Source organism: Sinomonas sp. G460-2, assembly GCF_047759905.1.
Lineage (GTDB): Bacteria > Actinomycetota > Actinomycetes > Actinomycetales > Micrococcaceae > Sinomonas.
In genome coordinates this window covers 1-47,980 of the sequence record NZ_JBKZWT010000006.1, presented here as the reverse complement: position 1 = coordinate 47,980, position 47,980 = coordinate 1, and the positions used below count along the sequence as shown (strand labels likewise).

The window sequence follows — 47,980 nt, the reverse complement described above, 5'->3', positions numbered from 1 at the left end:
CTCAACCACCGGCCCAGGGCAACGGCAAGAGGAACTGCGACGAGGGCCATGAAGCAGAACACCGACAGGGTCAGGAGTGACGACCCGACGACGACCGCGGCTAGGACCGAATCGACCACATCACTGATTGACATCCGCTCTACTTCTGCCCCGTTCGTCCGTCCAGGAAGGCTTGCCCTACGGGTAAGGAGCCAGATCCCCCGGGACTGTGACGCGACCTCGCGGACTCGACCGCCCCTTGGGAGGCCTTATCCCCTCAAGGACCGAAGGAGGGCGAGAGTCTCCTCGCGATTCCGATGGTGGTGGACCATCCAGCCCGCGCGGGAGGCCGCAGCACAGTTGTCTGCGGAGTCGTCGATGAGGAGGGGCGGTGCCGTGCCCGGCGACAAGGAGCCGTCCGCGTAGGCAAAAATCCGCGGATCGGGCTTGGCGATTCCGATCTCGTGGGACCGGACGATGCACTCGAAGATCCCGGCCCGGTCCCCGAGCAGGCGCTGCCGGTGCACTTCCCATTCCGCAACGCTGTTCGTGAGCATCCCGAGCCGCGTGCCGTACGCCTTCAGCTGCCCGAGTTCGGTCAGGAGGTCCAAGTCCACGGGCCGGTCCCGGTACCAATAGTCGCCCCAGTGTCCGAGGGCGACGCGCGGCCGGTACCCGTGCGGCAGGCGCGCCTCGATCCGCGAACCCCATTCCCGCTGGCTCATGAGGCCGAGCTCGAGGGGCTGCAGGCCAGTGAGCCCCACTTCCTCAGCGACGGCCTTGGCCGCGCTCCAGAGGAGATCCCAGGGCACCCCGGCCGCGATGGCGATGGCGCGAGCCGCCTCGTCAACCGGGGGAGTGAGCACGCCGCCGAAGTCGCACCAGATCACGCCCGGGCGGGTCGGGGAGGATTCAGTCATCGATCCGGTCACCGCGCGGGTCGAAGCGGTGGATGGCGGATTGACGGACCGCGACCGAGATGTCGTCGCCCGGTCGCACCCACTCTTCGTCCTGCTGCTGGAGGACCGTGAACGTGCCCCGGTCGTCTCGGCACACCACCTCCTGACCGGAACCGGTGTATTCGCACCGCTCCACGACTGCAGTCAGCAGGAGCGCACTCGGCGCGAGGTCTCGCTCGGCTCGCTCGCGCGGGCGGATGCGCCCGTCTGCCGGGCGCCACCCGATCGTGCCCGAACCGACGCGCCGGATGTTCATGGCCGGGGAACCGAGGAATCGCGCCACGAACTCGTTCGCTGGGCGGCGGTACACCTCCTGCGGTGGTGCGGCCTGGAGGACGCGTCCAGCGTCCATGACCACGAGGTCCGTGGCCATGGTCAGGGCCTCGTACTGGTCGTGGGTGACGAGGACGAGGGTCGATCGGAGCTCCGCGTGGAGCCGCAGGATCTCCTCCCGTGCCGTGGCCCGCAGCGAGACGTCGAGCGCGGACATCGGCTCATCGAGCAGCAGGACGCGAGGCCGGCGGACGATCGCCCTGGCCAGGGCCACGCGCTGCCGCTGGCCGCCGCTCAACTGCGCGGGGCGCCGCTGGAGGAGACCTTCGAGGCCTAACAGCTCGGCCACACGCGTGACCTCGAGATCGATGAACGCGCGGCTTGGCCCGTTGCGACGATCGTGGCGGCGTTGGAGCCGCAGGCCAAAGGAGATGTTGCCGGCCACGCTCATGTGGGGGAACAGGGCGTAGTCCTGGAACACCATCGCGAGGTCCCGCGCCCCGATCGGGCGGGAGGTGACGTCGGCGCCGTCGGACATCACGTGTCCCTCGGTGGGGCGGTCCAGCCCCGCGAGAACCCGCAGCAGGGTCGACTTTCCGCATCCGGAGGGCCCGACGACGACCGTGCGCGACTCGGGTTTGATTCGCAGGTTGACTCGATCGAGCGCGGCGGTCTCGCCGAACTGGCGGCGGATCCCTCGCAACTCCAGCTCGGCGCCCTTGAGGCCGGCTTCGGATGGCTTCGTGCCGATGGCGGCAATGGGGTTCATGGTCGGAGTCCTGCCCTGATGAATGCGTCGATGATGCGGCGCGACGCGATGAGGTACACGGCGACGATAGGGAGGCTCGTGAGGGTCGACGCGGCCATGAGCGAGCCGAAGTCGGTCCCTCCCTCGCCTTGGAATTGCGCGAGGCCGATCTGCACGGTCGCGTCGTGGGAGCGCGGCGCGATGAGCAGGGGCCAGAGATATTCGTTCCACGTGGTGATGAAGACCAGAATTCCGACTGCGAGGACCGCGGGCCGAATGGTGGGCAGGACCACGTGCCAGAGCGTCTCGATCGGGCGCGCGCCCTGCAGTGCGGCGGCTTCGATCTGCGACGCCGGCACTGCCGCGACGTGTTCGACGAGCAGGAGCACCGCGAGAGCGGACGCCCCGAGCTGAGGGACGATGAGACCGAGCTGGGAGTTCTGCCAGCCGAGTCTCGTGGTCAGCAGGAACTGGGGGATGATGACTGCCTGCGGGGGAACCGCGAGCGCAATCGTGCAGGCTGTGAGGATGGCGGGCCGCATTCGCGGGTTCAGGACCACGAGGGCATACGCCGCCAGCACCGCGATGACGAGTTGCCCCACGGCGACGCCCACCGACATGACGAACGTGTTGCCGATCAGCAGCCCGACCGGCCAGAACCGCAGCACCGCCGCGTAGTTGTCGAGGGTCGCCGGCCAAGGGAGCGGGGTCGGGGTGAACACGTCCTGCGGCCCCTTGAACGACGTGACGAGCGCCCAGGCCACGGGAAAGGCCATGGCGGCGGACGTGCTCGCCAGAACCAGATGCCAGAGGGTGAGGGCGCCGGCGCGCCGAAAGCGTTCAGCGAGTGGCACGTCGTGACCTCCGCACTGCTGTCCAGGCCGCGGCGAGCACGCCGAAGGCGAGCAGCACGAGGACCCCCGCGGCCGAGGCGGAGCCGGTGTCGAAGAACTGGAATCCGAGCGCGTAGATGCGGTAGTACACCGAATCGGTCACGCCATCTGGCCCGCCCTGAGTCAGGACCGAGACCGAGGTGAAGGTCCACTGGCCCGCGAGGACCACGCTCAGCAAGGCGAGGACCACGGTGGTGCGCGCCACGTGCGGAGCCACGATGAACCGCGAGATCTCCCAGCGCGTCGCGCCTTCCAGCTGCGCCGCCGCGACGAGGCCGCGATCGATGCCCGAGAGCGACGCCGTGTAGAGGATGAGGTTGAACGCGACGACCTTCGCCGACGTGATGCCCACCAGCACGAGCAGGGCCGTTGCCGGGTTGCCGAGCCAGTTCACGGGCGCGACGCCAAGGACCTCGAGGATTCGATTCGCGAGGCCTTGAAGGGGATTCAGAAGGAACCTCCACGCGGTCGCGACGGCCACGGGCGCAACGACGACCGGGAGGAAGAGCAAGGCCCGGTAGACGGCGCTCGCCCGGCCGGGCCGCTGCCAGAGCATCACCGCGAGAACGAGCGGGACGATGGTTGCGAAGGGGAGCAGGGCGAGCGCCGAGAGCGTGGTCTGCCCCACGGCCCGGGCGAACTCGGGGTGCCGGAAGAGGCCCACGTAGTTGTCCAGCCCGACGAAGCCCGACGGCGGAGTGGTCAGGTTCCACTTGAGCAAGGACAGCACGGCCGTGAAGACGGCGGGGCCGTAGACCCACGCCGCGAGGGCCAGGATCAACGGGGTGAGGTACGGCCTCCAGCCGGCTTTCAGGGTCATTTCGCGGTCACTTTCCGGTCAGCTCCCGGATACGGCTCGCCACTGCCGAGAGCTTCTCTTGCGGATCGGCACCGCGCAGCACAATCGGTGCGACGGCGTCGTCCTGCAGGACCACCACGGCTTGGTTCGCGTTCTGGCCGGGGAAGCTGCGATAGGGCGACACTGCGGCCAGCTGCCCTAGCGGGGGAAGCAGGAGGCGGTTCGACGCGAAGTAGTCCTTGAGGTACCGAGGATCGTCCTCGAGCCCTGCTCGGAGCGGCAGGTAGCCGATGTCCTTGGTGATCATCGAGTAGCCTTCGGCGCTCGTGAGGAACTTGACGAACTCCCACGCGGCCTTCTGCTTGGCCTCGTCACGGCTCAGGACGATCAGCCCGGCGCCCGAGAACGTCGGTGCGGCCTTGCCCGCCCCGAAGCTGGGAAACGCTGCGCTCCTGAGCTCGAACTTCCCTGTGGCGGCCTTCTGAAGGCTCCCGGCCACGGCCGTGCTGACGACGAACATGCCGAGATCCCCCGCGGAGAAGCTCGCCGTGGCGTCGTCGAGGCCGACGGCGGGCTGGAGCCCGTCCCGCGTGAGGGACTGCACCAAGGACAGCCCCCGCACGGCCTCGGGGGAATCGACCGTCACGGAGCCGTCCGCACCGACCGTCGAGCCGCCGGCGCTGTCGATGACGGATTGGGTGAGATAGTCGGACTTGCCCGAGTCCACGACGCCGAAATAGACGCCCTTGTGGCCGCTCGTGGTGATCGCCGCGGCGTCCGTCCGGACCTCATCGATTGACGTGGGCGGTCGATTGGGATCGAGTCCGGCCTTGCGGAACAGATCCGCGTTGTAGAAGAGAGTGGGAATCGAGACGGTGAACGGCAGGGCCCCGACCTGGCCGTCCTTCTTGCCGGTGTCTACGAGGGCTCGGTTGATCCCCGCGACGTGGTCCTTCCACTCGCTCCCGGCGATCTGCTCAAGCGACTGGACGGGAAGCGTCTGGAAAGCCTCGGCCAGCTTGCTGTAGCCGAGCTGCACCACATCGGGCGCATTGCCTGCCGCGACGTCGGTCTTGGCTTTGGTGAGCACGTCCGCCGTCGGGACCGACTGCGGGACGACTTTGACCTCCGGATGCGCCGAGGCGAAGGCGTCGAGGAGCTTCTGCGTGCCGGTCCCCGCCGCGCCTTGGACGCCGTACGTGTACGAGCTGAACGTGATCGTCACGGGAGACGCCGACGAGAGAGCCGACGGGGTGGAGCAGGAGGCGACTGCGAGGACGAGAGAGGACGCGCCGAGCACGCCCAGGAGCTGGGCAGAGAGCTTCATGCGAGGACCTTTCGGGGAGCGGCGACCGGGTGGCTGATGCCGGGCCGGGCGATGCCGACGGGACCGTCGAACACGGACGCCGCGCGATCGCGATGCCATCTGTGCTGGACAGGGTCGGGCGAGGAAAAGTGGGTGAGGACCAACTCGGTGACGCCGGCGTCGTCGGCCGCGCGCGCGGCGTCGGACGAGCTGAGGTGACCATGCCCCGACGTGTCGGTGTCGCGCAGCGTGCTCTCGGCGAGGAGCGTGCCGGCTCCGCTCGCGAGGTCGACGAGCTCGTCGGTCACGCCCGTGTCGCCGGTGTAGACGAGGCTCGAATGCGCGTCAGCGAGGCGCACGCCGCAGTTGGGGGCAACGTGCCTGAGCTGTTCGATGCGGAGGCTCAGGTCGCCGACGGCGAGCGTCTCTCCTGGTTCGTACTCGTGGGTCTCGAAGCCGAGCTCGAACGCCTGGTCCAGAAGGGGATGGGTCGCGACCGGGTACAGGGAGGCGAGGGTGTGGAGCTTGGCGGTGGCCCCGCGGGGGAGGAGCAGGGGCACGCGCGGCACGGATTCGTCGAGGCAGAGCGGGGCGTTCTCGTCCTCGCGGACGAGCCGGTCGGCGAGAAGCCGCTTGCCGATGACGAGGAGGTCGAGGATGTGGTCGGTGTGCTCGTGGGAGACGAACACGGCCGAGAGGCGGCGGGTTTGAAGGGCGGAGAGGCGGGTGGCGATGCCCGGCCCCGCGTCGAGGAGGACGCTCGTTTGGCTGGACTCAACGAGGTAGCCGGAGCTCGCGAGTCCGCCCGCGGGCATTCCGGCGAGACATCCGAGAGGAGTGAGGTGCATGCTGCCATGCTCCGTTCGAGGGCGAGGGCGGATCAACGACCATTCCGCAATGCGCCGATTAGCCTCCCTTATCGATCAAAGGCCGCACTATCGGCCGGGCTCTGGTGCCGTCGCAAGGTCGCGCAGCTCGTTGAGCACACTGTTCACCAAGCTGTCATGTCGCTGAACGGCCCAGACGGCGTGGAGCTCGAGCAGCGGTTCCGGTTCAAGGCGCAAGACGTGCATGCCATTGGCCCGGCTCTGCTCCCCGCGGGGGAGCGAACTGAAGCCGATGGTGTCGCTCGTTTCGAGCTCGAGCAGGTAGCCCGAGAGATCGGTGGCACTGGGCGATCGGCGCAGCCGGATTCCGGCCACCGCGGCGCGAGCCATGAGGGAGTCCTCGATGGCACTCGTCGCCCCCGCGTGCGCCGTGATGTAGCGGTGGCGCGGCAGATCGGAAAGTCCGAGGACACCGCTCCCAGCGAGCGGATGGCTTGAGCGGACGACGGCGACGACGGGAACCTCGAGCAGCTTGGCGGAGCACAGCGAGGCGTTCGCGATCGGGCCATACGCGAGACCCACGTCGAGCTCCCCGCGCAGCAGTTCGGCCATCTGCTCGGACGAGGGGAGCTCCCTCGGGATGAGGGTCAGCGACGGGTGGCTGGCTCGGAGCCTCTCGATGAGGGGAAGCAGGAGCAGCCGGCTCGCGGGATAGTTGGCCGCGATGCTCAGCCTCCCGCGCTCGCCCGCGGCCGCCTGCTGTGCGACTTGGATGGCGTGGTCCCGGGCCGCGAAGATCTTCCTGACCTCGGCGAGCAGGGCGGTGCCGGCGGGGGTGAGCCGGACCGTTCGCGAGGTCCGGTGGAAGAGCAGGAGTCCGAGCTCGTCCTCAAGCCGGCGGAGCTGTTGACTCACCGCCGACTGGGTAACGTAGAGCCGCTCGGCGGCCCGTCCAAAGTGGAGGTCTTCGGCGACTGCGCGGAAGACCTCGAGCTCCCTGAAGTCCACGGCGCCAAGTCAACTGGGTCACGGTTAACGGGACGAGAACGTCGACGCCAGCGCGCCGCCCCGGGGCGGTGCCTGTCACGCGACGCTGAGCGTGACCTCGATGTTGCCGCGCGTGGCGTTCGAATACGGGCAGATCTGGTGGGCCTTGGCCACGAGCTCCTCCGCGGCGGCGCGGTCGAGTTCGGGGAGCGTGATCTCGAGATTCGCCGCAAGACCGTAGCCGCCGGTCGGAAGGGCGGTGAGCATGACGTCGGCCACGACCTCGGAGCCCGAGGCGTCGGCGCGCGACTGGGTCGCGGCGAGCTTGAGGGCGGAGTGGAAGCAGGCCGCGTAGCCAGCCGCGAAGAGCTGCTCGGGGTTCGTTGCTCCGCCCGGCCCGCCGAGCTCCTGCGGCACGCGGACCGGGGCGTCGAGGAAGCCGTCGGGGGACTGGATGTGGCCGTTGCGACCGTCGCCGAGCGCGACGGCGGTCGCCGTGTAGAGGGTTTTCATGTGCACAACTCTATTGTGCACAACTAAACTGCGCAAGCTAGAATGGCGTGATGGGCCCGACATATCCGCAGCTCGACCTTGACCGGCAGCTGTGCTTCCCCCTGTACGCCGCGGCGCGGAGCGTGGGCCGCGTCTACGCGGACCTGCTCGACGACGCCGGGCTGACCTATCCGCAGTACCTGACCATGCTCGCGCTGTGGTCCGCCGACGGCGCCCTCTCGGTCGGCGCGCTCGGTGACCGCCTCCAGCTCGACTCGGGGACCCTCACGCCGCTGCTCAAAAGGCTCGAGGCGGCGGGCCATCTGGAGCGCCGGCGCGACCCTGCGGACGAGCGGCGCGTGCTCGTGAGCGTCACCGCGGCCGGCGCGCGCCTTCGCGACCGCGTCTCCGAGGTCCCCGTCCAGTTCGGTGCCTGCGTTGGCCTCGACGCCGCGGAGGCCGTCGCGCTGCGCGATCTCCTCGCCAAGGTCATGACGAACCTCGACGCGCGCGAGGGGACGGGCGGGCCAGCGGTCCGCTGACCCGCCCGCGCCCAGCAAAATGCCGCTGGATCAGCCTTGGGGTGCGCCGCTCGACGCGCTGCCGGACGGAGTACCCGACCCGGCGCCGTCGTGCGCCCCGTGGCCGCCCTGGCCGAAGTTCGAATCCGCGGTCACCGTCGAGTAGTCGGCGCTCACGTCGTACTTCGTGGTGGTGCTGCCGGACGTGACGACGACGTCGAACGAACCGTCCGAGTCCTTCCAGGAGTCCTTGACCGTCGCGTTGGCGTCCTTGGCCTTGATGGCCGCCGTCACCTTGGCGAGCTCGTCGCTCGAAAGCGGCGTGCGCTGGCCACCGCCCCTGCCCGCGTGGTCGTCCACGGTGACCGTGGCGTAGTTCGCGCTGACCTCGTACCGAACCGTCTTGCCGCTCGACGTCGCGGTCGCGTCGAACGAGCCGTCCGTGTCCTTCTCGACCTTCGTGACCGAGGCGTTGGCGTCCTTGGCCTTGACGGCCGCCGTGACCTTGGCCGTCTCGTCCGCCGTCGCAGCCGTGTGCTGACCCCCGGCGTGCGAGGTGCCGGAATTGCTGCTTGAGCCGCTCGTCGCGGACGGGCTCGGCGTCGTTGCTGCGTTGGCCGCTACGGCGGCCCCTCCGCCGATGAGGGCTGCCGCGGCGACTGTCGAGGCCGCTGCGTACCCGATGCGCTGGGTGACCTTCATGGTGTTCTCCTGTCGATGTGCGGCCCGGCGGAATAGCCGAACCGTCCATTTCAGGGTCGGGGCCGTTCCTGTCAAGGGCCTGTCGTGCACGTATAACGGGGGTGGGAGTTCACTGTGGTTGAGCTATGACCATGCTGGGCCATGACCCAATTGATCAGAATTCGAGAAGCGCCGGCTGCCATGGCGCAACTAGCGTGATGACCATGGCAAACATCGAAACAATCACCCTCGAGGCGGCGGATGCCTCCGCCGCTCAGGAGTTCTACTCGACGGCCTTCGGGCTGGGCCCCCAACTGCAGGTGCGCGAGTCGCAGACGCCCACCGATGGCTTCCGCGGATTCACTCTTTCGCTCACCGTCGCCCAACCGGGCAACGTTGACCTCTACCTCGACGCGGCCCTCGCCGCGGGCGCGACCTCGCTCAAGCCCGCCACCAAGTCCTTCTGGGGCTACGGCGGCGTGGTCCAGGCGCCCGACGGCGCGATCTGGAAGGTCGCGACGTCCTCGAAGAAGGACACCGGCCCGGCGGTGGCGGAGTTCGAGAGCTTCGTCCTGCTCCTCGGGGCCTCCGACGTCGGCGCGAGCAAGCGGTTCTACGTGGATCACGGCCTGACGGTCGCCAAGAGCTTCGGCAAGATGTACGTCGAGTTCGGCGACACTGGACCGGTCAAGCTCGCGCTCTACGGGCGGCGCGCCCTGGCCAAGGACGCAGGGGTCGTCCCCGAGGGGACTGGCTCGCACCGGCTCGCCGTCGCGAGCTCTGCGGGCGCCTTCAGCGATCCGGACGGCTTCGCGTGGGAGGCTGCCTCGCTCGCCGTCAACCCCTGACGACGGCGGGGCGGCTCGCCAGGGCCCGGAGCCGGGGTCACGCCTCAGCTGAGTCGTTCACGATCACGAGGTCGGCGCGGCTCTTGGTCGCGTCGACGATGCGCGCGTTTGCCTCGTCGGACCTGAGCACCCAGTCACGGGCCTCGTCGGGGGACTTGCCGAACTCGATGTGCCGCCCGATGAGCCGCTCAACGCGGCACGTGGGGTCCGTCTCCACGAACCAGACTTCGCTGAGCCACGACCGCGCCGCACGCCACGGCCGCTCGTCGACGAGGAGGTAGTTCCCCTCCGTGATCACGAGCCGTGCCTCGGGCGGCACGGCGAGGGCGGCGGCGATCGGCTGCTCGAGTTCGCGTTCGAAGCCGGGCGCATAGACGACGCCCGTGGAGGCCGAGATCCGTCCGAGCAAGGCGGCGTAGCCGTCGGCGTCGAACGTCTCCGGCGCTCCCTTACGGTTCGCGAGGCCCAGTCGCGCGAGCTGGACGTCCGCGAGATGGAAGCCGTCCATCGGCACATGGGCCGCCCACTGCTCGCCATGCTCGCTCCTCAAACGCTTCAGGAGCGCCTCGGCGAGGGTCGACTTGCCGGCGCCGGGAGCCCCGCAGATCCCGAGGATTGCCCGGCCGCGGCCGTCCGGAGGGACAAGGGCTGCGGCTCGGCGGGCTAGGTCGTCGATATGCACCTAGCCAGTATCCAGCCGCCGGGGCGGCTGGCCGGACGGACCGGCGCCGCGGCCAAGCTGCGCCCGCTCACCGGCGGTCGAACGTCAGCCCACCCGGAACCTGGAAAGTGGGCATGAGCTCGATCATCCCCACGTTGACGTGGCGCGGCGTCTCGATCGCGTAATCCACCGCGTTGACGATGTCCTCCGTAGTGAGCGACTCGTAGCCCTCGTAGTACGTCTTCCAGGCCTCCTCCATGGCCTCGGGAGTGCCACCCATGTTGCGGCCGAAGATCTCCGTCTCGACCCGGCCGGGGCAGATCTCGGTGACGCGAATTCGCTTGCCCACCGTGTCGTTGCGGAGTTGGCGAGAGATCTGGTGAACGGCGGCCTTCGTTGCGTGGTAGGCGGTGTGGCCGTAGAAGTTGTAGAGGCCGGCGATTGAGCTGATGTTGATCACGTGCCCGAGGTCGCGATTCACCATTCCCGGCAGGATGAGCCGGGTCAGCTGAAGCAACCCGCGGAGGTTGACGTCGATGATCTCGTCGAGATCCTCCTCGGAGGAGCTCAGGATGTTGCCGGGGCGCGAGACGCCGGCACAGTTCACGAGGACGTCGACCTCGAGGCCGCCCAGCTCGGCTGCCACCGCCGCGGTGTCGGTGAGATCGACGGTGTGCGGGATGGCGCCCGACCGCTCCGCGAGCTCCTTGAGGCGCTCCTCGTTGCGTGCAGCGACGTGGACCATGAGCCCGCGCTTGGCGAGCAGCTCGGCGATCGCCGCGCCCATGCCCGTCGAGGCACCGGTGACGAGGGCGGTCTTGTAGTCAGTGAAGGGCATTGGTTCTCCAGATCTGATGGGGGACGCCGCGCGGCGTCCGCGGGAGGTTCGGCGCCGCCGTCGTCCGACGACGGCGCCAGCGGGCCAAGTCAGGCGTCGCGCAGCGGCTCGTGCGCGCGGTCCTTGACCGTGAGCACGGCGGCCAGGGTGCCGAGGGCGGTGAATGCGGCATAGAACGCCGGCATGAACACGTTCCCTGTGGAGCCGATGAGCCAAGTCATGAGCAGGGGAGCGGTACCACCGAAGAGGGCGGAGGAGATGTTGTAGCCGAGCCCGTACGCCGAGTAGCGCACGCGAGTCGGGAACAGCTCGACGAGGAGGATGTGGATCACCGCGGTGTGTCCGGCAAACACGATCGCCATGAGGCTCGCGCCGAGGATCGCGAGGCCGACGTTGCCGGTCGCCAGGAGCGCGTAGGAGGGGACGCATACGATCGCCATGGCGACGGCCGCCCACGCAATGACCTTCTTGCGGCCCACCCGGTCGGAGAGCGCTCCCATGACCGGGATGGCCGCGCAGATGACCACGAGGCTCACGGCCGTGACGAGCAGGGAGTCTGCGGTCGAGTAGTGCAGCTGCTTGCCCGCGAGGAACGTCGGCATGTAGGAGAACAGGACGTAGTAGCCCGAGCCGTTCATGAGCGGGATGAACAGGGCCAGCAGCATAGCGCGGCGGTGCTCGGCGGACGCGAAGGCCTCCTTGTACGGGTTCTTCGAGAGGCCGCCTTCCTCCTTGAGCCGCTGGAAGTTCGGGGTGTCGCTGATCGCGCGGCGGATGTACCAGCCGATGAAGCCCATCGGGATGGCCACGAGGAACGGGATTCGCCAGGCGAATGACCCGAACCCACCGCCGCTGATCGCCGCGGCGTTGAGCCACGGGGCCATGCTGAAGCCGATGAGCGTGCCCGTCAGGAGTGCGGCGAAAGAGGCGATCTGGGCGTAGGACGTGATCTGTCCCCGCTTGTGCGCCGGGGCGTGCTCGGCGAGGAAGGTCATGGCGCCCGCCGCCTCGCCGCCCACGGAGAAGCCCTGCACGAGGCGCATCGTCACGAGGAGAATCGGCGCGGCGACGCCGATCGCCGAGAACGGCGGGAGAATACCGACGGCCGCGGTCGCGACGCTGATGAGCAGGATGACGAAGACGAGGAGCTTCTGCCGGCCGAGCCGGTCCCCGAGGAAACCGCAGACGATCGCGCCGAGTGGCCGAACGAAGAAGGAGATCGCGTAGCCGGCAAACACGAACATGAGGGCGGCGTTGGGATCTCCCTTCGCGAAGAAGACGAGCGAGAGCGTCGTCGCCATGAAGGCGAAGATGCCGTTGTCGTAGAGCTCGACGAAGATGCCCACGCATCCCGCGATGACGACCTTGAGGGTCTGGCGGCTCGTCAGCTGTGTGTGCTGCGCTGCGGCAGCTTCGGGTCGTGTTGCCATGACTTTCCTTACTAGTGAGAGCGTAGCGCTCGGGGGTCGATGCGGGATCAGCCGCAGGCGGCAGCTGGCAATTCCTGCCAGTGGGCCGCACTGCCGATGCCCAGGAGGTTGAAGACGGTCGTGACGGATTCTCGGAGCGTTTCGAGCTGTTGCATCGAACGCCTGTAGGCGGCGGTCGCCTCGGCGACGGTCGTCCGGACGAAGTACACCGCGTCGCCCGGGCGGGCCTGGGCCAGGACATCGAGACCGAGGTTCGTGGCCACGGCGAGCACCGGGTATCCGGCCGTCACGCCGCGCCCGCGGTGGAGCACCAGGAGTTCCTGACGTGAGGGGACTTCGATGGCGCCGACCGGGACTCCTCGGGACAGCACCTCGCCTGAGCTGGTCCGCTCCGGCAGTTCGCCCCCGAGCCGCAGTCCAATGTGGTTGCTCCTCGGGCTCACGGTGTATTCCGAGCTGAAGAGCAGCTTCGCTGAGTCGCCGAACTCCGCGAAGTCCGGGCCGTCCGTCACATCCACGCGGAGTCGGCCCCCGGTGTGGGGTCGCTCGGCGGCTAGGCGGAAGAGCGGCATGTCGAAATACGGCTGTCGGATCGGCGAGACGCTGCGGCGGGTTCCGACCGCTGTCCCGTCCCGCAGCTTGAGCCCGAACCCGACGACCGTATCCGGGGCGCAGCTTCCAAGCAGGGTCGGCGCATCGACCGATCCATGAACCGAGACGTAGGCCCTGAGGCCCCGGTTGATTCCGCGCACGGACACGGCCTCCCCCGCGCGGACCGAGACGGGCTCCCACTGCGGGCACGCGCGCCCGCCCACCGTCAAGGACAGAGGAGCCCCCGTGACGGCGATCAGGATGTCCGAGGTCGCCGTCATCCGGAAATCGAGGGCCGTGAGTTCGAAGAGGGGCGCATCGTCGCTGTTCGCGACGAGGATGTTGGCAGCCCTGGCCGAATACTGGTCGAGGGCCCCGTTGACCGGCAGGCCATACCTGGGACCGCGGAACCGCCCGAGATCGGTGACGACCGCGTTCCCGGCCTGCTGGATGATGATCTGCCCGCTCATGGCCGTGCCCCCGTGAAACGCGCCTTCATGGCGTCTCCCTCGTGCGCTGCGAAGTCCTCTTCCGCGATGGGCCGGAAGCGAACAATATCGCCCGGCCGGTACGGGACCAGGGGGTCCCTGCCGAGATCGAGCAGGGTCAGCGGAGTCTGGCCGATGACCTGCCACCCACCAGGGGCGACGGCGGGCGCGATCACGGCTTGCCGCCCCGCCACTGCCACGGCACCGGCCGGAACACTGAGCCTCGGATCCTTGAGACGGGGAACTGCGGTCGGGAAGTCTGGTCCGTCCATCATGGGTGAGCCGGCCGGCGCGCCGAGGCACCGGATCACGTAGGTCTTGGATGAGTGGAGACGGATGACGTCCTCGACGGAAATGCCTTCGAATTCGGCGAGGAATTCGAGATCGGGTCCGTAGGCGCCCCCGTACACGACTGGGACGTCGAACTCACGGGGAGCGGCGCCGTCGTCCGCGGACAGCGCGAGCTGTCGCAGCCCGAGGCCGATGAAAGCGCGGATCTGGCGGGCAGACAAGGCGAGTGCATCGAACTCCACGAGAACTGAGTCGTACGTGGGGACCGCCCCGTGGAGGCCCTCGGCTCCGCACTCCTCGAGCCATTCGGCGAGGCGGTGAACCGTCGACCAGTCCCGCTCGGCGTCGCCGGAGGTGGCGACCGCACGCACGGCCGCGATTCCGGAGTCGAAGACCTCCACGGGCGAGGGGAGGAAGGTCTGCATGTCAGGCCACCGGATGCTTCGCTGCGAGCACGTCCGCGAGCGGCGCGATCCGAACTCCCGCAGCCGTGAGTTCGCTGCGGATGAGGCGGGCGAGGTCGACGGCGCCGGCGTTGTCACCATGCAGGAGGACGGTGTCCGCCTCGATGTCGAGATCCGTCCCGGCAACCGTGCCGATCTTCCCCTCGCAGACGATGCGGACAGTGCGCTCGACGATCTCCGACGGGTCGTGAAGCACGGCGCCGGGCAGGCCCCGCGGGACGAGGGTTCCGTCTTCCCGGTAGGCACGGTCGACGATTCCGACGAGCGCGACGCGGAGTCCGCGCTCCCTCGCGGCCTTGGCCAGTTCGCCCTCCTGGGCCACGACGATGAGCTCCTTGTCGACCCCGGCGGCGGCGTCCGCGACCGCGGCCGCGTAGTCGGGCCTGGTCGCCACGAGATTGCCGAGCTTGCCGTGAGGAGCGATGTGGGAGATCCGTGTCTCGTGAAAGGCGGCGAACGAGGAGAGCGCACCGAGCTGGTAGACCACGTCGTTGCGGACTTCGTCCGCCGTGAGGTCCATAGCGCGGCGGCCGAAGCCGCGGAGATCTGGAAAGCTCGGATGGGCGCCGATGCCGACGCCGCGTCGGACACACTCGGCCACGGTGTTGTTCATGATGTCCGGATCGCCCGCATGGAAGCCGCACGCGATATTGGCGCTCGAGACGATGTCCAAGAGCTCGGAATCGTTGCCCATGCGGTAGGCGCCGAATCCTTCTCCCAGATCTGCCACGAGATCGATCATCGGGTTCACGTGCTTCTCAATTCCTTGGATAGCAGGGTGGGATATAATTTCCGGTGGGTCGACGAATTCAGAATTCTTTCCTCTCGGGTGGTTTCTGACATCGCCTCGATACTTCAAGTTAGCGATTGAGGCTTGGGTCACACAAAGACGTGATCTGTGTCCCGCCATAGGGTTCGGTTATGACGGGCGGAGAAAGGTGGGGTTCGTGGACACGCGGAAGCTCGAGTACTTCGTGAGGATCGTCGATGCCGGGAGCATCACGAAGGCCGCTGCGGCGCTCCACGTCGCCCAGCCGGCGCTGAGCCAGCAGGTCTCGGCGCTCGAGAAGGAGCTCAAGCAGCGGCTCCTCATTCGCAGCAAGCAGGGCGTGGAGCCGACGGCGGCGGGGAACGCGCTGTACCGGCACGCGCAGACGATCCTTCGGCTGGTCGAAGAGGCGCGGCAGGACGTCGCGACGTCGGGCGGAGCCCCATCCGGGCGAGTCTCTATCGCCATTGCCCCGTACAGCATGGCGTCGAGCCTCGCGCCGCAGATTGTCCGCGAGGTCAGGCGCAGGTACCCGGACATCATGCTGCACCTCACGGAGATTGTGGGCGGCGTGCTCAGCGAGGCCATCAAGAACGGGAAGCTCGACATGGCGCTGATCTACGAACCTGGCGAGATCCGTGGTGTCCGGTTCACCACCATGATCGTGGAGGATCTGTACGTGGTGGTAAGCCCCGAATCGGATCTGTCCGTCGACGCCGATGGGTCGGTTCCGCTGAGGGAAGCGGCGAAGCTCGACTTCTTCCTGCCGGAGAGCAATCACACGATTCGGCAACTCGTCGACAAGGCGCTCAGCGAGCAAGGGCTGCCGCTCCGCCTCGCCGGAGAAGTGGAGTCGGTGCCATCGCTATGGCGGCTGCTGCGCGCGAATCTGGGCGCAACCATCCTGCCGAGGTCGGCAGCAGATGCCCTCTTCCCGGATCAGGATTTCAAGGTGCTCCGGATCGTGGACCCCGCTCTGCAGTGCAAGATCGCCCTGTGCACGGCCGACCACGAGCCCATGTCCGAGGCGGCCTCCGCGGTGCTGATCCTCCTGCGCGACATGATCAAGAACCAGCTGCTCCGACGCTATGGGAATGACGCGGCATAGCCTTCGGTCCGCTCGATCCATAGGGTCGGCTTATGTTGGCACTCGACTTTGATCTTATTCATGGCCGATTGCGCTGCCTACCATTGAATCAATAGATCAATTCGTAGGCCAGCGAACCAGCTGTCCCAGCGCAAGGAAGCCGGAAATGAAGAAGATCAGCCACACCAGTTGGAACCTCAGGAAGTCGCATCACCCCGTGGTCGTTGAGACCGGTTCGCACTGCCCTTTTAATGGTCTGTGGCGCCCCGTTGACTCCTCCGCGGAACCGCTTTTCGTTTTCGAGGGAAGCATTATGCCTACGCACGGCGGTGGAACCGCTGAGTGGATGCTGGTTGCTACCGGAAACGGAATTGCGGACCGCTCCCGGTGGTGAATCGCGTTCCGCGGCGGGATTCCCGCGGTCGCTGCTGATGGTAGAGGGAGGGCGCCTTGCCGGCACCCTCCCTCTCTCTGTGGGATGGTTCTGACTAATCCTCGACGAGGAGGCCCTTGGCCTTGAGGACGTCCGTCAGCTTGCACAGCTCGATCGTGGTTCCGCCCGCGTGGTAGGCCCTGATGAGTTCGTTTTCGGCGTCCACGCGAGCCTGGGACAGAGCGATGACCTCCTCCGCCTCGTCGCGGCGAACGACGACGACGCCGTCCGCATCCCCGCGCAGGATGTCGCCCGGGTAGACGATCTCGTCGCCGAAGACGAGCGGGTGGTTGATCGGGCCGAGCGTCTCCTTCACGGTGCCCTTGATGGAGATGCTTCCCGAGAACACGGGGAGCCCGAGCTCGATGAGGTCCTGCGTGTCGCGGACGCCCGAATCGGTCACCATGGCGGCGATGCCCTTGGCCTTCATCGCGTTGCCCAGAACGTCCCCGAACGTGCCGGCCTCGGGAAACTCTCCGGCGCCCACGAGCACCACATCGCCGCTCTGGGCATAGTGGATGGCGACTTGAAGCATGAGATTGTCCCGCGGAGCACAGCGAACGGTCACGGCGGGGCCGCAGAAGGACATCGAGCGGTCGATCGGCTTGATGCGCGAGCTCAGCGCGCCCTTTCGGCCCTGGGCCTCGTGGATGGTCGCCGAGGAGAACGCCGCGAGGCGTTCGACGACGTCCGCGGCCGGGCGTTCGAATTTCGTCTTGACGTGGATCATCTGCTGCATTCTGCTTTCCGTTTTCAGTTGAGGGCGCGGACGGCTTTGTCGATGGCTTCCACGCCGGCGGTGATGGTTTCGAGGGACGTTGCGAACGAGATGCGGAAATAGGGGCCCAAGCCGTAGGCAGAACCCGGGATAACGGCCACCGACGCCGCATCGAGCAGGTAGAGGACGAAATCCTGGTCCGTCGCGATCGTCGCGCCACCGGGTGTCGTCTTGCCGATGGCGCCTTCGCACTTCACATAGGCGTAGAAGGCGCCCTCGGGGGAGAGGCACGAGAGGCCGGCGACGGCGTTCAGGCCGGCCACCGCGGCGTCTCGCCGGCCGCGGTACGCCTCGACGCATTCGGCCACGAAGGTCTGGTCGCCCGTGAGGGCCGCGGCCGCGGCGGCCTGGCTGATCGAGGACGGGCATGAGGAGATCTGGGACTGGAGCTTGTTGATCGAGGCCACGAGCTTCGCCGGCCCGACGGCGTAGCCCAGGCGCCAGCCCGTCATCGCGTAGGCCTTGGAGACGCCGTTGACCACGAGGACGCGGTCGCGGAGCTGAGGGGCCGCGGCGACGAGGCTCGTGATCCGGCCCTCACCGAAGTAGATCGCGTCGTAGATCTCGTCGGTCAGCACGTGGACCTGCGGGTGCTCGGCGAGGACCGTGGCGAGAGCCTCGAGCTCGGCGCGGGAGTACACGACGCCCGTCGGGTTCGACGGGGTATTGAGGATGAGCCACTTGGTGGCCGGCGTGATGGCCTCGGCCAGCGCGCGGGGCGTGAGCTTGAAGCCCACCTCATCGCCGCACGGAACGATCACGGGCGTTCCGTCATTGGCGAGGACCATGTCCGGGTACGACACCCAGTATGGCGCCGGGACGATCACCTCGTCTCCCGAGTCGAGGGAGGCCATGAAGGCCGTGTAGATCACTTGCTTCGCTCCGCCCGCGATCGTGACCTCTCCAGGGCCGTAGGCGATGCCCGTGCGCTTCTCGACGTGCCGCAGGATCGCGGACTGGAGTTCAGGGGTGCCGGTGACCGAGGTGTACTTGGTCTGGCCCGCGTTGATCGCCGCGATCGCCGCGAGCTTGACGTGCTCCGGCGTGTCGAAGTCTGGCTCGCCGACGGTGAGGTCGATGATCGACCGTCCCTCGGCCTTGAGCTCGCGTACTCGCGCCGCTGCCATGACGCTCGCGGACTCCCGGATGCGGGTGACCCGCGAGGCTGGCTGATAGTCGGTCATGTCCCCTCCAAGGGAGTGTGGCTGCCGCGAGGGCGGGCGGACGTTATGAACTTCATTCGAGCCTAGAGAGGGGCATGGTCGCGTGTATAAGACGTAATTTCGGTGGGCGGATAAGAATGACTTATGACGATGAATCGGGAATGCTGGCCTATGATTTCCCTATTCCACTGAATTGTTCGATTGAATTCCGCCGTTCGATGGCAGAGCGATGCAACAAGGGAGTTGACGGCATGCAGGAACTCGGCGAGCTGGCCGACAGGAGCCCGGCTCCCTCGGTGAGCCGCGCCATAGAACTCCTTGAGTACTTGGCCGACAACTCGACCGCACCCGTGGGCCTCACGGAGCTTGCGAGGGGAATCGGGGCGGCTCGGTCGTCGACCCGCAACATCTGCGGCGCCCTCGAGCTCGGTGGACTCATTCAGCACCGCGACGGCGGCTATCAGCTCGGCCGCCGCCTCGTCGAGTTCGGGGGCGCCTACCTTTCGTCCTTTGACCAGTTGGGGGAGTTCTATCGCGCCTGCGCCGAATCGTCGGACCTGGCTCGCGAACTCGTCCAGGTCGCGATCCTCGACGGCACCGACGTGCTCTACGTCGCTCGGCACGAAGGCCGCGCGCCCCTGCATCTCTCCGCGCGCATTGGCGACCGGTTCCCGGCGGCGTCCACCGCCGTCGGCAATGCCCTCTTGTCGCCCCTGAGCGACGGTGAGGTCCGGTTGCGTTATGCCGGTGCGGGCGCCTTTGAGGCGAGTCCGGCGCGCGGCACCCGGAACGTCGAGGAGCTCATCGTCCAGCTCGGCGCGGTCCGAGACCGCGGCTTCGCCGTGGACTACGGCGGAATGCATCCCGCCGTGACGGGAGTGGCCGCCGTGGTGCCGGAGACCGTCTCGGCTCCGAGGTTCGCGGTCGGCGTTTCCCTCATCGCCAGGCGGCCCGACGAATTCGACCTTGCGCGGTACGGCAAGGCAGTCCGGATCGTCGCGGCGCAGATCGCCGTCCCGGCGCGCCGCGCATAGTAGCCCCACACCCGGGAGCTGGAAGGAAGAAGAAGCATGAGCCTTGAGACAGGCACCGCCCCGGTCCGAGCGGTCGTCGCGCACGCCCGCGATGACGTCAGAGTGGACAGGGTCCCAGAACCCGTTCCGGGCCCGGGCGAGGCGCTCGTGGGCATCGAGCTCGGGGGAATCTGCGGATCGGACCTGCACTATTGGCTGCACGGCGCGGCCGGTGAGTCCATCCTCCGGGATCCCCTCGTGCTGGGCCACGAGGTGATCGGCCGCGTGATCCGCCCCGCCGGAGACGGCACCGGACCCGCCGCCGGGGTGCGGGTTGCCGTGCACCCGGCGACTCCGGGCCCGGGCGGCGGCCCGAAGTTCCCCGCCGACCGGCCCAATCTCTCGCCCGGCGGGACGTATCTCGGGAGTGCCGCCACCCGCCCGCACCGAAGCGGCGCGTTCGCCGACAGGGTCGCCCTCCCGGCCCGCATGCTGCGGCCCATCCCCGATGCCCTCGACCCCCGCGCCGCCGCCCTCATCGAGCCGCTGAGCGTCGCGTGGCACGCCGTGAAGCAGGCTGGCGAGGTCGCCGGGAGGCGGGTCCTCGTGGTTGGCGCCGGACCGATCGGCGCGCTCGTCGTCTCCGTGTTGGCGCATCACGGCGCCGGCGAGATCGTCGTGACCGACCTCTTCGAGGCACCCCTGCAGCGCGCCCTCGAGCTCGGCGCACACCGAACGCTGCTCGCTTCCGAGGCGGTCGCCGAGCTCGAGGGCCTCGACGCCGATATCGTCATCGAATCCTCGGGAAGCGTCCCGGGGCTGCGCACAGCGATCCGCGCCGCCACGCGGGGCGGGCGCGTCGTGATGCTCGGACTCCTGCCTCCAGGGGACCAACCCGCCCCCATCTCGACGGCGATAGCCCGGGAGCTCGAACTCGTGGGTTCGTTCCGCTTCAACGACGAGATCGACGACGTGATCGCTGCGCTGAGCGCCGGGGAGCTGGATCCGTCGGCCGTCGTCACCCACGTGTTCGACGCCGATCAGGCCCTCGAGGCGTTCGGCGTGGCCCGGGACGCGTCGACGTCGGGGAAGGTCCTCCTGAGGTTCGGGAAGCCGGAATGACCGTGACTGACTCATGTGGGCTGCCGCCGTTCAACCGCCGAGGTCTTGTGACCTGGCTATGTACTGGATTCCAAACACGCCCGGAGAAATAGGGCCGCAGCCCAGATCCCACGCTCGCGTGGCGTGCCTAACATGATCCAGACCCCCCGGCAGCGTCGCTGGGGCAAGGGCACGGCACGAGCAAGGAACAGCAGCGTGGGATCAGTCAGCGTCGACGACATCTTGGAGGATCTGCCCGCAGGTCTCGGACGGCTCATGAGCCGCCCGCAGCCAACGGACACCCCGGTCGCACAAGCCCTCATCCTCGATTCGGACGACGCCGAGCGGGATGTCTCGGGTGCACTGGTGTGCCTCATGGGCGTCCGCGGGCGCGAGGCGCTTCCCATGGTGCGGCGCCTCGCCTCGAGCCGCCCAACCGCCGTCGCCCTCAAGGGCACAGCCGGTGAGGCGCAGGAGATCGAGGAGCTCCTGCGCCCCGCGGGCGTCGGCCTGTTTCTCATCGAGCCGACGGCGGGCTGGGACACCGTCCTCGCGGTGATCAACGGTCGGATCCGGAACGCCGACTACCACAGCGATGTGCTGACCCTCATCGAGGAGGACCTGTTCGCGATCGCCCAGACGACGGCGCTGCTCACCTCAAGCCACGTGGTGATCGAGGACGCGGCCAACAAGGTCCTTGCGTACTCGACCGTGTCCAACGACATCGACGAGTTGCGGAGGGCATCGATCCTCACGCGTCGCGGCCCCCGCAAATACGAGGCGCTTCTCAAAGACCTCGGGGCGTACCGCGAACTGCACCGCAGCCGGGGAGCGGTGCGGGTTCCGGAGCGGCCGGAGGACGGCCTCAAAGAGCGGGCGGCGATCGCGATCTTCGCGGGCGACCGCGTGATGGGCTACATCTGGCTGCAGGAGACGGGCTCAGGCTTCGCGGCGAATGTCGATGAACTACTCGTGGGCGCGGCCCGCCGCGCGTCCGCCGAGCTCATCCGGCACAGGAACCAGCAATCCGTCCACCTGCGCGAAGATCGGATTGCGCGTCTCCTCTCGAACCCCGACGAGGCGGCGGCGAGCGCACAGTTTGCGCAGATCGACGCGGAACGTCCCGCGTGTCTTCTGCTCGTCGGGCTGAGCCCTGAAGACGCCCGCGCAGCCGATGCGGACCTCAAGCACGGTGAGCTCGCCAACCTTGCCGCGATCCATGCGGCGGCCTTCAAGGCCTCGGCAGTCGTTGGCCAGTACGAGGGCGCGACGGCCGTCGTCGTCCCCGAGCTCCGCTCGGGTGACGCCGGGACAGCGCTGCGCATGTTGGCCGAGGCGATCGTCAAGGATGCGCGGCGCCTGGGCGTGGGCGTGCACATCGCGATCGGGCAGGTCGCTTCGAGCCTGTTCGCCCTACGCACGACCGCGAGTGAGACAGCGGCAGTGCTGCGTTGCCTGCGCAGGACGGGACAGCAGCCCGTCGCGACGCTCGACGATTTCGAGGCCGAGGTCGTGCTCGATGAGGCCGCGCGAGCGTTCGAGTCGTCCCCGATTCGTCACCGCACGTTGACGCGCCTGTGCCTCGAGGACGAGGAGCTCGCGCAGACCCTCGTGGACTACTTTGCCTCGGGCCTGGACGTTGCCGAGTGTGGGCGCCGGATGGGCCTCCACAGGAACACCGTCTACTACCGGGTCGCGAAGGCGAGCCGCCTCACGGACCTTGACTTCGGATATCCCGCGCACGTCGCGATTGCCGCGCTTCACCTCGAGCTGTGGAAAGCCAGGCGGCTCACGACGGCCGGCGGCGCAGCATGAGCCTTGCCGTGGTGCCGGAGCACTCCGCCGTCCCCCAGGAGATCGCCGCACTCCTCGACGATCTCGTCGCAAAGCACCGGCCGTCGTCGCCCGTCGGCCGCGTCCCGCCCGCGGTCCCGCATCTCGCGGACGCCGACCCGCTTGGCTTCGGCATCGCGGTCGCGAGCGTTGACGGTGCGGTCACGAGCGCCGGGGACGCGGACGCGCCGTTCTCCATCCAGAGCATCTCGAAGCTCTTCTCGCTCGCGCTGGCCCTCGGCAACGATTCCGGGGGAATGCTCTGGAACCGCGTCTTGCGGGAGCCCAGTGGCACGGCGTTCAACTCGCTCGTCCAGCTTGAGGCCGAGCAGGGAATCCCGCGGAACCCTTTTATCAATGCCGGGGCGCTCGTGGTGACGGATTTCCTCGTCGAGTGCCTCGACGACGCGAGCGGGGCGGTGCTTGCCTTCCTTCGCGCGCTCTCGGGGAGCGAGCGGGTGACGGTCGACGGCGATGCTGCCGCGACCGAGCTTGCGTCGAGCGCCCGCAACTGCGCGCTCGCGAACTTCCTCGCCGACTTCGGGAACCTCCACAACCCCGTTGACGCCGTGCTCGAGCACTACATCCGGCACTGCTCCATCACGATGAGCTGTCGTGAACTGGCCCGTGCGGGGCTCTTCCTTGCCAACGGCGGGGCCGGGGGCCGCGGATCACGAGGCGCCGGCGGGGTGCTCTCTGCGGCCGATACGAAGCGCATCAACTCGATCATGCTCACGTGCGGCATGTACGACGCCGCGGGCGAGTTCGCCTATCGCGTGGGCCTGCCCGGGAAGAGCGGGGTCGGCGGAGGAATCCTGGCTGTTGTCCCAGGCCGCTGCGCGGTGAGCGTCTGGAGCCCCGGCCTCGATGCCAAGGGCAACTCGATCGCCGGGACCGCAGCCTTGGCCGAATTGACGTCGCGCACCGGCTGGTCCATCTTCTGACCGTCCCGACGCCGTCGGTTCCCCGTGGATGACGGACCGCTACTCGTCGACGGACGGGGAATCCACGGGCGTCCGGGCGTCCCGGCGGCGGTGCTCGCGGACCGCGGAGCTATCGGCGCCGAAGCTGCCGAGCAGGGCGAGCGAGTCCGCGGACGCGGACCCCGGCTTGGCCGAGAACACGCGCAGCGTCTGGTCGGGGTCGTGCCGCGGGGCGAGGTCCTCGAAGCTCAGCTCGAGGTCGCCGACCACGGGGTGGTGCATGCGCAGGACCCCGGCGTACTCGGTGACGAGCCGGCGGCTCGCCCACCATTGGCGGAAGAGTTCGCTGTGGACGGCGAGCTCGCCCACGAGCTCGTTGACCTGGGGATCGCTCGGGTTCCGCCCGATGTCGACCCGCAGGGCTCCCGTGGCCTCGGCCGCGACCGACTCCCAGTCCGTGAACAGCTCGCGGGCCTGGGGGTCGAGGAGGATCCAGCGCGTGAGGTTCCGCTCGTGGGCGGGCATGCTCGGGAAATCGGCGAGCAGGAGGTACGCGAGGCGGTTCCCGGCCAGCACGTCCGTGCGGCGGCCCAGGACGAGCGCCGGGACGTTCCCCACGGCGTCGAGGAGCTGGCGCAGCGCGGGCCGGGCGTTCTGCGGCGGGGCCGGCGCCCGCTGCGACGAGGCGCAGTGCTCGAGCAGGTCGATCATGTGGGCGCGCTCGCCCTCGTCGAGGCGCAGCGCTCGGGCCACGGAGTCGAGCACGGATCGCGAAGGGTGGATGTTCCTCCCCTGCTCAAGCCGCGTGTAGTAATCCGTGCTCACGCCGGCGAGCAGCGCGATCTCCTCGCGTCGCAGCCCCGGGACCCGTCTGCCCGTGGTCCCGGCGGTCACGCCGGCCTGCTCAGGCGTGAGGCGCGACCGCATCGCCTTGAGGAATCGCCCGAACTCTGCGCTCTGACCCATGTTTTCCATTCTGGCGGAGGCTCCGCCGATGTTCGACCCTCGGGAGTGGGACTGTGAGTCCTACGAAGCGGCCGCGGTCTCTGCCGAGGCCTGCTCCGGTGTGGCCGCTGCCTTGCGCTGGTCCGCGGGCATCGTCAGCACTGCGACGACCGTCAGGACGGTCCCGATGAGGACGGCGAGGAACACCGCGGCAGACGCTGGCACGATGGCCTGCGGGGCCGATGCGGGGCCCGGCACGCTCGCGTAGATCGCGTTGGCGACGGCGCCGAAAATGGCGACCCCGAGGGCGCTCCCGATCGAGCGGGCGAACAGGTTGGTGCCGGTCACCACTCCGCGTTCGTTCCACTCGACGCTCGTCTGAGCGGCAATGAGCGTTGGCGTGGCCACGAGACCGAGCCCGAGGCCGACGACGAAGCAGCTCACCGCGACGAGCACGACGCTCGGCGTGTACGCCGTGAAGGCGAGGGCGCTCGCCCCGACGACCGAGATGAGAATGCCGATCACCGCGGTGCTCCGGAAGCCGATCCGCAGGTACAGGCGGCCGGACTGCGATGCGCTGATGGGCCAGCCGAGGGTCAGCGCGGCGAGCGCGAGCCCGGCGAGCACGGGAGAGACCGACTGTGCGCCCTCGAGGAAGGTCGGCACGTAGGACGTGAGGCCGAGGATGATTGCCCCGACGCCGAACGAGACGAGCGTCGTCGTGAGGAGGAGCCGGCGTGAGACGACCCACAGCGGCAGGACGGGCTCGGCCGCGCGGCGCTCGACCACGAGGAACGCGGCGAAGAGGGCCGCGCCAAGGACGAAGGCCCCGATGCTCAAGGGCGAGTCCCACGCCCACGCCTGCCCGCCTTCGAGGGCGCCGAGGATCAGGAGGGTCATCGATCCGGTGAGCAGGCTCGCGCCGAAGTAGTCGATGCGGTGCTGCGCGCGCTGGACCTTCTCGTGGAACGTGCGCATGAGCATCCACGCGGCGAGGACGCACAGCGGGATGTTGATGAGGAAGATGCCGCGCCAGATCCCGAGCGAAGAGAACACCCCGCCGAGGGTCGGGCCGACCACGGAGGAGATGGCCCAGACGCTGGCCAGGTACCCCTGGACCTTGGCACGCTCCGCGAGCGAGTAGATGTCGCCCGCGATCGTGATGGCCATGGGCTGGACGGCGCCCGCGCCGAGGCCCTGGATCACCCGGAACGCGATGAGGGCAGGCATCGAGAGCGCGACGCCGCAAAGGATCGAGCCGAGCAGGAACAGGGCGATGCCGGAGAGGATGAGTGGCTTCCGGCCGACCATGTCGGAGAGTTTCGCGTAGACCGGGACGGACACCGCCTGCGCGAGCATGTACGCCGAGAAGAGCCACGGGAACGACGAGAACCCGCCGACGTCGTGCACGATCGAGGGCACGGCCGTCGCGACGATGGTCGAATCGATGGCGACGAGGCCCGTGGTCACCATGAGGGCTATGAGAATGGGTCCGCGTTCGGAGCGGAACCCTACGTCGGCGTGCGTCATCATGGGTGGGATCTCTTCCGTGTACGTCTCGAGGCGTGTTGGATAGCTGTTAGCGTGAACTCCCCAGCCCGGCGGATTAGTCCCGGATTCTCCGGCGAACCTTCCGTCAGGGTGGGCCTAGGACTCCTAGGATCAACAGGGCAGCCCTCGGGTGCTGACGCGGCCCCCCACCGTCCGTAGCGTTGAAGGACGTGGAACACAGTTCATTCATCGGCCTCGCGTTCATCCTCAGCGTCCAGAGTGTGGAGAGCCGAAGCGCGCTACCAAATGCGCCAGTCGTGGACGACGGCAGGGCGCACCGCGCCGACCGCTTCCGGAGGACGCGAGCCCGCCTAGCGACCGCATTGCATCGTGTGGCCTGGACCGTCGAGCCCAAGACCTTCGGCCTGGCGCTCGAGGGTAGGACTCCGAGTCCTAGGAATCGCACACTGTGCCATGACTGCTGACGTGGCACGCTCGCGCGCCTAGCGTGGGAAGAACATCCAATACCCCGACCGCGAAAGGAGACCGCATGCCTACCGCACGCGCCTACGCCGCCCCGTCCGCCGCCGATCCCCTCGTCCCCGTCATGATCGAGCGTCGTGAGCCTGGGCCCCATGAGGTGCTCATCGGCATCAAGTTCGCCGGCATCTGCCATTCCGACATCCACACCGCCCGCGGCGAGTGGGGCGCCATCAGCTACCCGATCGTCACGGGCCACGAGATCGCGGGCGTCGTTGAGGCGATCGGCGCCGAGGTGACGAAGTACGCCGTCGGCGACAGGGTCGGCGTCGGCTGCTATGTCGACTCGTGCCGGAAGTGCGTCAACTGCCTGGCCGGCGAGGAGCAGTACTGCCTCGAGGGCGAGATCGGCACGTACAACGCGATCGGGCGGGACGGGCTGCCGACGGCGGGCGGCTACAGCACCCATATCACCGTCGAGGAGGATTACGTGCTCCGGATCCCGGACGCGCTCGAGCTCGACGTCGCCGCGCCGCTCCTGTGCGCCGGGATCACCCTGTACTCGCCGCTCAAGACGTGGGAGGCCGGGCCCGGCAAGCAGGTCGCGATCGTCGGGATGGGCGGCCTGGGACACATGGGCGTCAAGATCGCCCACGCGCTCGGGGCCGAGGTCTCCGTGATCAGCCAGTCCCTCAAGAAGCAGGACGACGCGTTCCGGCTCGGCGCGGACCACTACTACGCGAGCTCGGACGAAAGCACGTTCGAGGATCTAGCGGGTCGGTTCGACCTCATCGTCAGCACGGTGTCCGCCGACCTCGACCTCGACGCGTACCTCTCGCTCCTCGCGCTCGACGGAACGTTCGTCGCTGCCGGCCTGCCCGAGAACGCCATGACCTTCGGGCCCGGTTCACTCGCCGGCTTCCGGCGCCGCATCGGCGGCACGAAGAACGGCGGGATCAGGCAGACCCAGGAGATGCTCGACTTCTGCGCCGAGCACGGGCTCGGGGCCGAGATCGAGGTCATCCCGGCGGAGAAGATCAACGAGGCGTGGGAGCGCGTCGTGGCGAGCGACGTCCGGTACCGCTTCGTCATCGACACCGCAACCCTCTGACGCCGGGGACCGGCCCGTGCCCGGCATCCGGGGAGCGTGTCCGACCGCAAACCTATGATGTGTGGCATGGACCTGGCAGCCGTTGCCACCGAGCTGTACGCCCTCCCGCCGAGCGAGTTCACGTCCGCGCGCAACGAGAAGGCCAAGGCCGCGCGGTCGGCGGGGGAGTCTCTCGTCGCGAAGCAGATAGGGAGACTACCCAAGCCGTCGGCGGCCGCGTGGGCAGCCAACCTGCTCGCGAGACACCGTCCCGAGGATCTCGCGCGCGTCCTCGATCTCGGTGCCGAGCTGCGCATCGCGCAGGAGCTGCTTGACTCCGAGGCCATCCGGCGGCTCGGGCCCGAGCGCCAGAGGCTCGTCACGGCGGTCGTGCGGGAGGGGCGAGCGCTTGCCCGCGACTTCGGGGGCAGCGTGAGCGAAGCGGCCGCAACGGACCTCGAGCAGACGCTGCGCGCGGGCATGGCGGACCCGGAGGCGGCAGCCGCCGTGCGGAGCGGGCAGTTAGTGCGGGCGCTCGCGAGCAACGGGATCGACCCCGTGGATCTCACGGACGCGGTCGCGGTGCCGGGGAGCCTGCCCGAGTCGGCTCCCCGGCAGGTTCCGGGCGTCCGCGGCGAACGCGTCTCCCAGCGCGACGACGACGACGAACGACGGCGGGTCGAGGCCGAGCGCGCACAGGAACGCGAGCAGGCGCGAGCCGAATGGGACGAGGCCGAGCGGAGCCTGCGCCTCGCTGAGGCGGAGCTCGCGGACGCCGAGAGCAGTGCGGCAGACGTCGCCGCCCGGCGCGAGGGCCTAGCGGGCCGGCTCGCCGAGCTCAAGGAACGGCTCGTGGGCCTCGAAGGCGAGGTGGCCGCCGTCGAACGCGAGGCCGGGTACGCGGAGCGGACGCGGAAACTCGCGGCGCGCGTGGCCGAGCAGGAGCGGCGAGCCGCGCGGCTCGCGCGCGAGCGGCTCGATCGCTTGAGCTGAAAGACCATTTGAACCGGGCAACGGAGGTCTGAGACACTGCTCTGGGCTCGAATGAGCCCGGATGAGTCCTCCCGTGGGGAGGCGACCGCGCCGATTCGGCGCCTGAGGAGCTGAGCATGCGCACTGGCCTGGTGCACCGTGCCGCGGACTGCGGGGTGGCCGTCGTGGCCTGCTGTGCGGCCCTCCTCCCGTCTGCCTTCCGCCGCTGAGGCGCTCCTTCGCCCGTGCGTTGATCCGCGGGTCCCGACCCCGCAGCGCCGCCTGACCGCCTCAGGCCGCGTCCGGCAGACGTCCGACCCTCCGTGAGCCCGCGCTTCCGCGGCCCCTCGTGTCTGCCGAATTCGTGAAAGAGCCCTGCCATGCAGAAGATCACCGTCCAGCAAATTCGTTCATCCTTCATCAACGCGAGCCGCTCCGAGGCCGCGCGCCTCAACCCTCCCCAGGACTTCGACACCCTGGACTGGGACCGCCTCGACTTCCTCGGCTGGCGCGACCCCAAGATGCCGCTGCGCGGCTACATCGTCTTCGCGGCCGACGGCGGCAAACCCACCTCGATCATGCTGCGCGCCCCCGAGGGCGGGGCCCGGAAGAACCGGTCCGTGCTGTGCGAGCTGTGCCGATCGGTCGACGCCTCCAACGACGTGTACCTGTGGGTGGCCCGGCGGGCAGGGCAGTCTGGCCGGAACGGCAACACCGTGGGAACGCTCATCTGCGCGGATTTCGAGTGCAGCGCCAACGCCCGCGTCGAGCCGCCAGCGAACGAGATCCACCCGGATCCGGCCGCGGTCGTGCTGAACCAGATCGCCGGGCTGGGCGCCCGCGCGGCCCAGTTCCTGAGCCGCGTGCGAGAGTAGCTGGTATGGATCAGCTCCTGGCCTTGCCCTTCGAGGTCGCCGTGGTCGCGCTGTTCGTGATCGTGCTCGCGCGGACGAATGCGACCTACTGGCTGGGCCGCGCCCTTGCCGCGGGCTACGGGAAGAGCCGCCTCGCCCGGCGCTGGGACCCGTCGAGGCTCGACGGCGCGCGGCGGCTCATCGACCGCTGGGGGCCGTTCGCGATCGTCCTGACCTTCCTGACTGTGGGCCTGCAGACGGCGGTAAACCTCGCCGCGGGCATGAGCCGCATGCCGCTGCGCTACTACATCCCCGCGACCGTCGTGGGTTCGGCGATCTGGGCCGTGGTCTACGCGACCGTGGGGCTCGCCGCCGTCGAGCTCCTCCTTGAGCAGGCCGCGGCGTCTCCGTGGGGGTGGGCGATCGTCGCCGCCGTGGTGGGCATCGTCGTCGTCCGCGTGGTGCGCGCCCGGTCCCGCAGGAAGACGCAAGGCGAGCACGGCGTTACCGCTAGGGTTGATGAGGCGCGCGACGGAGCGGCGCCGGAAGAAAGGAAGGGCGCGTGACGGAGACGCAGGAGTGGACGGACCAGGCGGGCCTCGCTCAGGGTGACTTCTACTATGAGGACCTTGGCGGTGGCCGCTACCGGTCCACGATCCACGTCCAAGGCGCATGGAACGCGCACGAGCAGCATATGGCGCCGGCCTCGGGCCTCCTCGCGCACGCGCTCGAGCGCCACGGCCGTCGCGAGGGCCTGCGGATCGCGCGGATCAGCTACGAGATCCTCGGCCTCATCCACGCCGGCGAGTGCGAGGTGACCACCACGACGCTGCGGCCCGGCCGGACCATCGAGCTCATCCAGGCCGAGCTCTCGGCCCAGGGGCGCGTGGCCATCCGCGCCACGGCGTGGCGGCTCGTGCAGAGCGACACGTCGAGCGTCGCGGCCTTCGAGGACGCACGCATCCCGGCGATCGAGGACTGCGAGCGCTGGGACGGCACCACGGAGTGGCCCGGCGGCTACATCCGCTCGCTGGAGATGTATCAGGCCACGCACCACCGTTCGGGCAACGGCACCGTCTGGATCCGCACGCCGTACCCGCTCATCGACCAGCAGGAGAGCCCGGATTGGGTCCGGCTCATGGGCCTCGTCGACACGGCGAACGGCATTGCGACGCGCGTGCCTCCCGGCCCCGGCAGCTGGGCCTTCCCGAACGTCGACCTGCAGATCCACCTGTACCGGCAGCCGGCTGGCGAATGGCTCGGCATCGACAACGCCGTGACGTTCGGGGCGGACGGGATTGGCCTCACCTCCTCCGTGCTGCACGATCTCGAGGGGCCGTTTGGCCGCGCTGAGCAGATCCTCACGCTCCGCCAGACCTGAGCGGCGGGACCATGGCTGAATGGAATGACGGCTCGACGGCGCCGCTCGCGCTCATCACGGACCGCGACGGGAGCGACCCAGCGGCCCAGCTCGCGCGCGCGGCGGAGCTGCTGGACGAGGTCAAGAGGGGGCTTCGGGGCCCTACGCTGAGGCTGTATCGGCCCCGCCCGACCATGGCGTTCGGACAGCGGGACACGCGGCTTCCCGGCTTTGAGGTCGCCCGGGCCGCGGCCCTTTCACGGGGCTTCGCGCCTGTGGTCCGGAAGGCCGGCGGCCGTGCAGCCGCGTACCACGAGGGCACCCTCATCGTGGACCATATCGAGCCCGCCCGCGAGGCGATGGTGGGGCACCGCCACCGCTTCGAGGTCTTCGGCGAGCTCTACGCTGGGGCGTTGCGCACGCTCGGGCTCGATGCGCGCGTGGGGGAGATCGCCGGCGAGTACTGCCCGGGCGAATACAGCGTCCACGGCGTGCCGGGGGAGCGGTCGACGGCTGTCGCTCCCGTCAAGCTCGTCGGGACGGCCCAGCGTGTGGTCGCCGGGGCGTGGCTGTTCTCCTCGGTCTTCGTGGTGAGCGACGCCGGGCCTGTGCGTGGGGTCCTGACCGACGTGTACCGGGCGCTCGCGCTCCCGTTCGATCCGACGACGGCGGGCGCGGCCGACGATCTTGTGCCGGGACTCACGGTCGACGACGTCGAGGCGGCGCTGCTGGCCATGTATCGGGAGCGCGGCGCGCTGGCCTAGCCGACCCCGGGCGGGCTACGCGGGCCGGTCCCCGGTCAGGACCGAGGAGAGGTCGTAGCGGACGGGTTCCTCGAGCTGGTCATAGGTACACGACTCCGGCGAGCGGTCCTCGCGCCATCGGACCCATTGCGCGGTGTGGCGGAACCGCTCGCCCTCCATGTGGTCGTACTTGACCTCGACGACGCGCTCCGGCCGCAGCGGGGTGAACGAGAGGTCCTTGGTTGCATTCCAGCGGGAGTGCGCTGCCGCTGTAGGGGTGCGCGGTGCCGACTGGTCGCGGTTGTCCGGCAGCACTTCGGCGGGCTGCGCCCACGCCCAAGGGTGCCCGTCGAACGTGGTCACGAGCGGCTGCAGCTCCTCGAACAGCTCCTTGCGGCGGGCCATGGGAAACGCCCCGATCACGCCCACAGAGTTGAGCCGGCCCTGGGCGTCGTACAGGCCCAGAAGCAGGGAGCCGATCGCGTCGGGCTCGTCCTTGTAGAGCCGGTACCCGGCGAGGACGCAGTCGGCGGTCCGCTCGTGCTTGAGCTTGGACATGACCCGCTTGTCCTCGGCGTAGGGCTCTCCGAGGGGCTTGGCGATGACGCCGTCCAGGCCGGCGCCCTCGAACGTGCTGAACCACTCCAGCGCGAGGGCGGGGTCCTTGGTGGCCTGGGTGAGGTAGATCGGGGGCTTTGCGTCCTTGAATGCCTCCTCAAGTGCTGCGCGCCGCTCGCGGAACGGACGCTCCACGTAGTTGATCTGGCCCAGGGCGAGCAGGTCGAAGGCCACGAAGCTCGCTGGCGTTGCTGCGCTCAGCTTTGCGATGCGGGAGGCCGCGGGGTGAATGCGCTGCTGGAGGGCATCGAAGTTGAGCCGGTCGCCAGAGTCCGGGTCCACGAGGACGATTTCGCCGTCGATGACCGAGTGGTCGGGGACGTTTGCGACGATGGCCTCGACGAGCTCCGGGAAATAGCGCGTCATGGGCAGGGCATTGCGCGATCCGATCTCCACCCGATCGCCGGAGCGCCACACGATCGAGCGGAAGCCATCCCACTTCGGCTCGTACAGGTACTCGCCGATCGGGAGCTTCTTGACGGGCTTGGCCAGCATCGGCCCGTACGGGGGAGCGATCGCGGTGCCCCATTCGGCGTCGCGCTCCGCTTTGGGTGCCGAATAGTCCTCGTCGGCTCGGTCCGCCTTGCGCTTGCTCGGCGGCACCCGCGGCGGCTCGCCGGGCATCTTGGGGTAGTCCGGCGGGAAGTTGAGCTCGCCGAGCCCGCGCTCGAGGTCCGCTTCCCAGAGGGCGAGTGCGCCCGAAATGTCGCCCGGCGCGGCGTCGATGTCCGCCCACGGGCAGCCACGGGCGGCCAGGAGCACGGGAACCGTACGGACGGTGAAGTCGCGCGGGTCGGCGTCGGGGAGCTCGTCCCACGTCAGCGGGGTCGAGACGGGCGCGTGCGGCAAGGGCCGGGGCGAATAGGCGGCGGCGATTGTCCGGTCGCGGTTGGCCTGGTTGAAGTCGACGAAGACCCGCTCGCCGCGCTCCTCCTTCCACCACGAGCTGGTCACGAGGTCCGGCATGCGGCGCTCCAGCTCGCGTGCGATCCCGATGACGGCGTGCCGCACATGAAGGAACTCGTGTGTGGGCCGGATGCGCGCGTAGACGTGCACGCCCCGGTTGCCTGAGGTCTTCGCGTAGGCAGTGAGCCCGGCCTCGGCCATGACCTCGCGCAGCGCGAGCGCGGCGGTGACAGCGTCCCGGAAGTCGCGCCCGGGCTGCGGATCGAGGTCGATCCGCAGCTCGTCCGGGTTGTCCAGATTGGCCGTGCGCACTGGCCACGGGTGGAAGGTGATCGTTCCCATCTGCGCCGCCCACGCGAGCTCGGCGGCCTCGTCGAACACGAGCTGTTCGTGGCGTCTGTGGGACGGGTACGTGCAAGTGACCGTCCTGAGGTACGAAGGTGCGCCGCGCGGCGGCCGCTTCGAGAAGAACTCCTCGCCGTCGATCCCTTCGGGGAAGCGCTGCAGGGTCATGGGCCGGTCGCCGTTGAGCCGCAGAAAGGGTGATTCCACCGAGATCAGGTAGCGGGCCAGGTCGCGCTTGGTCAGGGGTTGATGCCCCTCGACGCCGGGCCACAGCACCTTGTCTGGGCTGCTCAGCTTGACCTCCCGCGCGCCGTCGGGGCCGTCCACGTGCAGAATCTCAGAATCCGCCATGCGCCCAACGGTAGCTGCCACAACGCCGTCGGGGCAGGCCCCGCCCGCCAACTCGTAGACGCCGCCCCGGAGAGGTGGTGGGTTGGTCGGTGGGTGTTGGCGCTTTCGCGAGCGTCATCGCGTTCCCAGTGCCCTCAGCTGACTCAGCGCTGCCTGACCCCACCCGGTCGGGTCATCGCCTGCCGGGATCAGCACGAGCGAGTACCACAGCACGAGGGCATCCCACCAGCTCGCCTCGGCGGTGGTCAGGCGACGCCGGGATTGGTAACCGTCGAGGAATGTCGCGCGGACCTGCGACGACACGGGTCCCCAGTCCCGGAAGCGTGTTCCGAGCATCACTGCTGAGCGCGCCAGCTCGACGATCCGATGGTCGAATCGGGCCTCTTCGAAATCGATGACGGAGACGGTGTTGGGCGCGGCGCACAGGATGTTCGCGGCTCGGTAGTCGCCGTGGACCATTTGCGTTGGCAGCGGTGCGGGATGCGTGGTGGCGACGAGACGCCGGAGCGTCTCGCGCGCCGTCGTGGGCACCTGCTGAGGGCCGGAGTCGAGCCATCCGCTGACCCGGTCCGCCAAAGGGGCGGAGGGAGCGGTGAGCCCCGGGACTTCCTCAGCCCCGGGGTAGACCGCGAGAGCGTCGTGCAGCTGGGCCAGGGTCGCCCCGGCCGCTCGGACCTGATCCGGCGCTGTGGTGTCCAGGTGGTTGCCGTCGATCTCGCGCTGGAGACCGAGCGAAGCACCGCCGTCCTCGATTTGAACTCGACCGTCGATGGCGGCAATCGGCGCCGAGACCGGCAAGTGCTTCTCGTCGAGCCATACCGCGAGGCGGGCCAACGCCGCCAGACGCGGGAAGCGTGCCGGCGACACCGACCATTTAGCAAGCATCCGCCCGGACGATGTGCCGAGCCAGGCCAAAGCGTTGTGGTCGCTGATCACGATGCGTTCGCAGGCATCGACTCGAATGCCCCAATGCTCGCCCGCCATTGCGGTGACCCAGTGACCGGCCGCACCGGCGTCGCCGAAGCCGAACCGGGTTTCGAGTGCATCGCTGGGGTCGCTGGCTTCCCACAGCATCTCCACTCTCGGCCGATGCCGTTGGGTCATGAGCTGGCTTCGAGGACGAAGAAGATGAAGGACAGGAACGCCCTGCGATCTCCGAGATGGGGTGGAAAGAGCTCGCGCGGCGCGTCCGGGGAGGCCGGCGGTTCGCTGATGACTTTGACGCGGAAGCCGGCCTCGGCGAAAGTGTCAGTCATGGCGTGCAATGGCCTGTGCCAGAAGGTCAGCTTCGCGGTCTGACCGTTGAAGACAAACTCGTCCGAGTACTCGGTGACGGCAAAGTAATCGGCGCCGGGCACCATGAGCTTGTAGGTGATCGGGTGATTCACCGACAGGATGAGGCGACCACCGGGCCTCAGGACCCGCCGCAGCTCGGCCAAGGGGGCCGACCAGTCCTCCAGATAGTGCAGGACCAGGGACGACACGACGTCGTCGAAGGACCCATCCGCGAAGGGGAGTGGGTGGCTGAGGTCGGCCACCCGCAGGTCTGCGGACCCGCCCAGCCGTTGTCTGGCCAACTCGATCATGGTGGGGCTGGAGTCGAAGCCCGTCACAACCGCGCCCTTGGCGATCAACGCCGCAGCGAGGGGCCCAGAACCGCACCCCGCGTCGAGGATGCGGCGGCCGTCGACGTTGCCGGCAAGGCGAATCATCGCTGGCCGCTCGTAGTACGCGTTGAGAAGACTGGACTCATTCTCCGCCGAGTAGCTCTCGGCAAAACTGTCGTAGTGGTCGGCCTTCACGGGATCTCGCTTTCGGGGCTCCTGGTCGGACGGTCCGCTCGATCCTAACAAGGCGGCGTCTGCTTGCCGCCGCTGAGGCCGACTGTCTGCGTGGCCGAGTTGATCCGCCGCCTTCAGCTCTTGACGCGCTACTTGTTTTTTGCAAGTGTGAGTGTCGTCCTCATACCGGATTCATAAGAGGGAGACCACGATGACCGCGATGTTCGTCAACCTGCCGGTGACCGACCTCGAGCGCGCGAAGGCGTTCTACACGGCGATTGGCTTCACTATCAACCCGCTCTTCACCGACCACAACGCTGCTTGCGTGGTCGTCGAAGACGGCCACAGCTACTTCATGATTCTGGTGCGCGACTTCTTCCAGACGTTCACCGACCGGCCCATCGGCGACCCGACCGCTAGTGTGTCGGTGGCGACCGCGATCTTCCTCGACGGCCGCGAGGCCGTTGACGTGGCCATCGCCGATGGCGTTGCCGCGGGTGGCTCGGAGTCGCACCCGGCCACGGATCTCGGCTTCATGTACCAGCGTCAGCTCACGGACCCCGATGGAAACGTCCTCGAGTTCGGCTACATGGATCCGGTTGCCGCTGAGCAGGGCCCTGAGGTGTTCATGGACCAGCAGGCCTGAGGCCGATGGCCGCACGCGACTATGGGCAGTACTGCGGCGTCACTCGAGCCTTGGAGCTCGTGGGCGAGCGCTGGGCGCTGCTCATCGTTCGCGATCTTCTTGTCGGGCCGCGCCGCTATGGAGAGCTCGCCGCGGGGCTCCCGCGAATCCCAAGCAACATCCTGGCGGCGCGGCTCAAGGAGCTGCAGGCGGCCGGCGTCATCCGCCGGGTGCCCCACTCGCGCGTCGTCGTCTATGAGCTGACCTCGTACGGCCGCGAGCTCGAACCGGTGGTCCTCGCGCTCGGAGCTTGGGGATTCAAGGCGATGGGCGATCCGCGTGAGGAGCAGATCATCACCCCCGACTCGATGACCATGTCGCTCCGGACTGCGTTCCGGCCGCATGTGGCCGCGGAACTGCCGGCGACTGCCTATGCGGCGTACTTCGGGCCAGCCGAGCTGCTCATACGGGTGGACGGCGCCACCCTCGACGTGGCACGCGGGGACGGGCCGGCTGACCTCGCCTTTGCCGCGGGCCCGGACATCCGCCGGATCATCTCCGGAGAACTCGCCCCGGATCGGGCGATCGCGACCGGCGTGGTTGAGGTGTTGCGTGGTCCGGGCGACCTCCTCGTCCGCTTCGCGACCACGTTCCACCTGGCCGCCTGACGTGAGTGGGGTCAACGGGCCGCCGCCGACCAGACCGCTTAGTCCGGCAGTCCGACAATTCGGTCCGCGTACGCCGGAAACGCGTTTCGGAGCTCGGGAACAAGCCGAGCGTCAACGAGCACGTTGAGATCGGTCACATTGGTCAGAACGCCTTGTATTGCCTGTGGTACCTGTGAGGGTCCGTTATAGAGGGCCTTGGCGTAGGGAATGCCCTGCTGAATGTGTTCGGTCCATTTGCCTTGCAGAGCCAGAGACCATTGTGCGGCAAGCATGGGGTCGAGCCCATTAACGTAACCGACGTAGATGAATGGATGATTCGAGTCGTAGTGCGATATTGCGACGAGTTTCTGGGCAATCGCATTGGGCTGACCGTCCATGGAATTAAGAGCTCTGGCCTGTATGGCCTGGGCGGCCGACCCGGGGGCCCGCGACGCTAGTCCCAGGTGATCGAGTATGGGTGTAGGCCATCCGAAGGCACCGACGGCGCCGATAGTCGCGAAGGTGAGAGCTACTGTGGGTATTCGACGGCCGGAGGTCCACTGAGAGAAGCGTGGGATCAGTATCTCGCCGCCAGCCATTGCCGCCGCGGCGATCGCCAGCATCATTGCGGCGAGGCCGAACTTATAGAAGTAATAAGACAGCGCGTGTGCCGTGGCAATCTGCCAGATTCCGAATCCGGCGGCCATCAGGCCTCCGACCACGGCAGACCCGGTTGTGCCCATAATGCCAATCATCAATCGACGGTCGGGCCGATCGGCGAGCCACCAGTTTTTGAAGAGCAACAGGAAGCAGATAGCGCACACGGAGACGAACGTGAGATCCATGCCCCAATCGGGCTGGGTGATGCCGCCAGGTGTGGTGAGGACATCCTCGGGGGAGAGCTGCAGTTGCCGGAGCTGCCACGCGGCGAGCGACGCGCCGGCGACGGCAACGGCCAGGGCCACGGCCCAGATGACCTGAATTGTCAGGGCCTGTTGGCGGAACATTCTTGCCTCGGTCGCCAGAATGATGAGGCACGCGGGTGCACATAGGGCCAGCAGTAGAACCCAATTGTGCGAGATGGAGACGACCGACATGGAGAAGAGAACCGCGATACGGATCGAATTGCTGTGCCGCTGGAGTCGCATGATCGACAGGACCGCAACGCAGACCGCGACGCCCAGCGCGAAATTGGGGAAGCCGCCGAACACCGGAATCGCGCCGGGGCCGACGAGCCAGGCCGCGGCGACGAGCGCAGCCAGCGGCAGGGTGAACTTGGGCTGGTGCCGGAGGCTGGGTATCGACGTCAGCGATGCGACGACGAGCACCGTGGAGATGGTGCCAACGAGTCCGACAAGCCGGAGGAAGAGGAGGGTCTCGGCATCATTGCCCGCGTACGTTGGTCCGGCCACGACCTCTGCGACCGTCGCCATGAGCGCGTGGATGCCCTGCGGGTAGGTCGCGGAGCTCCATCCCGACCCATCGGCGGGCGGCGCGGCCAAAGGAATGACGGTTCCGTAGCGGCGGAGCATCGCGTACATGTTGAAGTGGGGTGCGAAGTCCCAGGCCATCGAGAGAAGCGACAGGGTGCTCGCCGCGGACTTTGGAATGAAAAAATTCCAGAACACAGAGATGGACGCGATCCCCGCCAAAATGGGGTAGCTGTCGACTCCGTTCCAGTCTGGCAGGAACGCCCGCCACGGCCGCTCGTTAGTTCGCCAGTAGATGAGGCATCCAACGAACACCCCGCATACGAGGCCCCACAGTATCCCTGCTCGAAGCCCGGGTAGAGGCATGTGAACCCACCACAGAAGCGGAGCCAGTCCGCTCAAAACAACAATCGCGTTCACAAATCGTCGCGAAAGCAAGCGAGACGAAGGGATTGCTAGACATACGAGACAGAGAAGTCCGAAGGACAACCAGCCCGCCGTTCCCTCAAGGCGAATGTTCGACATAGCCGTGCCGATCCCCAGTCCGGAAAGAACGGCCGCCACAACTCCCGCCACGAACAGTGGCCGCTCGGACGGCCTTCGGCTCGAATCAGGCATCACGAGGCTCCTCGACATCCTCGAACCGACGTCCGGGACCCTCAACTATGCGCAGCAGCTCAAGCGTCACTCCGACGAGAATCAACACAAAGATCAGAGCTGCACCGTTGGTCTTCAAACGACCCCCCACCTAGCCGACGCCATTTTCTTGCCTGACCCGCACGGACCGGCGACGGCCGCCTTCCAAGGGTTAGGGGGTTGTCGATCCGCCCCAAGAGGCATCATAGGGTAACAATCCACGCCTCAAGGACTGTGGCGGTGCTCCTAGCCCGACGCTTGCAGCTGGCCCAGGACGCAGAACTCATTGCCTTCCGGGTCGGACAGGACGACCCAAGATTGCTCACCTTGGCCGATGTCCACGCGCTGCGCGCCATGAGCCAGGAGGCGGGCCACCTCGGCTTCTTGATTGTCCGGTCGGAAATCGAGATGGAGCCGACTCTTGCCCTTCTTCGGCTCATCGAGCCTTACGAACTCCAGGCCCGGCCGGCGATCCGGCTCGGAGCGGATCTCGAACTCGTCGTCCGACGAGTGGACCACGACCCACCCGAGCGCCTCGGCCCACCATTGCCCCAAGGCCACCGGATCGACACAGTGGACGATCACCTGTTCCCATTCCAAGGTCATCAGTCGAGCCTACGCGTTCAATGTCAGCCGGCGGCAAGAGACGCGTCCCCAGAAAGCCAGCTTGCCAGCGGGTCATTGCCCCGACCCTCGGCCGGTGCTAGACCGGTGAGAGTACGGGGCCCGCCCCCGGGCCTCGGGGGAGGTGTTCTCTGGCATGGCCAGGAAACCGATTGAACAGGACGTGACCGACGCTGAGCTGCATGTCGGACCACCGCGCCGCAGCGCTGCCGGCCTGCCGAGCCTGACCGAGACGATCCCGCTCGCCCTGAGACGGATGGGGCCTGGCCGTGCGGCCGCGACGCTCGCGAACCTCAACCAGAAGGACGGCTTCGACTGCATGAGCTGTGCGTGGCCGGACCCGCCGGACCGCAAGGTCGCCGAGTTCTGCGAGAACGGCGCGAAGGCTGTCACGTGGGAGGCAGAGCCACTTCGGATCGAGAGCGATTTCTGGGCCACTCACCCCGTCACTGAGCTGCGCGAGCGGACCGAGTACTGGCTCGGGCAGCAGGGGCGGCTCGTGGAACCGGTCTACAAGCCGGCGGGCAGCGATCGCTACCACCCCGTGCCATGGGACGAGGCTTTCACGATCATCGCGCGCGAGCTCAACGCCCTCGACTCGCCGGACGAGGCCACGTTCTACACGAGCGGCCGCACGAGCAACGAGGCGGCGTTCGAGTACCAGCTCTTCGTCCGCGCGTTCGGGACCAACAATCTGCCCGACTGCTCGAACATGTGCCACGAGTCGACGGGCGCCGCGATGGTGGAGACGATCGGTGTCGGCAAGAGCGCCGTGACCTACACGGACTTCGCGAAGGCCGATCTGATCATCATCATGGGCCAGAACCCGGGCACGTGCCATCCACGCATGCTGACCGCACTCGAGGAGGCCAAACTCGCCGGCGCGCAGATCGTCGCGGTCAACCCGTTGCCCGAGGCCGGGCTCATCAACTTCAAGAACCCCCAGCGGCCACGCGGCCTGATCGGCCACGGCACTGACCTCGCCGACCAGTTCCTGCAGATCCGCCTCGCGGGGGATATGGCGCTGCTCCAGGCTCTCTCCAAGCGCGTACTGGCCGCGGAGGCCGCAGCCCCAGGCACCGTCTTGGATCACGCCTTCCTCGAGGGGCATTGCGAGGGGCTCGAGGCGCTGACGGAACACCTCGCGAGGCTCGACGACGACGAGGTCCGTGCGGCGACCGGGCTCACCGACGCCGAGATCGATGAACTCGCAGCGCGCTATCTTGCTGCCGACCGCGTGATCATCACGTGGGCCATGGGTCTCACGCAGCACAAGAAGGCCGTCCCGACCATCAGGGAGATCATCAATCTCCTGCTTCTGCGGGGGAACATCGGCAGGCCGGGCGCAGGGCCGTCGCCCATCCGGGGACACAGCAACGTCCAGGGCGATCGCACCATGGGAATCTGGGAGAAGATGCCGCCCGCCTTCCTCGACGCGATCCAGCGCGAGTTCGGCTTCGATCCGCCGCGTCAGGCCGGTCTCGACGCCGTCCAGAGCATCCAGGCGCTCCGCGACGGCAAGGTCAAGGCGTTCGTCGCCCTCGGCGGGAACCTTGTCTCGGCGATCTCGGACACCGCGGTTGCCGAGTCAGCCCTCTGCGGGGCCCGACTGAGCGTCAGCATCTCGACGAAACTCAATCGCTCGCACGCGTTCGTCGGCGAGGAGGCACTCATCCTCCCGACGCTGGGACGGACGGAGATCGATCTCCAGGAGTCTGGCCCCCAGTTCGTGAGCGTGGAGGACACCGTGTGCGCGGTGCACCCGTCCGCGGGGCGCGTCGACCCGGTGTCTTCCACCGCGCTCTCGGAGGTGGCGATCGTGAGCCGGCTCGCGCGCGCTGTCCTTGGCCCTAACCACCCGGTCGACTGGGCCGGCTTCGAGCGCGACTACGACACCGTTCGTGAGCACATCGCGCACGTGTGCCCGGGCTGTGAGGACTACAACGCCCGGATCCGCGAGCCCGGCGGCTTCATGCTCGCGCACCCGCCGCGGGACGAGCGCCGCTTCCCGACGGCCACCGGGAAGGCGATCCTGACGGTCAACCAGCTCGAAACCATCCGCGTCCCGGAAGGGCGCCTGCTCCTCCAGTCCGTCCGCTCGCACGACCAGTTCAACACGACGATGTATGGCCTCAACGACCGCTACCGCGGCATCCACAAGGGCCGGCATGTGCTGTTCGTGAACCCTGAGGACCTGGCCTTTCTAGGGCTAGTCGACGGCGAACACGTTGACGTCCACAGCGAAGCGAACGACGGCGTCGACCGCACCCTGCGCGGGCTGCGGATCGTCTCGTACCCCACGGCGAAAGGCTGCGTTGCGACATACTTCCCCGAGGCCAACGTGCTCGTCCCACTCGAGTCGACGGCCGAGGTGAGCAACACGCCCGCGTCAAAGTCCGTCGTCGTACGCCTTGAGCCGGCCGCGCCCGGGTCCGTTTAAGTCCCTCGGGCGGGCCCGGAAGTCGGCGTGTCGCGGTTCGACACGATGCGCGCCATCGAAGAAGAGGACAGGAGCACGGGTAGAAGGGGGCTAGACGCCGAGCTTTTCCTTCACGTCCGCCGCCGAGGGATTGGTCGCGGCGGTGCCGTCCGGGAAGATCACGGTGGGGACGGTGCGGTTGCCGCCATTGATCTGCTCCACGAGCTCGGCCGTGCCCGCGACCTCTTCGATGTTCACCTCGGTGTAGCCAATGCCCTTGGCGTCGAGCTGCTTCTTGAGCCGGTTGCAGTAGCCGCACCAGCTCGTGGAGAACATCGTGACGGTGCCGTCGGCAGGGGTGAACTCGTGCATGAACATGCTCCTTCGGAGTGGATGGGTCCCGGTTTCGGCAACCGCAGGCGGCGCTTGGGTATTCCGAATCGGTGCTAACTAGGCGTCGGGCCGAGCGCTGTGCCGCCAGATTTTAGTCGTGGTGCGGTGACTCGGAGTCGTTCGGTGAGGTCGCGTCGTTCGGCGTCGCGGGTTCGCTGGGAGTCGTCGTCTCGTCGGGAGCCGCCTCGCCTTCGAGCGTGCGCTCGTCAGGGGAGCCTGCGCCGTCGTCCGCTGCCGCAGGCGCGCGGCGGGCGCGCAGCAGGACGAGCGCGAGCCCCACAGCGCCGCCCAGGAAGACGAGCGCGGAGACCCACGTGTTGACGCGGAGTCCGAGGATGAGGTTCGCGTAATCGGAGCGCATGAGCTCCACCACGAAGCGGCCAGCCGTGTAGATCATGACATACAGTGCGAACTCGGAGCCGCGCGCGAGCCGGAACCGCCGCGCGAGGACGAGGATCGCGATGCCGCCGATCGTGCTCCAGAGGGCCTCATACAAGAACGTCGGGTGGAAGTAGCCGAGGATCACGGCCGTGCCGTCTGGGTTAGTAGCGGCCGCACCTGTCGACGGGTCCATCTCGTGGATCTCGAGGCCCCATGGCAGGGTCGTGGGGTCGCCGTACAACTCGTTGTTGAACCAATTGCCGAGCCGCCCGAGGGCCTGCGCAAAGAGGAGCCCCGGGGCGAGCGCGTCGGCGAACGCCGGAAGCGAAATCTTGGCACGCCGGCAGCCGATCCAGGCTCCGAGGCCACCGAGCGCGATGGCCCCCCAGATGCCAAGCCCGCCGTCCCAGATGGCGAACGCATTCCAAGGATTCTTCCCCGGGACGAAGTACAGCTCCGGATCGGTGATGACGTGATAGATGCGGCCGCCGACGATCCCGAACGGTACGGCCCAGAGCGCGATGTCCAGCGCCTGCCCGGATTTGCCGCCGCGGCTGATCCACCTCCGCTCAGTGAGCCACCACGCGAACACGATGCCCGCAAGGATGCACAGCGCGTAGAAATGAATCGAGAGGGGGCCTAGCTTGATCGCGTTGACCGTGGGCGAGGGCAGGTAGGCGGCGACGGACAGCGGGCTCACCGGGCAAGCTCCAGGTGAGACGGGAAGGCGGTTTGGTTGTTCATGTGAGCTTTCGGAGGGCCCCTCGAGGCGCGGTGGAAGGTCGGGTACGCGGACGTGGCCTCGTTGAGAATACCGCGATTGCCGCGGCGATTGAGGTTGAGAACATTGCTGACCCAGCACACGCGCTGAGCGGCTGGGCGGCGGGCACGTCCAGCTCGGTTAGACGGACCTGAGATTCTCCAGGCAGTTGGGCGAGATGATCCTTCGCGTGCTGGCCGGATGCTTGACTAGTGCCTGGGCCGGTCGGATGGGTCGGAGCTGCACATTGCCGCCGCAGTTGGGGCAGGCCCGGCCCGGGAAGCGGTCCACACACGCGGGGCACCACGTGCACTCAAACGTGCAGACGTAGGCCTCATCTTCCGGGGCGAGATCGCGGCCGCAACACTCGCAATTCGGCCGAATTTCAAGCATGCCGCAACTGTAACCGGGCTCGGTGCCGTGTGGTGGGGCACCACGTTGGCGCAGACTCTGGCGAAGGAAGGGCCCCTCACGTACTCTCGCGGACACCACGACTTCGAGGGGGGAACGGTGAAGGCTGCCCGTGCATGGTTTGCTCTGGTCGCCGCGATTACGGTGTGTTTCGTTGCAGCGTGCGGGAACGGCACGGTGGCCACGCCCGGACCGGGACTTGCTAACTCGACCCCGCCGCAGACGTCGGCGTCGTCAAAATCGTCGCCCGCGCGGCCACCGTCGGTGTCCGCGGCCTCGACGACCCGGCCGCCACCCGTCGTCGCCTGTGCGCCATTTGTGCCGGCCGCCCCGTGCGCCACCTTCGCGAGCGTCTCGGGGAGCGGGGGCGGCACTGACCTAGCATGGATGGCCTCGGGAGCCGTCACGGCAAGGCTGGAGTCGGCCGACGGCGCCCTTTACCTGACCGTCGTGACTGTGTGCGGCCCGCTCAGTGGGCCGGTCGCGCGGGATGGGTCCCTCTTCACGCCGGGGAGCATCGCAGTTGGTGCCAGCGGATGCCTTCCTCCCCTTCAGGCCGGCCAAGAGTCGTGGCTTCTCGAATTCTTCAAGACGCCCTTCGAAGCGGCCTATAGCGACGGTCGCCTGACCTGGACCAACGAGAAGGGCTCGCTCGCCTTCGAGCCCCGGTAGCCAGGACGCCAAGCGTTCCAGCGGACATGAGGGCCCGCGCGGAGCGCCATGAGAGCACCGACCACCGCGACTGCGCGGACAGCAGCGATCCCACGCTGAGCCATGATCCTCCAGAGATCACCGAGAGGGCGGAACCGATCGATCCGGCCGACAGAGCGCTGCCGACCGAACCGACCGACAGCACCGATCCAACTGACCCGATCGACAGGACCGACCCCACAGAACCGATGGACAGGACAGACTCCTGCGACCAGAGGGACAGCACGGTGCCGGAGGATCTGCGACGCGAAAGGGAAACCGACGGTCCGGACATGTGGCCATCCTGCCCGGTTCCAGGGCGGCTCAATAGGGATGGAGCGAAAGAGACATCCAACGGAACACCCTGCAGAGTGCCGGGTCAGTACTTCTGGGCCAGCTTGACGGGCGCCGTGGTGGACGGCGCGACGTTGTAGGCGTTGAGTGTCGCGGCCATGACGCTGTTGAACACGGGCGCCTGGGATATGCCGTAGATGTTGCCCTGGGGGTGCTGGACGAGGACGAGGGCCACGTACTTGGGGTCTTCCATCGGGGCCATTCCGACGAAGGAAGCCGTGTAGCCGTGCAGCCCGCTGCCGTCGGTGGCAGCGGTCTCGGCGGTTCCGGTCTTGCCGCCCACGCGGTATCCGGGGACCTTGACGTCCTGAACCTCCCCGGCCGTGACAACGCTTTCGAGGATGTCCTTGAGCTTCTGGTCCGTTTCGGGCGAGACCACCCGGGTACCGGGGTCGGCCTGGGGCGCGGACTTTCCGTCCGCGGCCGTGGCGGGTTCGACGATCCGGGGCTTGAGCCTGACGCCGCCGTTGGCGATCGCCTGATAGATCATGGTGGTCTGCAGCGGTGTCTGGGCAACCCCCTGCCCGAAGAGGACCGTGTACTGCTGCCGGCCGTCCCACTTGTCCGGAGTGGCGAGGATCCCGCCCGATTCGCCCGGGAGCTGGATGCCGGTCTGACGGCCCACGCCGAATTTGGTGAGCCAGTCGTACCGCTCTTGGCGGGTAAGCTCGCTGCCGGCCATGACGGAGCCGGTGTTGAGCGAGTAGCCGAGCACCCCCGCGAACGTCATGTGCAGGGTGCCGTGGTCGAACGAATCGTGGATGCCCTGCCCGTCGATACTGAGGACGGGAGGGACCACCATCTGGGTCAGCGGCTGGACCTTGTTCTGCTCGAGGGCGCCCGCGGCGGTGACGGCCTTCTCAGTCGATCCCGGCTCGAGCGCGGCCGTGATGGACCGGATGCCGCGGTCTTCGGGCTTGCTCGCTCCAGGGTTGTTCGGGTCCATCGGGTTGGTGTCCGCCATGGCCCGAATCTTGCCGGTCTTGCTCTCGACGACGATGAGGCTCCCCCACTCGGCGTGCAGCTGGGCGACCGACGCGGAGATCGCGTTCTGGGCTTGGAACTGGAGGTTGCTGTCGATGGTCAGGCGGACGTTCTTCCCATCCGACGGCTTGCTGAGGTCGATCGGGGCTTGAGGGATGAGGACCCCGTCCGCGCCCATTTCGAACCGGCGGCTGCCCGGCGTTCCGGTCAGCTCGTCGTCGAGGGTCTGCTCGGCCCCGCCCGTGCCGTGCATCTGGTCGTTCACATAGCCGACGACGTTGCCTCCGACGGCGCCCAGGGGATAGACGCGATTTTGGACGGCCTGCGACGAGATCCCGGGAAAGCCCAAGTTCATGACCCGCTCCTCCACCTCCGGCGCGATCGACCGCGCCACGTAGGCGAATCTGCCCGGCCCGGTCAGGGCCGCCTTCACCTTGGCAGCCTCCATCCCGAGGATCCCGGAAAGCTCCGCGATGCCCTCCTCGGCCGTGACGTGGCGGACGGAATTGTCTGGCTGGTGGATGTCGAACGAATCGGCCTTCGTGCTGATGCTGGGGTCGGCGACGATCTCGTAGTTCAGGATGCTGCGCGCCAGCACGATGCCGTTGGCATCGAGGATCTCTCCACGCGTCGCGGGCAGGGCCTGAGTGGTCGTGCGCTTCTTGAGGCCCTCCGCGGCGATGGCCGGCCCCTCGATGACCTGCACCCAGACGAGTCGACCAGCGATGACGAGCAGGAGGGCCGAGAAGAGGACGAGCCCCAGCCGGAGGCGCCGAGCCCCGGGCATGTTGGCTGTCTTGACGCCGGTCATCGAATTCGCCCCTAGCCTAGCCTCAGCGGTCAGCCTCCCATGCTAGTGAGCCGGCACCGTCTGCCGGGGACCGCCGCGCCAACGGGCCGCGGATTCGCGCTTCGCCCGTGGCGTCTACGCCAGCGCGCACCGATGCCGCACAATGGTGCCCGTGACGCACATGGGGAAGCTCACGATCCTCGTCCTCGCCGGCACCCTCGCGGCCGGCGGCCTTGCCGCGTGCAGCTCCGATAGCAGCGGCTGCGCGAGGGCAGTGGGCGGGGTCGATGCCTACGCCGCGGTCGCCATGAAGGGCGGAGGCGGAGGAGGGCACTCTGGCAGCGGGAGTGGGTCCGGCGGGAAGTCGGGCACCTCGGGCGGCACCTCGGGCCGCTCGGGGAGCGGTACGACATCGGGAAAGTCGGGCGCCGGTGGTTCCTCGGGGACGGCCCCGCGTTCCTTCGCGGCCCCGCTGCGGCCTGCCACCGGCGTCCCTCAAGGCTATTCGGGCTTCCGTCCCTACGGCGGCAGCGCGTTCGGGTACTACTACCGCGGCGCACCCTACCCCTGGTGGTACTGGCCGGCGGGCGGCAGCGGCGCCCGCAGCGCCTGCCAGTCTTCCGCCGCCGTCAGCCGACGACGGCGGCGGCAACTTCTGAGCGCCGACCCACCGGCCGGCGTCCCGAGACCGTCTCACCCGGTAAAGGCGAGGGGCCTTTCTGGGGCCTGCTCGTCTAGGCGCCGGTCGAGGCAGGCTCGATGAGTTCGGGGCCGTTGTTCTGCACGCTGTTGACGAGGCTTCCCACAACGCGCGGCACGAGGTGAGGCTCGGGGATCGCATCGATGAGGCTGCGGACGTCGGCCTCGGACTTCGTTTCAGGGTCGAGCCAGTCGGCCCAGAAATCCTGCGGGACGATGAGCGGCGTGCGGTCGTGGATGTACCCGAGCGTGTCCGAAGCCGGGCCGGTGATGATCGTGCAGGTGCGCAGCCACCGCTCGGGGTGGTCCGGCGGCAGGGAGGGATCCGGCCAGTTCTCGAACAGCGCGGCGAACGCGAGCAGGCCGCTCTCGGGCGCATGGAGATACGTCGGGATCTTCACGAGCTTCCCGCCGACCTCCTCCTTCTGCCACTCGTAGTAGCCGTCGGCGGGTACGAGCGCGCGGCGCTGTGACGCGGCCTTGCGGAACGAGGGTTTTTCCGTGACCGTCTCGCGGCGAGCGTTGATGAGCCGCGCAGCGCCCTTCGTGTCCTTGGCCCACGACGGCACGAGACCCCAGCGTGCCGTGACGAGCTTCCTGGAGAGCTCGCCGGTTTCCTTGTCCCGCCGGTCGAGCACGATCGGGACAGGGTCCGTCGGGGCCACGTTGTAGGAGGGCTCGAGCTCCTCGACGAAGGACTCGTCGACATCGAACTCGGCCACGAGGTCACCGACCGCACGCGCCATGACATATCTGCCGCACATGCGTTCATTATTCCCCGTTCGTCCGCGGATGCGAGGGAGGCTACACTGAAGAAGTTCGAAGATAGTTTCGAAGGCTGATAGCTTCGAACACCGCCGAGTTCCTCGACGCTTCAGGAGCCAGCTCCCGTGGCTGAACCGTTCACCCACCTGCACGTCTCGAGCGCGTTCAGCGCGCGCCACGGTGTCTCGTGGCCCGACGAGCTCGCGGCCGCGGCGCATGCGGACGGCGCGAGCGCGCTCGCGTGCACGGACCGCGACGGG

General features: G+C 68.1%; 46 protein-coding genes. 17 read left to right on the top strand and 29 right to left on the bottom strand.

The features are described from left to right. Positions 1 to 248 precede the first annotated feature (248 nt). The 8 genes from ACLN58_RS01700 to ACLN58_RS01665 form a co-directional block, all read right to left on the bottom strand. Positions 249 to 899, bottom strand: a complete 651-nt coding sequence (locus ACLN58_RS01700; protein ID WP_415853545.1) for an HAD family hydrolase — start codon at positions 897 to 899, stop codon at positions 249 to 251. Next, positions 892 to 1,980, bottom strand: coding sequence for an ABC transporter ATP-binding protein (locus ACLN58_RS01695; RefSeq protein WP_415853544.1), 1,089 nt, complete (start codon positions 1,978 to 1,980; stop codon positions 892 to 894). Before ACLN58_RS01695 ends, ACLN58_RS01700 begins: the two co-directional genes overlap by 8 nt. Continuing rightward, positions 1,977 to 2,813: a carbohydrate ABC transporter permease gene (locus tag ACLN58_RS01690; protein ID WP_415853543.1), complete on the bottom strand. Its 837-nt coding sequence runs from the start codon at positions 2,811 to 2,813 to the stop codon at positions 1,977 to 1,979. Before ACLN58_RS01690 ends, ACLN58_RS01695 begins: the two co-directional genes overlap by 4 nt. Continuing rightward, the gene (locus ACLN58_RS01685; protein WP_415853542.1) at positions 2,800 to 3,672 is read right to left on the bottom strand and encodes a carbohydrate ABC transporter permease; all 873 of its coding nucleotides are present in this window, start codon (positions 3,670 to 3,672) and stop codon (positions 2,800 to 2,802) included. Before ACLN58_RS01685 ends, ACLN58_RS01690 begins: the two co-directional genes overlap by 14 nt. 7 nt (positions 3,673 to 3,679) lie before the next feature. Next, positions 3,680 to 4,978, bottom strand: a complete 1,299-nt coding sequence (locus tag ACLN58_RS01680) for an ABC transporter substrate-binding protein (protein WP_415853541.1) — start codon at positions 4,976 to 4,978, stop codon at positions 3,680 to 3,682. Beyond that, the gene (locus ACLN58_RS01675; protein WP_415853540.1) at positions 4,975 to 5,805 is read right to left on the bottom strand and encodes an MBL fold metallo-hydrolase; all 831 of its coding nucleotides are present in this window, start codon (positions 5,803 to 5,805) and stop codon (positions 4,975 to 4,977) included. The genes ACLN58_RS01680 and ACLN58_RS01675 overlap by 4 nt, the downstream gene beginning before the upstream one ends. 87 nt (positions 5,806 to 5,892) lie before the next feature. Further along, positions 5,893 to 6,792 carry a LysR substrate-binding domain-containing protein gene (locus ACLN58_RS01670; protein WP_415853539.1) on the bottom strand — a complete coding sequence of 300 codons (900 nt, stop codon included), beginning with the start codon at positions 6,790 to 6,792 and terminating at the stop codon, positions 5,893 to 5,895. A 75-nt stretch (positions 6,793 to 6,867) separates the two neighbouring features. After that, on the bottom strand, positions 6,868 to 7,284 hold the full coding sequence (locus tag ACLN58_RS01665; protein ID WP_415853538.1) for an organic hydroperoxide resistance protein: 417 nt from the start codon (positions 7,282 to 7,284) through the stop codon (positions 6,868 to 6,870). Positions 7,285 to 7,334: 50 nt separating this feature from the next. On the opposite strand from ACLN58_RS01665, the gene ACLN58_RS01660 reads away from it, so the two are divergent. After that, positions 7,335 to 7,805, top strand: a complete 471-nt coding sequence (locus ACLN58_RS01660) for a MarR family winged helix-turn-helix transcriptional regulator (protein WP_415853537.1) — start codon at positions 7,335 to 7,337, stop codon at positions 7,803 to 7,805. A gap of 30 nt (positions 7,806 to 7,835) precedes the next feature. On the opposite strand, the gene ACLN58_RS01655 is transcribed toward ACLN58_RS01660, so the two are convergent. Further along, entirely contained in the window at positions 7,836 to 8,486 is a 651-nt protein-coding gene (locus ACLN58_RS01655) for a hypothetical protein (RefSeq protein WP_415853536.1), read from the bottom strand. 203 nt (positions 8,487 to 8,689) lie between these two features. On the opposite strand from ACLN58_RS01655, the gene ACLN58_RS01650 reads away from it, so the two are divergent. Further along, entirely contained in the window at positions 8,690 to 9,313 is a 624-nt protein-coding gene (locus ACLN58_RS01650) for a glyoxalase (RefSeq protein ID WP_415853535.1), read from the top strand. A gap of 37 nt (positions 9,314 to 9,350) precedes the next feature. Here the strand turns inward: ACLN58_RS01650 and ACLN58_RS01645 are convergent, their stop codons facing one another. The 6 genes from ACLN58_RS01645 to ACLN58_RS01620 form a co-directional block, all read right to left on the bottom strand. Continuing rightward, positions 9,351 to 9,995, bottom strand: coding sequence for a nucleoside/nucleotide kinase family protein (locus ACLN58_RS01645; protein WP_415853534.1), 645 nt, complete (start codon positions 9,993 to 9,995; stop codon positions 9,351 to 9,353). A gap of 67 nt (positions 9,996 to 10,062) precedes the next feature. Next, a complete protein-coding gene (locus tag ACLN58_RS01640) occupies positions 10,063 to 10,812 on the bottom strand; it encodes an SDR family oxidoreductase (RefSeq protein WP_415853533.1) in 750 nt (249 codons plus the stop codon). Positions 10,813 to 10,901: 89 nt separating this feature from the next. Then, positions 10,902 to 12,242 carry an MFS transporter gene (locus ACLN58_RS01635; protein ID WP_415853532.1) on the bottom strand — a complete coding sequence of 447 codons (1,341 nt, stop codon included), beginning with the start codon at positions 12,240 to 12,242 and terminating at the stop codon, positions 10,902 to 10,904. A gap of 47 nt (positions 12,243 to 12,289) precedes the next feature. Beyond that, positions 12,290 to 13,303: a biotin-dependent carboxyltransferase family protein gene (locus ACLN58_RS01630; protein ID WP_415853531.1), complete on the bottom strand. Its 1,014-nt coding sequence runs from the start codon at positions 13,301 to 13,303 to the stop codon at positions 12,290 to 12,292. Beyond that, complete coding sequence (locus tag ACLN58_RS01625; protein WP_415853530.1) at positions 13,300 to 14,037, bottom strand: 5-oxoprolinase subunit B family protein; 738 nt, start codon at positions 14,035 to 14,037, stop codon at positions 13,300 to 13,302. The genes ACLN58_RS01630 and ACLN58_RS01625 overlap by 4 nt, the downstream gene beginning before the upstream one ends. 1 nt (position 14,038) lies before the next feature. Then, positions 14,039 to 14,818, bottom strand: coding sequence for a LamB/YcsF family protein (locus ACLN58_RS01620; RefSeq protein WP_415853546.1), 780 nt, complete (start codon positions 14,816 to 14,818; stop codon positions 14,039 to 14,041). A gap of 205 nt (positions 14,819 to 15,023) precedes the next feature. Here ACLN58_RS01620 and ACLN58_RS01615 point away from each other — a divergent pair, with 205 nt between their 5' ends. Next, positions 15,024 to 15,953, top strand: a complete 930-nt coding sequence (locus tag ACLN58_RS01615; RefSeq protein WP_415853529.1) for a LysR substrate-binding domain-containing protein — start codon at positions 15,024 to 15,026, stop codon at positions 15,951 to 15,953. Between the two features lie 467 nt (positions 15,954 to 16,420). Here the strand turns inward: ACLN58_RS01615 and ACLN58_RS01610 are convergent, their stop codons facing one another. Together ACLN58_RS01610 and ACLN58_RS01605 are read right to left on the bottom strand one after the other, a co-directional pair. Continuing rightward, on the bottom strand, positions 16,421 to 17,095 hold the full coding sequence (locus tag ACLN58_RS01610) for a 4-carboxy-4-hydroxy-2-oxoadipate aldolase/oxaloacetate decarboxylase (RefSeq protein WP_415853528.1): 675 nt from the start codon (positions 17,093 to 17,095) through the stop codon (positions 16,421 to 16,423). 23 nt (positions 17,096 to 17,118) lie between these two features. Beyond that, positions 17,119 to 18,327 carry an aspartate transaminase gene (locus tag ACLN58_RS01605; RefSeq protein ID WP_415853527.1) on the bottom strand — a complete coding sequence of 403 codons (1,209 nt, stop codon included), beginning with the start codon at positions 18,325 to 18,327 and terminating at the stop codon, positions 17,119 to 17,121. Between the two features lie 230 nt (positions 18,328 to 18,557). Here ACLN58_RS01605 and ACLN58_RS01600 point away from each other — a divergent pair, with 230 nt between their 5' ends. From ACLN58_RS01600 to ACLN58_RS01585, 4 genes are all read left to right on the top strand, one after another. Beyond that, the gene (locus tag ACLN58_RS01600) at positions 18,558 to 19,340 is read left to right on the top strand and encodes an IclR family transcriptional regulator (RefSeq protein ID WP_415853526.1); all 783 of its coding nucleotides are present in this window, start codon (positions 18,558 to 18,560) and stop codon (positions 19,338 to 19,340) included. A 36-nt stretch (positions 19,341 to 19,376) separates the two neighbouring features. After that, positions 19,377 to 20,441, top strand: coding sequence for an L-idonate 5-dehydrogenase (locus ACLN58_RS01595; RefSeq protein ID WP_415853525.1), 1,065 nt, complete (start codon positions 19,377 to 19,379; stop codon positions 20,439 to 20,441). A 195-nt stretch (positions 20,442 to 20,636) separates the two neighbouring features. Beyond that, complete coding sequence (locus ACLN58_RS01590) at positions 20,637 to 22,235, top strand: PucR family transcriptional regulator (RefSeq protein WP_415853524.1); 1,599 nt, start codon at positions 20,637 to 20,639, stop codon at positions 22,233 to 22,235. Next, the gene (locus tag ACLN58_RS01585) at positions 22,232 to 23,197 is read left to right on the top strand and encodes a glutaminase (protein WP_415853523.1); all 966 of its coding nucleotides are present in this window, start codon (positions 22,232 to 22,234) and stop codon (positions 23,195 to 23,197) included. Before ACLN58_RS01590 ends, ACLN58_RS01585 begins: the two co-directional genes overlap by 4 nt. Before the next feature lie 39 nt (positions 23,198 to 23,236). On the opposite strand, the gene ACLN58_RS01580 is transcribed toward ACLN58_RS01585, so the two are convergent. Both ACLN58_RS01580 and ACLN58_RS01575 read right to left on the bottom strand, forming a co-directional pair. Further along, positions 23,237 to 24,142, bottom strand: a complete 906-nt coding sequence (locus tag ACLN58_RS01580; RefSeq protein ID WP_415853522.1) for a helix-turn-helix transcriptional regulator — start codon at positions 24,140 to 24,142, stop codon at positions 23,237 to 23,239. Positions 24,143 to 24,202: 60 nt separating this feature from the next. Beyond that, positions 24,203 to 25,594, bottom strand: coding sequence for an MFS transporter (locus tag ACLN58_RS01575; RefSeq protein WP_415853521.1), 1,392 nt, complete (start codon positions 25,592 to 25,594; stop codon positions 24,203 to 24,205). A 568-nt stretch (positions 25,595 to 26,162) separates the two neighbouring features. Here ACLN58_RS01575 and ACLN58_RS01570 point away from each other — a divergent pair. The 6 genes from ACLN58_RS01570 to ACLN58_RS01545 all read left to right on the top strand — a co-directional run bounded on the left by ACLN58_RS01570 (position 26,163) and on the right by ACLN58_RS01545 (position 31,132). Next, a complete protein-coding gene (locus ACLN58_RS01570; RefSeq protein WP_415853520.1) occupies positions 26,163 to 27,203 on the top strand; it encodes an NAD(P)-dependent alcohol dehydrogenase in 1,041 nt (346 codons plus the stop codon). A 66-nt stretch (positions 27,204 to 27,269) separates the two neighbouring features. Further along, a complete protein-coding gene (locus ACLN58_RS01565) occupies positions 27,270 to 28,175 on the top strand; it encodes a hypothetical protein (protein ID WP_415853519.1) in 906 nt (301 codons plus the stop codon). Positions 28,176 to 28,534: 359 nt separating this feature from the next. Next, a complete protein-coding gene (locus ACLN58_RS01560) occupies positions 28,535 to 29,029 on the top strand; it encodes an FBP domain-containing protein (protein WP_415853518.1) in 495 nt (164 codons plus the stop codon). Positions 29,030 to 29,034: 5 nt separating this feature from the next. Further along, positions 29,035 to 29,574 carry a DedA family protein gene (locus ACLN58_RS01555; RefSeq protein ID WP_415853517.1) on the top strand — a complete coding sequence of 180 codons (540 nt, stop codon included), beginning with the start codon at positions 29,035 to 29,037 and terminating at the stop codon, positions 29,572 to 29,574. Then, positions 29,571 to 30,389 (top strand): thioesterase family protein, encoded by an 819-nt coding sequence (locus ACLN58_RS01550; protein ID WP_415853516.1) that lies wholly within the window; start codon positions 29,571 to 29,573, stop codon positions 30,387 to 30,389. Before ACLN58_RS01555 ends, ACLN58_RS01550 begins: the two co-directional genes overlap by 4 nt. Before the next feature lie 11 nt (positions 30,390 to 30,400). After that, positions 30,401 to 31,132 carry a biotin/lipoate A/B protein ligase family protein gene (locus ACLN58_RS01545; RefSeq protein ID WP_415853515.1) on the top strand — a complete coding sequence of 244 codons (732 nt, stop codon included), beginning with the start codon at positions 30,401 to 30,403 and terminating at the stop codon, positions 31,130 to 31,132. Positions 31,133 to 31,147: 15 nt separating this feature from the next. Here the strand turns inward: ACLN58_RS01545 and ACLN58_RS01540 are convergent, their stop codons facing one another. The 3 genes from ACLN58_RS01540 to ACLN58_RS01530 form a co-directional block, all read right to left on the bottom strand. Further along, positions 31,148 to 33,331 carry an ATP-dependent DNA ligase gene (locus ACLN58_RS01540; RefSeq protein ID WP_415853514.1) on the bottom strand — a complete coding sequence of 728 codons (2,184 nt, stop codon included), beginning with the start codon at positions 33,329 to 33,331 and terminating at the stop codon, positions 31,148 to 31,150. 114 nt (positions 33,332 to 33,445) lie between these two features. Continuing rightward, positions 33,446 to 34,435: a phosphotransferase gene (locus ACLN58_RS01535; protein WP_415853513.1), complete on the bottom strand. Its 990-nt coding sequence runs from the start codon at positions 34,433 to 34,435 to the stop codon at positions 33,446 to 33,448. Further along, positions 34,432 to 35,133: a class I SAM-dependent methyltransferase gene (locus ACLN58_RS01530; RefSeq protein ID WP_415853512.1), complete on the bottom strand. Its 702-nt coding sequence runs from the start codon at positions 35,131 to 35,133 to the stop codon at positions 34,432 to 34,434. The genes ACLN58_RS01535 and ACLN58_RS01530 overlap by 4 nt, the downstream gene beginning before the upstream one ends. 190 nt (positions 35,134 to 35,323) lie before the next feature. On the opposite strand from ACLN58_RS01530, the gene ACLN58_RS01525 reads away from it, so the two are divergent. Then, positions 35,324 to 35,758, top strand: a complete 435-nt coding sequence (locus ACLN58_RS01525) for a VOC family protein (RefSeq protein WP_415853511.1) — start codon at positions 35,324 to 35,326, stop codon at positions 35,756 to 35,758. Positions 35,759 to 35,763: 5 nt separating this feature from the next. Beyond that, on the top strand, positions 35,764 to 36,405 hold the full coding sequence (locus tag ACLN58_RS01520) for a winged helix-turn-helix transcriptional regulator (RefSeq protein WP_415853510.1): 642 nt from the start codon (positions 35,764 to 35,766) through the stop codon (positions 36,403 to 36,405). Between the two features lie 38 nt (positions 36,406 to 36,443). Here the strand turns inward: ACLN58_RS01520 and ACLN58_RS01515 are convergent, their stop codons facing one another. Then, positions 36,444 to 38,012, bottom strand: coding sequence for a hypothetical protein (locus tag ACLN58_RS01515; protein ID WP_415853509.1), 1,569 nt, complete (start codon positions 38,010 to 38,012; stop codon positions 36,444 to 36,446). A gap of 684 nt (positions 38,013 to 38,696) precedes the next feature. Further along, positions 38,697 to 39,056: a VOC family protein gene (locus ACLN58_RS01510; protein WP_415853508.1), complete on the bottom strand. Its 360-nt coding sequence runs from the start codon at positions 39,054 to 39,056 to the stop codon at positions 38,697 to 38,699. A gap of 154 nt (positions 39,057 to 39,210) precedes the next feature. Between ACLN58_RS01510 and ACLN58_RS01505 the strand changes: the two genes are divergently transcribed. Further along, on the top strand, positions 39,211 to 41,514 hold the full coding sequence (locus ACLN58_RS01505; protein WP_415853507.1) for an FdhF/YdeP family oxidoreductase: 2,304 nt from the start codon (positions 39,211 to 39,213) through the stop codon (positions 41,512 to 41,514). Positions 41,515 to 41,604: 90 nt separating this feature from the next. Here the strand turns inward: ACLN58_RS01505 and ACLN58_RS01500 are convergent, their stop codons facing one another. The 3 genes from ACLN58_RS01500 to ACLN58_RS01490 all read right to left on the bottom strand — a co-directional run bounded on the left by ACLN58_RS01500 (position 41,605) and on the right by ACLN58_RS01490 (position 43,420). Continuing rightward, the gene (locus ACLN58_RS01500; RefSeq protein WP_415853506.1) at positions 41,605 to 41,865 is read right to left on the bottom strand and encodes a mycoredoxin; all 261 of its coding nucleotides are present in this window, start codon (positions 41,863 to 41,865) and stop codon (positions 41,605 to 41,607) included. 112 nt (positions 41,866 to 41,977) lie between these two features. Further along, positions 41,978 to 42,967, bottom strand: coding sequence for a prolipoprotein diacylglyceryl transferase (lgt, locus tag ACLN58_RS01495; RefSeq protein ID WP_415853505.1), 990 nt, complete (start codon positions 42,965 to 42,967; stop codon positions 41,978 to 41,980). A 201-nt stretch (positions 42,968 to 43,168) separates the two neighbouring features. Next, a complete protein-coding gene (locus ACLN58_RS01490) occupies positions 43,169 to 43,420 on the bottom strand; it encodes a DUF1272 domain-containing protein (RefSeq protein WP_415853504.1) in 252 nt (83 codons plus the stop codon). A gap of 405 nt (positions 43,421 to 43,825) precedes the next feature. On the opposite strand from ACLN58_RS01490, the gene ACLN58_RS01485 reads away from it, so the two are divergent. After that, positions 43,826 to 44,110: a hypothetical protein gene (locus ACLN58_RS01485; RefSeq protein ID WP_415853503.1), complete on the top strand. Its 285-nt coding sequence runs from the start codon at positions 43,826 to 43,828 to the stop codon at positions 44,108 to 44,110. Between the two features lie 397 nt (positions 44,111 to 44,507). Here ACLN58_RS01485 and ACLN58_RS01480 read toward each other — a convergent pair whose 3' ends face one another. Both ACLN58_RS01480 and ACLN58_RS01475 read right to left on the bottom strand, forming a co-directional pair. Beyond that, on the bottom strand, positions 44,508 to 46,277 hold the full coding sequence (locus ACLN58_RS01480) for a peptidoglycan D,D-transpeptidase FtsI family protein (RefSeq protein ID WP_415853502.1): 1,770 nt from the start codon (positions 46,275 to 46,277) through the stop codon (positions 44,508 to 44,510). Positions 46,278 to 46,990: 713 nt separating this feature from the next. Beyond that, positions 46,991 to 47,719 (bottom strand): SOS response-associated peptidase, encoded by a 729-nt coding sequence (locus ACLN58_RS01475; protein ID WP_415853501.1) that lies wholly within the window; start codon positions 47,717 to 47,719, stop codon positions 46,991 to 46,993. Positions 47,720 to 47,980 lie beyond the last annotated feature (261 nt).

Bases quoted from the DNA above. Each gene is read 5' to 3' on its own strand.
- ACLN58_RS01545 (WP_415853515.1), top strand. From the start codon at position 30,401: ATGGCTGAATGGAATGACGGCTCGACGGCGCCGCTCGCGCTCATCACG.
- ACLN58_RS01485 (WP_415853503.1), top strand. From the start codon at position 43,826: ATGGCCTCGGGAGCCGTCACGGCAAGGCTGGAGTCGGCCGACGGCGCC.
- ACLN58_RS01655 (WP_415853536.1), bottom strand. From the start codon at position 8,486: ATGAAGGTCACCCAGCGCATCGGGTACGCAGCGGCCTCGACAGTCGCC.
- ACLN58_RS01595 (WP_415853525.1), top strand. From the start codon at position 19,377: ATGAGCCTTGAGACAGGCACCGCCCCGGTCCGAGCGGTCGTCGCGCAC.
- ACLN58_RS01665 (WP_415853538.1), bottom strand. From the start codon at position 7,284: ATGAAAACCCTCTACACGGCGACCGCCGTCGCGCTCGGCGACGGTCGC.
- ACLN58_RS01560 (WP_415853518.1), top strand. From the start codon at position 28,535: ATGCAGAAGATCACCGTCCAGCAAATTCGTTCATCCTTCATCAACGCG.
- ACLN58_RS01610 (WP_415853528.1), bottom strand. From the start codon at position 17,095: ATGATCCACGTCAAGACGAAATTCGAACGCCCGGCCGCGGACGTCGTC.
- ACLN58_RS01535 (WP_415853513.1), bottom strand. From the start codon at position 34,435: ATGACCCAACGGCATCGGCCGAGAGTGGAGATGCTGTGGGAAGCCAGC.
- ACLN58_RS01480 (WP_415853502.1), bottom strand. From the start codon at position 46,277: ATGACCGGCGTCAAGACAGCCAACATGCCCGGGGCTCGGCGCCTCCGG.
- ACLN58_RS01660 (WP_415853537.1), top strand. From the start codon at position 7,335: ATGGGCCCGACATATCCGCAGCTCGACCTTGACCGGCAGCTGTGCTTC.
- ACLN58_RS01525 (WP_415853511.1), top strand. From the start codon at position 35,324: ATGACCGCGATGTTCGTCAACCTGCCGGTGACCGACCTCGAGCGCGCG.
- ACLN58_RS01585 (WP_415853523.1), top strand. From the start codon at position 22,232: ATGAGCCTTGCCGTGGTGCCGGAGCACTCCGCCGTCCCCCAGGAGATC.
- ACLN58_RS01555 (WP_415853517.1), top strand. From the start codon at position 29,035: ATGGATCAGCTCCTGGCCTTGCCCTTCGAGGTCGCCGTGGTCGCGCTG.
- ACLN58_RS01475 (WP_415853501.1), bottom strand. From the start codon at position 47,719: ATGTGCGGCAGATATGTCATGGCGCGTGCGGTCGGTGACCTCGTGGCC.
- ACLN58_RS01675 (WP_415853540.1), bottom strand. From the start codon at position 5,805: ATGCACCTCACTCCTCTCGGATGTCTCGCCGGAATGCCCGCGGGCGGA.
- ACLN58_RS01540 (WP_415853514.1), bottom strand. From the start codon at position 33,331: ATGGCGGATTCTGAGATTCTGCACGTGGACGGCCCCGACGGCGCGCGG.
- ACLN58_RS01605 (WP_415853527.1), bottom strand. From the start codon at position 18,327: ATGACCGACTATCAGCCAGCCTCGCGGGTCACCCGCATCCGGGAGTCC.
- ACLN58_RS01490 (WP_415853504.1), bottom strand. From the start codon at position 43,420: ATGCTTGAAATTCGGCCGAATTGCGAGTGTTGCGGCCGCGATCTCGCC.
- ACLN58_RS01500 (WP_415853506.1), bottom strand. From the start codon at position 41,865: ATGCACGAGTTCACCCCTGCCGACGGCACCGTCACGATGTTCTCCACG.
- ACLN58_RS01625 (WP_415853530.1), bottom strand. From the start codon at position 14,037: ATGCAGACCTTCCTCCCCTCGCCCGTGGAGGTCTTCGACTCCGGAATC.
- ACLN58_RS01520 (WP_415853510.1), top strand. From the start codon at position 35,764: ATGGCCGCACGCGACTATGGGCAGTACTGCGGCGTCACTCGAGCCTTG.
- ACLN58_RS01700 (WP_415853545.1), bottom strand. From the start codon at position 899: ATGACTGAATCCTCCCCGACCCGCCCGGGCGTGATCTGGTGCGACTTC.
- ACLN58_RS01630 (WP_415853531.1), bottom strand. From the start codon at position 13,303: ATGAGCGGGCAGATCATCATCCAGCAGGCCGGGAACGCGGTCGTCACC.
- ACLN58_RS01620 (WP_415853546.1), bottom strand. From the start codon at position 14,818: ATGATCGATCTCGTGGCAGATCTGGGAGAAGGATTCGGCGCCTACCGC.
- ACLN58_RS01650 (WP_415853535.1), top strand. From the start codon at position 8,690: ATGGCAAACATCGAAACAATCACCCTCGAGGCGGCGGATGCCTCCGCC.
- ACLN58_RS01685 (WP_415853542.1), bottom strand. From the start codon at position 3,672: ATGACCCTGAAAGCCGGCTGGAGGCCGTACCTCACCCCGTTGATCCTG.
- ACLN58_RS01600 (WP_415853526.1), top strand. From the start codon at position 18,558: ATGCAGGAACTCGGCGAGCTGGCCGACAGGAGCCCGGCTCCCTCGGTG.
- ACLN58_RS01640 (WP_415853533.1), bottom strand. From the start codon at position 10,812: ATGCCCTTCACTGACTACAAGACCGCCCTCGTCACCGGTGCCTCGACG.
- ACLN58_RS01680 (WP_415853541.1), bottom strand. From the start codon at position 4,978: ATGAAGCTCTCTGCCCAGCTCCTGGGCGTGCTCGGCGCGTCCTCTCTC.
- ACLN58_RS01505 (WP_415853507.1), top strand. From the start codon at position 39,211: ATGGCCAGGAAACCGATTGAACAGGACGTGACCGACGCTGAGCTGCAT.
- ACLN58_RS01635 (WP_415853532.1), bottom strand. From the start codon at position 12,242: ATGGCAACACGACCCGAAGCTGCCGCAGCGCAGCACACACAGCTGACG.
- ACLN58_RS01575 (WP_415853521.1), bottom strand. From the start codon at position 25,594: ATGGTGACCACGGGCCTCGTCGCCATCGATTCGACCATCGTCGCGACG.
- ACLN58_RS01510 (WP_415853508.1), bottom strand. From the start codon at position 39,056: ATGACCTTGGAATGGGAACAGGTGATCGTCCACTGTGTCGATCCGGTG.
- ACLN58_RS01570 (WP_415853520.1), top strand. From the start codon at position 26,163: ATGCCTACCGCACGCGCCTACGCCGCCCCGTCCGCCGCCGATCCCCTC.
- ACLN58_RS01695 (WP_415853544.1), bottom strand. From the start codon at position 1,980: ATGAACCCCATTGCCGCCATCGGCACGAAGCCATCCGAAGCCGGCCTC.
- ACLN58_RS01580 (WP_415853522.1), bottom strand. From the start codon at position 24,142: ATGGGTCAGAGCGCAGAGTTCGGGCGATTCCTCAAGGCGATGCGGTCG.
- ACLN58_RS01565 (WP_415853519.1), top strand. From the start codon at position 27,270: ATGGACCTGGCAGCCGTTGCCACCGAGCTGTACGCCCTCCCGCCGAGC.